General features: G+C 59.5%; 50 protein-coding genes, 9 tRNA genes and 2 pseudogenes (2 of these 61 only partly in view). 15 read left to right on the forward strand and 46 right to left on the reverse strand.

The genetic code is table 11. From position 1 onward, the window contains the following. From KVG85_RS10605 to KVG85_RS10615, 3 genes are all read right to left on the reverse strand, one after another. Window positions 1–542, reverse strand: partial view of a sugar ABC transporter ATP-binding protein gene (locus tag KVG85_RS10605; protein ID WP_217863813.1) — the 5' portion only. The gene continues 1,012 nt to the left of window position 1, outside the view; only the first 542 of its 1,554 coding nucleotides appear in the window; the start codon lies at window positions 540–542; its stop codon lies off the left edge, out of view. Window positions 543–597: 55 nt separating this feature from the next. Continuing rightward, a complete protein-coding gene (locus tag KVG85_RS10610; RefSeq protein WP_024012403.1) occupies window positions 598–1,554 on the reverse strand; it encodes a sugar ABC transporter substrate-binding protein in 957 nt (318 codons plus the stop codon). A 198-nt stretch (window positions 1,555–1,752) separates the two neighbouring features. Beyond that, window positions 1,753–2,202 carry a hypothetical protein gene (locus KVG85_RS10615; protein ID WP_217863815.1) on the reverse strand — a complete coding sequence of 150 codons (450 nt, stop codon included), beginning with the start codon at window positions 2,200–2,202 and terminating at the stop codon, window positions 1,753–1,755. A gap of 336 nt (window positions 2,203–2,538) precedes the next feature. Between KVG85_RS10615 and KVG85_RS10620 the strand changes: the two genes are divergently transcribed. The 3 genes from KVG85_RS10620 (at window position 2,539) to KVG85_RS10630 (ending at window position 4,788) form a co-directional block, all read left to right on the forward strand. Continuing rightward, entirely contained in the window at window positions 2,539–3,627 is a 1,089-nt protein-coding gene (locus KVG85_RS10620) for an asparaginase (RefSeq protein WP_217863816.1), read from the forward strand. A 197-nt stretch (window positions 3,628–3,824) separates the two neighbouring features. Beyond that, window positions 3,825–4,094, forward strand: coding sequence for a DUF1654 domain-containing protein (locus KVG85_RS10625; protein WP_217863818.1), 270 nt, complete (start codon window positions 3,825–3,827; stop codon window positions 4,092–4,094). A gap of 4 nt (window positions 4,095–4,098) precedes the next feature. Continuing rightward, on the forward strand, window positions 4,099–4,788 hold the full coding sequence (locus KVG85_RS10630) for an endonuclease (protein WP_217863820.1): 690 nt from the start codon (window positions 4,099–4,101) through the stop codon (window positions 4,786–4,788). An 85-nt stretch (window positions 4,789–4,873) separates the two neighbouring features. On the opposite strand, the gene KVG85_RS10635 is transcribed toward KVG85_RS10630, so the two are convergent. Beyond that, entirely contained in the window at window positions 4,874–5,242 is a 369-nt protein-coding gene (locus KVG85_RS10635; RefSeq protein ID WP_217863821.1) for an SPOR domain-containing protein, read from the reverse strand. A 250-nt stretch (window positions 5,243–5,492) separates the two neighbouring features. On the opposite strand from KVG85_RS10635, the gene csrA reads away from it, so the two are divergent. Next, window positions 5,493–5,687 carry a carbon storage regulator CsrA gene (csrA, locus tag KVG85_RS10640; RefSeq protein ID WP_003179932.1) on the forward strand — a complete coding sequence of 65 codons (195 nt, stop codon included), beginning with the start codon at window positions 5,493–5,495 and terminating at the stop codon, window positions 5,685–5,687. Between the two features lie 219 nt (window positions 5,688–5,906). Here csrA and KVG85_RS10645 read toward each other — a convergent pair whose 3' ends face one another. The 3 genes and pseudogenes from KVG85_RS10645 to KVG85_RS10655 all read right to left on the reverse strand — a co-directional run bounded on the left by KVG85_RS10645 (window position 5,907) and on the right by KVG85_RS10655 (window position 8,403). Further along, a complete protein-coding gene (locus KVG85_RS10645; RefSeq protein ID WP_217863822.1) occupies window positions 5,907–6,362 on the reverse strand; it encodes a DUF2214 family protein in 456 nt (151 codons plus the stop codon). A 1,122-nt stretch (window positions 6,363–7,484) separates the two neighbouring features. Continuing rightward, a pseudogene (locus tag KVG85_RS10650) lies at window positions 7,485–7,952 on the reverse strand (lysis system i-spanin subunit Rz). Window positions 7,953–7,981: 29 nt separating this feature from the next. Next, window positions 7,982–8,403, reverse strand: a pseudogene (locus KVG85_RS10655) (cell wall hydrolase). A gap of 137 nt (window positions 8,404–8,540) precedes the next feature. Between KVG85_RS10655 and KVG85_RS10660 the strand changes: the two are divergent. The 3 genes from KVG85_RS10660 to KVG85_RS10670 all read left to right on the forward strand — a co-directional run bounded on the left by KVG85_RS10660 (window position 8,541) and on the right by KVG85_RS10670 (window position 11,046). Beyond that, window positions 8,541–9,611: an acyltransferase family protein gene (locus KVG85_RS10660; RefSeq protein ID WP_217863823.1), complete on the forward strand. Its 1,071-nt coding sequence runs from the start codon at window positions 8,541–8,543 to the stop codon at window positions 9,609–9,611. A 408-nt stretch (window positions 9,612–10,019) separates the two neighbouring features. Further along, window positions 10,020–10,271 carry a hypothetical protein gene (locus KVG85_RS10665; RefSeq protein ID WP_217863824.1) on the forward strand — a complete coding sequence of 84 codons (252 nt, stop codon included), beginning with the start codon at window positions 10,020–10,022 and terminating at the stop codon, window positions 10,269–10,271. 502 nt (window positions 10,272–10,773) lie between these two features. After that, on the forward strand, window positions 10,774–11,046 hold the full coding sequence (locus KVG85_RS10670) for a tyrosine-type recombinase/integrase (protein WP_225926792.1): 273 nt from the start codon (window positions 10,774–10,776) through the stop codon (window positions 11,044–11,046). A gap of 97 nt (window positions 11,047–11,143) precedes the next feature. Here the strand turns inward: KVG85_RS10670 and KVG85_RS10675 are convergent. After that, a tRNA-Val gene (locus KVG85_RS10675) sits at window positions 11,144–11,220 on the reverse strand. A 183-nt stretch (window positions 11,221–11,403) separates the two neighbouring features. Here KVG85_RS10675 and KVG85_RS10680 point away from each other — a divergent pair. Next, window positions 11,404–12,687 carry an NAD(P)/FAD-dependent oxidoreductase gene (locus tag KVG85_RS10680; RefSeq protein WP_217863825.1) on the forward strand — a complete coding sequence of 428 codons (1,284 nt, stop codon included), beginning with the start codon at window positions 11,404–11,406 and terminating at the stop codon, window positions 12,685–12,687. 129 nt (window positions 12,688–12,816) lie between these two features. Here the strand turns inward: KVG85_RS10680 and KVG85_RS10685 are convergent, their stop codons facing one another. From KVG85_RS10685 to leuC, 23 genes are all read right to left on the reverse strand, one after another. Then, window positions 12,817–13,788, reverse strand: a complete 972-nt coding sequence (locus KVG85_RS10685) for an XdhC family protein (protein WP_217863826.1) — start codon at window positions 13,786–13,788, stop codon at window positions 12,817–12,819. Window position 13,789: 1 nt separating this feature from the next. Next, a complete protein-coding gene (locus KVG85_RS10690) occupies window positions 13,790–15,025 on the reverse strand; it encodes a c-type cytochrome (RefSeq protein ID WP_217863827.1) in 1,236 nt (411 codons plus the stop codon). Between the two features lie 2 nt (window positions 15,026–15,027). After that, window positions 15,028–15,567, reverse strand: a complete 540-nt coding sequence (locus KVG85_RS10695; RefSeq protein WP_217863828.1) for a (2Fe-2S)-binding protein — start codon at window positions 15,565–15,567, stop codon at window positions 15,028–15,030. Beyond that, the gene (locus KVG85_RS10700; protein ID WP_217863829.1) at window positions 15,560–18,391 is read right to left on the reverse strand and encodes a xanthine dehydrogenase family protein molybdopterin-binding subunit; all 2,832 of its coding nucleotides are present in this window, start codon (window positions 18,389–18,391) and stop codon (window positions 15,560–15,562) included. Before KVG85_RS10700 ends, KVG85_RS10695 begins: the two co-directional genes overlap by 8 nt. 489 nt (window positions 18,392–18,880) lie before the next feature. Then, a tRNA-Asp gene (locus KVG85_RS10705) sits at window positions 18,881–18,957 on the reverse strand. 93 nt (window positions 18,958–19,050) lie between these two features. Next, a tRNA-Asp gene (locus KVG85_RS10710) sits at window positions 19,051–19,127 on the reverse strand. 55 nt (window positions 19,128–19,182) lie between these two features. After that, a tRNA-Val gene (locus KVG85_RS10715) sits at window positions 19,183–19,258 on the reverse strand. Between the two features lie 166 nt (window positions 19,259–19,424). After that, window positions 19,425–20,201 carry an SDR family oxidoreductase gene (locus KVG85_RS10720; RefSeq protein WP_217863830.1) on the reverse strand — a complete coding sequence of 259 codons (777 nt, stop codon included), beginning with the start codon at window positions 20,199–20,201 and terminating at the stop codon, window positions 19,425–19,427. Further along, window positions 20,198–21,409 (reverse strand): O-succinylhomoserine sulfhydrylase, encoded by a 1,212-nt coding sequence (locus KVG85_RS10725; RefSeq protein WP_217863832.1) that lies wholly within the window; start codon window positions 21,407–21,409, stop codon window positions 20,198–20,200. Before KVG85_RS10725 ends, KVG85_RS10720 begins: the two co-directional genes overlap by 4 nt. Window positions 21,410–21,480: 71 nt before the next feature. Continuing rightward, window positions 21,481–22,986: an amidophosphoribosyltransferase gene (purF, locus tag KVG85_RS10730; protein ID WP_016773943.1), complete on the reverse strand. Its 1,506-nt coding sequence runs from the start codon at window positions 22,984–22,986 to the stop codon at window positions 21,481–21,483. Between the two features lie 41 nt (window positions 22,987–23,027). After that, entirely contained in the window at window positions 23,028–23,588 is a 561-nt protein-coding gene (locus KVG85_RS10735; protein ID WP_016773942.1) for a CvpA family protein, read from the reverse strand. 98 nt (window positions 23,589–23,686) lie between these two features. Beyond that, entirely contained in the window at window positions 23,687–24,346 is a 660-nt protein-coding gene (locus KVG85_RS10740; RefSeq protein ID WP_217863834.1) for an SPOR domain-containing protein, read from the reverse strand. Further along, a complete protein-coding gene (folC, locus tag KVG85_RS10745) occupies window positions 24,330–25,637 on the reverse strand; it encodes a bifunctional tetrahydrofolate synthase/dihydrofolate synthase (RefSeq protein WP_217863835.1) in 1,308 nt (435 codons plus the stop codon). Before folC ends, KVG85_RS10740 begins: the two co-directional genes overlap by 17 nt. After that, window positions 25,634–26,554, reverse strand: a complete 921-nt coding sequence (accD, locus tag KVG85_RS10750; protein WP_016773939.1) for an acetyl-CoA carboxylase, carboxyltransferase subunit beta — start codon at window positions 26,552–26,554, stop codon at window positions 25,634–25,636. Before accD ends, folC begins: the two co-directional genes overlap by 4 nt. 199 nt (window positions 26,555–26,753) lie before the next feature. After that, window positions 26,754–27,386 (reverse strand): phosphoribosylanthranilate isomerase, encoded by a 633-nt coding sequence (locus tag KVG85_RS10755; RefSeq protein WP_217863836.1) that lies wholly within the window; start codon window positions 27,384–27,386, stop codon window positions 26,754–26,756. Between the two features lie 64 nt (window positions 27,387–27,450). Further along, window positions 27,451–28,275: a tRNA pseudouridine(38-40) synthase TruA gene (gene truA / locus KVG85_RS10760; RefSeq protein WP_047600206.1), complete on the reverse strand. Its 825-nt coding sequence runs from the start codon at window positions 28,273–28,275 to the stop codon at window positions 27,451–27,453. A gap of 268 nt (window positions 28,276–28,543) precedes the next feature. Then, window positions 28,544–31,204: a motility hub landmark protein FimV gene (locus tag KVG85_RS10765; protein ID WP_217863837.1), complete on the reverse strand. Its 2,661-nt coding sequence runs from the start codon at window positions 31,202–31,204 to the stop codon at window positions 28,544–28,546. A 209-nt stretch (window positions 31,205–31,413) separates the two neighbouring features. Beyond that, entirely contained in the window at window positions 31,414–32,424 is a 1,011-nt protein-coding gene (locus KVG85_RS10770; RefSeq protein ID WP_217863839.1) for an aspartate-semialdehyde dehydrogenase, read from the reverse strand. A gap of 248 nt (window positions 32,425–32,672) precedes the next feature. Then, entirely contained in the window at window positions 32,673–33,785 is a 1,113-nt protein-coding gene (gene asd / locus KVG85_RS10775) for an aspartate-semialdehyde dehydrogenase (RefSeq protein ID WP_071171651.1), read from the reverse strand. Between the two features lie 66 nt (window positions 33,786–33,851). After that, window positions 33,852–34,934 (reverse strand): 3-isopropylmalate dehydrogenase, encoded by a 1,083-nt coding sequence (leuB, locus tag KVG85_RS10780; RefSeq protein WP_016773933.1) that lies wholly within the window; start codon window positions 34,932–34,934, stop codon window positions 33,852–33,854. Window positions 34,935–34,989: 55 nt separating this feature from the next. Then, window positions 34,990–35,757, reverse strand: a complete 768-nt coding sequence (locus KVG85_RS10785; RefSeq protein WP_217863840.1) for a class I SAM-dependent methyltransferase — start codon at window positions 35,755–35,757, stop codon at window positions 34,990–34,992. A gap of 132 nt (window positions 35,758–35,889) precedes the next feature. After that, window positions 35,890–36,534, reverse strand: coding sequence for a 3-isopropylmalate dehydratase small subunit (gene leuD, locus KVG85_RS10790; protein ID WP_024012386.1), 645 nt, complete (start codon window positions 36,532–36,534; stop codon window positions 35,890–35,892). Window positions 36,535–36,546: 12 nt separating this feature from the next. Continuing rightward, entirely contained in the window at window positions 36,547–37,965 is a 1,419-nt protein-coding gene (gene leuC / locus KVG85_RS10795) for a 3-isopropylmalate dehydratase large subunit (RefSeq protein WP_016773930.1), read from the reverse strand. Between the two features lie 139 nt (window positions 37,966–38,104). Here leuC and KVG85_RS10800 point away from each other — a divergent pair, with 139 nt between their 5' ends. After that, a complete protein-coding gene (locus KVG85_RS10800) occupies window positions 38,105–38,995 on the forward strand; it encodes a LysR family transcriptional regulator (RefSeq protein ID WP_024012384.1) in 891 nt (296 codons plus the stop codon). A gap of 63 nt (window positions 38,996–39,058) precedes the next feature. Beyond that, entirely contained in the window at window positions 39,059–42,337 is a 3,279-nt protein-coding gene (locus tag KVG85_RS10805; protein WP_217863841.1) for a PAS domain S-box protein, read from the forward strand. A 52-nt stretch (window positions 42,338–42,389) separates the two neighbouring features. Here KVG85_RS10805 and KVG85_RS10810 read toward each other — a convergent pair whose 3' ends face one another. The 11 genes from KVG85_RS10810 to uvrB form a co-directional block, all read right to left on the reverse strand. Then, the gene (locus tag KVG85_RS10810) at window positions 42,390–42,833 is read right to left on the reverse strand and encodes an Hsp20 family protein (protein ID WP_039762036.1); all 444 of its coding nucleotides are present in this window, start codon (window positions 42,831–42,833) and stop codon (window positions 42,390–42,392) included. A 118-nt stretch (window positions 42,834–42,951) separates the two neighbouring features. Beyond that, window positions 42,952–43,911 (reverse strand): tRNA dihydrouridine synthase, encoded by a 960-nt coding sequence (locus tag KVG85_RS10815; RefSeq protein ID WP_217863842.1) that lies wholly within the window; start codon window positions 43,909–43,911, stop codon window positions 42,952–42,954. A 175-nt stretch (window positions 43,912–44,086) separates the two neighbouring features. Further along, on the reverse strand, window positions 44,087–44,530 hold the full coding sequence (locus tag KVG85_RS10820; protein WP_217863843.1) for an acyl-CoA thioesterase: 444 nt from the start codon (window positions 44,528–44,530) through the stop codon (window positions 44,087–44,089). 46 nt (window positions 44,531–44,576) lie between these two features. After that, complete coding sequence (locus KVG85_RS10825; RefSeq protein ID WP_016773922.1) at window positions 44,577–45,410, reverse strand: alpha/beta fold hydrolase; 834 nt, start codon at window positions 45,408–45,410, stop codon at window positions 44,577–44,579. Between the two features lie 30 nt (window positions 45,411–45,440). Further along, window positions 45,441–45,980, reverse strand: coding sequence for a TetR/AcrR family transcriptional regulator (locus KVG85_RS10830; protein WP_016773921.1), 540 nt, complete (start codon window positions 45,978–45,980; stop codon window positions 45,441–45,443). A 182-nt stretch (window positions 45,981–46,162) separates the two neighbouring features. After that, a tRNA-Glu gene (locus KVG85_RS10835) sits at window positions 46,163–46,238 on the reverse strand. An 80-nt stretch (window positions 46,239–46,318) separates the two neighbouring features. Further along, window positions 46,319–46,394, reverse strand: a tRNA-Ala gene (locus KVG85_RS10840). 53 nt (window positions 46,395–46,447) lie between these two features. Beyond that, window positions 46,448–46,523 (reverse strand) — tRNA-Glu (locus KVG85_RS10845). 79 nt (window positions 46,524–46,602) lie between these two features. Then, a tRNA-Ala gene (locus KVG85_RS10850) sits at window positions 46,603–46,678 on the reverse strand. 189 nt (window positions 46,679–46,867) lie between these two features. Then, window positions 46,868–48,349, reverse strand: a complete 1,482-nt coding sequence (gene gltX, locus KVG85_RS10855) for a glutamate--tRNA ligase (RefSeq protein WP_016773920.1) — start codon at window positions 48,347–48,349, stop codon at window positions 46,868–46,870. A 164-nt stretch (window positions 48,350–48,513) separates the two neighbouring features. Continuing rightward, complete coding sequence (uvrB, locus tag KVG85_RS10860) at window positions 48,514–50,529, reverse strand: excinuclease ABC subunit UvrB (protein WP_024012378.1); 2,016 nt, start codon at window positions 50,527–50,529, stop codon at window positions 48,514–48,516. Window positions 50,530–50,866: 337 nt separating this feature from the next. Here uvrB and KVG85_RS10865 point away from each other — a divergent pair, with 337 nt between their 5' ends. Continuing rightward, complete coding sequence (locus KVG85_RS10865) at window positions 50,867–52,063, forward strand: amino acid aminotransferase (RefSeq protein WP_016773918.1); 1,197 nt, start codon at window positions 50,867–50,869, stop codon at window positions 52,061–52,063. A 225-nt stretch (window positions 52,064–52,288) separates the two neighbouring features. After that, entirely contained in the window at window positions 52,289–52,489 is a 201-nt protein-coding gene (locus tag KVG85_RS10870; protein WP_217863844.1) for a hypothetical protein, read from the forward strand. Here KVG85_RS10870 and KVG85_RS10875 read toward each other — a convergent pair. After that, window positions 52,486–52,716: a hypothetical protein gene (locus KVG85_RS10875; RefSeq protein WP_122700510.1), complete on the reverse strand. Its 231-nt coding sequence runs from the start codon at window positions 52,714–52,716 to the stop codon at window positions 52,486–52,488. The two genes, KVG85_RS10870 and KVG85_RS10875, sit on opposite strands and share 4 nt — an antisense overlap. Window positions 52,717–52,935: 219 nt before the next feature. On the opposite strand from KVG85_RS10875, the gene KVG85_RS10880 reads away from it, so the two are divergent. Beyond that, window positions 52,936–53,011: transfer RNA gene (locus KVG85_RS10880), tRNA-Asn, on the forward strand. A 113-nt stretch (window positions 53,012–53,124) separates the two neighbouring features. Here KVG85_RS10880 and KVG85_RS10885 read toward each other — a convergent pair. Beyond that, window positions 53,125–54,648 (reverse strand): nucleobase:cation symporter-2 family protein, encoded by a 1,524-nt coding sequence (locus tag KVG85_RS10885; RefSeq protein WP_217863845.1) that lies wholly within the window; start codon window positions 54,646–54,648, stop codon window positions 53,125–53,127. A 252-nt stretch (window positions 54,649–54,900) separates the two neighbouring features. Between KVG85_RS10885 and KVG85_RS10890 the strand changes: the two genes are divergently transcribed. After that, the gene (locus KVG85_RS10890) at window positions 54,901–55,185 is read left to right on the forward strand and encodes a BrnT family toxin (protein ID WP_041478522.1); all 285 of its coding nucleotides are present in this window, start codon (window positions 54,901–54,903) and stop codon (window positions 55,183–55,185) included. 3 nt (window positions 55,186–55,188) lie between these two features. Then, the gene (locus KVG85_RS10895) at window positions 55,189–55,524 is read left to right on the forward strand and encodes a BrnA antitoxin family protein (RefSeq protein WP_016773914.1); all 336 of its coding nucleotides are present in this window, start codon (window positions 55,189–55,191) and stop codon (window positions 55,522–55,524) included. Here KVG85_RS10895 and KVG85_RS10900 read toward each other — a convergent pair. Both KVG85_RS10900 and xth read right to left on the reverse strand, forming a co-directional pair. After that, window positions 55,521–56,354: an arylamine N-acetyltransferase family protein gene (locus KVG85_RS10900; RefSeq protein WP_217863846.1), complete on the reverse strand. Its 834-nt coding sequence runs from the start codon at window positions 56,352–56,354 to the stop codon at window positions 55,521–55,523. The two genes, KVG85_RS10895 and KVG85_RS10900, sit on opposite strands and share 4 nt — an antisense overlap. A 100-nt stretch (window positions 56,355–56,454) precedes the next feature. Beyond that, a protein-coding gene (xth, locus tag KVG85_RS10905) for an exodeoxyribonuclease III (RefSeq protein ID WP_217863847.1) crosses the window boundary here: on the reverse strand, window positions 56,455–56,732 show its end. It continues 517 nt past the right edge of the window; the window shows 278 of its 795 coding nt (coding positions 518–795); the start codon falls outside the window, past its right edge — the gene reads right to left on this strand; its stop codon occupies window positions 56,455–56,457.

Genomic DNA, 56,732 nt, shown 5'->3' on the forward strand with positions numbered 1-56,732 from the left:
ACTTCGCGCGCCGTGAGCATCGCGGTCGGCTCATCGAGGATCAGCACGTGGCAATCGCCGATCAGGTTGCGCGCGATTTCGACCATCTGTTGATGACCGATACCCAACTCGCCAACCAATGTGTCCGGGTCGATCGCATCGAGGCCGACTTGCGCCATGGCTTCGATCGCCGCCTTGCGCAACTGCTTGCGACTGATCCAGCCAGCGCTGCTCGGCAGATTATCCAGAAACAGGTTTTCCGCCACCGACAGCGTCGGCAACAGATTGAGTTCTTGCATGACCATGCGCACGCCAAGCTCTTCAGCCTGGGTGCGACTGCCCGGACGGTAGTCCTTGCCGTGGAATTGCATCTGGCCGGTGGTCGGCGTGACCAGACCACCAATGATCTTCGACAGGGTACTTTTGCCGGCACCATTTTCGCCGGTCAGCGCCAGTACTTCACCGCGCATCAGCGTCAGATCGATGCCGGTGAGCACCGGTTGCGCATAGGTCTTGCCGATACCGCTGACCGAGAGGACAGCGTTCGGGGCGGAAACTGACATAGAAATCTCCATGCGCTCGCCCGGACGGACGAGCGCCGTTGTGTCGCCAGATGACTTACTGGGTGACCAGCTCGACCGGTGTTTCGATCACGCCGTTGGCACCGCTGTCGACTTTCTCGCCCTTGATGATTTTCAGTGCGGTTTCGATGCCGAACACGGCCTGCTTGGCTGCAAACTGGTCAGCAGTGGCCAGCACACGACCGTCCTTGAGCATTGGCTTGATGGCATTGATGTTGTCGTAACCGACGACCTTTACCTGCCCTGCCTTGCCAGCGGCACGGACTGCGGAAACGGCGCCGACCGCCATGCTGTCGTTACCGGCCAGCAGTGCTTTGACATCGGGGTATTCACTGAGGATCGAAGCGGCAACCTTGTTGCCCTTGTCGATCTCCCAATCACCGGATTGCAGCGAGACCACTTTGATCTGCGCGGCTTCCATCGCGTCCTTGAAACCGGCCGTGCGCGCCTGTGCGTTGGTGGTGGTGGACACGCCTTCGATGATGCCGACCTCGTCGCCCGCCTTCAGTTGCTTGGCCAGGTATTCGCCGACCAGACGTGCACCCTTGCGGTTGTCCGGACCCACGAAAGGCACGTTGATGTTTTTGCTTTTGACTACGGCGGGATCGAGCTGGTTGTCGATGTTGATCACCGTGATACCGGCGTCTACGGCCTTCTTGATCACTGGCACCATGGCCTTGGAGTCAGAAGGCGCGATCACCAGTGCATTCACCTTGGCCAGGATCATCTGTTCGACGATGCGAGTCTGGCCGGCGGTGTCGGTTTCGTCCTTGATGCCGTTGGAGATCAGATCGAAATCGGCGGAGTGTTCTTTCTGGTAGGCTTTGGCGCCGTCTTCCATGGTCAGGAAGAATTCGTTGGCCAAGGATTTCATGACCAGCGCGACTTTGGGTTTTTCTGCGGATTCGGCGAACGCCGAGGAGACAGGTAGTGCGGCGGCTGTGGCAGCCAGCATAGCGACAGCAAGAAGACGTGCGGCGAATGGCAGCTTCATGGGTTCACTCCGATCTTATGATTATTGTGAGCAACGTTTGCGCTGACGTAAGCTACGTCACGGCTCCGGGAGCACATGCCCTTCCAAGCCGCGCAAACGTTTGCGTAGACCGAACTATGAGAATCCCGCCGACATTTGTCAACAATCAGAAATCGTCTTTTGTTGTAGGCCGAATCGCTGAATTGGCAATTTGGCGCTTCAGGCAGTCGTATTGACCAAGCCGCCGCTGGTCGCGCTTTTCGACATCTCCTTGACCAACGCACCCGCCACTTCCGCCAGTGCGGCGCTGGTTTGCGCGATCTGGCCCTGAATCGACATCACTGCCTGGGACTTCGCTTCGGGAGTCGGATAGCTTGCAGCCTGAGCCGCAGCCAGTTGCTGTTGCTGCTCCTGAAGTTGCTTTTGCAATTCCTTCATCCGCTTGAGCAACGTCTTGACTGTGATGCTGAGATTGCTGTCAGCCTCGGTTTCACTGTTTTCCTGCACAGGACCACCACCGGTTCTGACCTGATTCTTCTCAGTCTTCTCGGTACCCAGCGCCTGCGCCGATGCCTCATTGGTCGCATCGTTCAGGCTGTTGATCGTGGCTGCAGTTTTACCGCCGATGGTGACTGCAGCGGGATTGGCAAAACCGACCGTCAGTGACATGTGAACTCCTAAGATTTGGTTTCCTTGAGGACGCATCGGCTTGGGAGCACATTTCTTTAGCGGGGATTTGTCACCCGCCTGGCTTTTCAGAGATTGCCTATCGGCGAGCCGAACAAGAATCCTGCTGTCGTTCGGAATCCCGGATGGATGGGTTCTCAACGGTGCGCCACCCCTCGACAAATATTGATTTAAATCATCGAGTTAAACATTTTCCGCCAGCACATTACGCATGGTATGAATCCTGCTCCCTTCCGTGCACCTCGAGCATTCAGATCGGCTTGGGGCGCATCTAGATGAACCTGCATCAGCACCGTCTCACGACTAGAGAGAAAAATAATGAAATCTGCTTTCAATACCTTGATCCCGGGCACATTGGCCCTCCTCCTGCTCCTGCCTGCTGCCCTCCAGGCAAAAGAAGTCGAAACCCAGACCAAACTGGCCAACGTCGTTGTTCTCGCCACCGGCGGTACCATCGCCGGCGCTGGTGCCAGTGCCGCCAACAGCGCCACCTATCAGGCAGCGAAAGTCGGTATCGAACAACTGATCGCCGGTATCCCTGAGCTGAGCAAACTGGCTAACGTGCGCGGCGAACAAGTCATGCAGATCGCTTCGGAGAGCATCACCAACGACAACCTGCTGCAATTGGGTCGTCGCGTTTCCGAACTGGCTGACAGCAAGGACGTGGACGGCATTGTTATCACCCACGGTACCGACACCCTCGAAGAAACCGCTTACTTCCTGAACCTGGTCGAGAAGACCGACAAGCCGATCATCGTCGTTGGCTCGATGCGTCCGGGCACTGCCATGTCGGCAGACGGCATGCTCAACCTGTACAACGCCGTCGCCGTGGCGAGCAGCAAGGAAGCGCGCGGCAAAGGTGTACTGGTGACCATGAACGACGAGATCCAGTCCGGTCGCGACGTCAGCAAAATGATCAACATCAAGACCGAAGCATTCAAAAGCGCCTGGGGTCCGCTGGGCATGGTGGTCGAAGGCAAATCCTACTGGTTCCGCCTGCCGGCCAAGCGTCACACCATGGATTCGGAATTCGACATCAAAAACATCAAGAGCCTGCCTGACGTAGAAATTGCCTACTCCTACGGCAACGTCAGCGATACCTCCTACAAGGCACTGGCGCAAGCCGGCGCCAAAGCTATCATCCACGCCGGCACGGGCAACGGTTCGGTATCCTCTCGCGTGGTTCCATCCCTGCAAGCGCTGCGCAAGGATGGCGTGCAGATCATTCGTTCATCCCACGTAAACGCCGGCGGTTTTGTCCTGCGTAACGCCGAACAGCCTGACGACAAATACGACTGGGTTGTCGCTCACGATTTGAACCCGCAAAAAGCCCGCATCCTGGCGATGGTCGCGCTGACGAAGACCAACGACAGCAAAGAACTGCAACGGATGTTCTGGGAGTACTGATTGTCCTTCGCCTGATCACTTCTCGATCGGGCAATTGCGCACCACCTGCCAGCTTGGCAGGTGGTGCGCCGCTGACACCCTTCAAGCTTTTTTCCCACAAAAAACTTGCCGAGTCCTACACCAAAACCGGAAACCCGCTGTCAGAGGATTTTCTTGAATTTTAAGCAGTTGCGAAATGGCTTACAGTTAAATACTGTATGCACGTACAGCTTAATAAGGATAACCTCGTGGCCACCTCTCCTGCTGCTCCTGACGCTTACGAACGCATGGGTATGCGCGTTCAGAAAATCATCAATTCCCCCACCGCACAAAAAGCCAAAGCCGCACTGATTTTCCGTTTGCCGGATGAGCCAATCGACGACTGGGAGCGCTTGCTCGAGGAAATCGACGAGAACGACAACGTTACCCTCGCTTATCGCGATGACGGTGGCGTGCAGATTTTTTGGGTTGTGCCGAAGGAAGATTGATTCAATGAGTGTCCGCTGTGTTGCTTTGCTGTTGTTGTTTTTCGCCACGGGTGCCCAGGCTGGCGCCCCACGTACATTTTCCGAAGCCAAGAAAGCCGCGTGGAAACTTTATGCGCCGCAATCCACCGAGTTTTACTGCGGCTGCAAGTACACCGGAAACAAGGTTGACCTGAAGGCTTGCGGCTATGTGCCGCGCAAGAATGCCAAGCGTGCATCGAGGATCGAGTGGGAGCACATCGTGCCGGCGTGGCAGATCGGACATCAGCGGCAGTGCTGGCAGCAAGGCGGACGCAAAAATTGCACGCGTTACGATCCGGTGTATCAAAAGGCCGAAGCTGATTTGCACAATCTGGTGCCGAGCATTGGAGAGGTCAACGGTGACCGCAGCAACTTCAGCTACGGCTGGTTGCCGGTGCAGTCCGGCCAGTACGGTTCCTGCCTGACGCAGGTCGACTTCAAGGCCAAGAAGGTCATGCCCCGCCCTTCGATTCGCGGCATGATCGCCCGCACGTATTTTTATATGAGCAAACAATACGGACTGCGTCTGTCCAAGCAGGATCGGCAGTTGTACGAAGCGTGGGACAAGACCTATCCAGTGCAGGACTGGGAACGTCAGCGCAATCAGAGCGTGGCATGCGTGATGGGGCGCGGCAACGAGTTTGTCGGCTCGGTGAACCTGGAAGCCTGCGGCTGATTGCAGCACAAACAGAAAGGCCTCGAGCGTTAAGCTCGAGGCCTTTTTCATGTCCGGCGTTCAACCTGCGCTCAAGACGCTTCGTTTATGGCGTGAGCGGATGCTCAATCACCACCGACTCGATATTTTGTTTCTTGGCTTTTACCAGCGCCGCATCGACCTGCACCTTTCGCGCCTCGGCGTCAGCTTGGGAATGGAACGGACCGATCAGAATTCGTGTTTTACCGTTGCCGTCCTTGACGACCGTCGGAACGAAAGCATGCTCGATCAACCAGCCGCTCAGATCACTGACGGCCTGAGGAGTTTCGCCCCGAACTTCCAGATCCCACTGTGGCGCGGCGGCGGCCGCCGGCGCTGCCGCGACCTTCGCCTCAGGCTTCGGCGCATCTACATTCTTGCCTTCACCGCAGCCTGCCAATGCCAGTGCCGCTACCAGCCAAACCAATTTGCGCACAACGCTTTCCTCGGAATTCGTAAAGCCGCGATCTTATCATTCAAAAATACTTCGCGAGCCCCGCAAAATGGGCACAAAACAACGAGAATGATGATTGCAGCCTCTGTATAGTTACGCCCTGGGAATTAATGCCGCTTCTGCGCGTCAGAAAGAGGCACCCAAACCGTGAGACTTCGCACTAATCTATAGATACCACCGACCTCTGCACTGTCTGAATCAGGTGCCCTACAAAGCAATCAAGGAGAAGACCATGCTGATACTCACCCGCAAAGTCGGTGAAAGCATAAACATTGGTGATGACATCACGATCACCATCCTCGGAGTCAGCGGCCAACAAGTCCGCATCGGTATCAACGCTCCGAAAAACGTGGCAGTGCACCGTGAAGAAATTTACCAACGCATCCAGGCCGGCCTGACCGCTCCGGACAAGCCACAAACGCCCTGAGCCACTTTGCATTACGTAGCCAGTCCTATTGCCGTCGCGCAAGACTGGCTAAAGATTCACGCGCCGTTTAGCCATCCGCATTTCACCCCGCTGGGCACGGCGCCTGAAGCATGCTGACTCCTTTCACTTGCCCCTCCCTCCTTTCTTGCGCCGATATTACCTTTCACTCCTGGAGCTGGCTGTCGGACGTTTCCGATAGAGCACGGAGAATTTCGCCTTCTAAGCGAATATCACGCCACGCGCCATGCCTGTCGCCGCGACCATCATCAGGATCAGCAGCAGCGCTTCAACATGACTGATTCGCGCGTACAGCTTCGCACGTCCGCTATCAAGCGCTGCACCGCGCGAGGATGCGATGCGCCATTTGATCAGCGTGATCATCGGTGCAAGCTCCATCAGTAGTATCAGCAAGAACAGCGTCATCTTCAGATGAAACAGCGGCTGATGCAGGTAATAGTCAGAGCCTTTCTCGTAACCACCAAACGCACGCATCGCTCCGGTGACAAGCAGCGTCAAAGCTGACAGCCCCCAAAGGTTATCCGCGAGCAGAACACGCTTGACCTCTCCCGTACCCGCCAAGAGTTGACTGAACGCTCTGCCACGCGTCAGCACTGCCCAGAAAGCCAAGGCAAACGCGAAGAGATGAACAGCCGCAAGAACCCACTGACTCAGCATCGAGGCACTCCTTTATAAGAGCTGGAAATCGGCCACTCAGTAGTAGACGAAAAAACGGCGCCTCGCTTGGAGGTGATGGAGGGATAGACGCCCAAACGCTAAATCGCAGGCAAAAAAAATCCCAAGCAGCTGATGGAAGCTTGGGATTTAAAAATGCATAAACCGTGGTGGTGAACGCGGAACGGATGTTACTTAAATTCCCAACATGCAACAAGGCTTTTTCGACAACCGGTTGGAGAAAAACAGCTGTAAGCCTTTGGATATTCAGCTGTTTTAAACAACGAAATGGCAGAAGAGCGCACCAAAATGGCGCTTGATCATTTTGTGCAAACGGTAATGAATGGAAAGCTGATCAGAGCGAAGCGGAAATGATCGGGAACAAGCGTTGCGCAAATCGCAGACACCAAAAAAGGGCTCACCTTTCGGTGAGCCCTTCCAGACCGCCCAGCGGAGCGGATTTTGTTTGGTAGGCGCGATTGGACTCGAACCAACGACCCAAACCATGTCAAGGTGACTACGGAACACGCGTAACTATTGATGCGAAAAGGAACAGGCTCAAATCAGCAGGGTGAAAAATCAACGTTATCCGCTACAAGATTCAACAACTTAGCGGTGTATTTTCCTACAGTGCTTTGCCCTTCCACGGCGTTCTGCCGACAAAAGACCAATCTAAAATCCTACAGTTCGTCGCCTCACCCTCGCTCACCCTACACGCCTCAATTACTGTATATACAAACAGTTCTCAGTAAGGCATTCCCGAGGCCCCCCCTTTATATACAAGACACCGACGATTGGCTCGGCAACCCGACCCCGCTCGAACCTGTCGGCACCAGCTGCGGATGTACGAGAACGAATTCGAAGCGCTCACCCTCAAGCTGGAGCGAGCACTGGAAAATGTTCAGGGCTTGGTGCGTGACAACGATGCGTTCACGCTGGAGAGGAATTCTCTCGGGTTGAGTTAACAGCTGCCAGGACTGCGGCGGCCGAGGCTGACCGGCGAACGAACGACATCACGATCAAAACCAACTGGGAACTGATGGCGAAAAACAGGCACATCTCACACCTGGCTGCAGAAATCAAAAAGCTGAAAGGCGAGAATCCTTTCGCTCCCTCCTTCCCTCATCAGCGGGACATTTCCTGAACGTACGCTTGGCACGCCTGCAATGCGATCAGTCCACGGTCGCCGGTGTCGGTGATGGCGATAATTCGTTGAGCATGCGCTGGGTCAAGTCTGGCGCGTACGGCTGCATGATCCACGCCGCCGGCCCCGGTGGCTTTTGGCACGTCACAGCCACTGGCTGAATCCGCGTCGATGAGGACTGACAGCCGCAGATCAGCAGTGGCAAGGCGATCACGCAGGCGATCTTGGTCACGTTGGGCATCACTCAATTTCCTGTAATGATTTTGCTCGCTGGCCGCCAGCTTCTGCTCGAGCGCCAGCCGCTTGTCCTGCTCGGCCTTCTGCGCATCGGCGCCGGCTGTGGCAAGTTGATTCAGCGTCTCGCCATTGAGCCTGGCCTGCTCGGCGAGCTGCCGGCCGTAGCGTCAGTCCTGAAACTGCCAGGCGCTGCCAAACCCAGCGAGAACCAGCGCCCCGAGAAGCCCTCACGGAACGACCATCACGGCACATCCTTGAAGAAGACGTGGTGACCGAGCTTCAGCGTCTGCTTTGCCTTCGCCGCCCAGGCCGGCGCCTTGATCCTGGTGGCGTAATAGTGGGTGGCGCCGCCGGTGGGATCCGGTACCTTGCCGTCGATCACTTGGTCGGCCGCGACCCGGCACTGCGCCAGCTCGCGGACGGGATCTGCTTCACGCCGATCAGGAACTGATAGTTCGGGTCGGTTTTGTTCCAGCATCTGAACTGCCACGGCTTTTGGCAGCCGCCGGCGTAGCCTTCCACCCGCCATGACTTTTCCTTTCCATCGAATACGCGGTTGCGGATCGTCCAGGCCACGGCGATCTGGCCGGCAGTGCCTTCACCGCGAGCCTCCCCCCATAGCGTGCGGGCGAAGATGTCGCGTTCTTTTACGGTTGCAGTCATCACTTTTCTCCAGGCAAAAAAATACCCGCTCGATGGCGGGCTGATTAGGGCGTCGAAATGAATTGTATCAAAGGCGGTATATTCAGATAATAGCAGGATACAATCATCCTAAAGCGAAACTCTGATAGGTATAACAAATGCGACAAGAACGCATTGAGTGGATAGATGCTTTAAAATTTGTCGGAATATTTTACATTTATCTAGGACATATGGGACCGCCAGCTGGAAAAATATTCACATTCGTCTTCACCTTTCACGTTGCATTATTCTTTTTTATATCTGGCTGCTTCGCCGATTCAGGAAAAAACAAAACAATATCGTCCTTTATCGCTGCCAAATTTAGACAGCTAATGATTCCCTATTTCATTTACTCCGCAATTTCAATTTGCGTATACATTTTATCAACACCGGACAGCTCTGAATTCACAAACCTTATGGGCTATCTTACCGATGCAGCGCTAGGGGTTAGAAACCACACTATTTACGCACCGGCACTTTGGTTTTTACCATGCATTTTTATCACATCAATAATATTCAGACTCCTACAAAGTTTAAGTCCAAAAAAATACATTATACCGCTAATAATATTAGCTTATCTTACAGTTAACTTATACTCATTTAATTTTTTCCCAATGTCTCAGCCTGCTCTATGGCTCAACATAGATAGCGCCCTTTACTACATAATATTCTATTGCTTGGGTTGGTTATCGATAGATAAAATAAAAACGACCAATTGGGCGATATCCTCAACAAACCCTATAGGAATCGTTATTTTCCTCCTACTATCGACACTATGCTCCGTGGTTTTTATAAAGGGAATTGGATACCCACTAAAAACACTAGACATCCCAATGCCGCTTATATTCCGAACCCTATTCAACATCGGAATAGTGGTGCTAATCATCATATTCCACTTTTTTATAGCCAATGCAATCTCTGGAATCCCAATGGTTAACACGTTGGGCAAAGACACACTAACTCTGTGCGGAACCGAAACAATCACCAAATCTATTTTGTCAGCTAGCGCAACAACTATAGGCCTAAGCTTAAATATTTTCAATGGCTTCTCGGCTGTAGTCTTTACAACTGCAATGCTTGTCTTTTCCTATTACGCGGTGCTACCTATCAAAAACCACATTACAAAGCATCATGCCCTGAACAAATTTGGTAGCCAAGCCAAGAGACCAGACACAAGTGTAGCTTCATAAACCTGCAATACCCGCTCTGCTTTTAAAAATTTACTAGCAGACCTTCTATTTTGTGAGCTAGCAATAATCGAGCGTAATTAAATTTTAATGCAGAGCGAAGCGCGGGTTCTGGCTCGGCGGTCAATGGAGATTGCAGGAAAACTACAGCGAGAACCTCCGCGCTGCCATTGACCAGGAGATGACAGCTCCGGCCTATCCGCCTGCGCGCCCTGAATATCCCGAGTTCGACAAAGCGCTCAAAGCTCCTGCGATCCAGTAAATCCCCCTTCAAAGACATCCCGCTGGCCATTTATTTGTAGGAGATTCGCCATCGTCCAAGGCTTCGCTTTCATCTATATTGCACGATTGTGCCAAACCATTTAACCACGCCTTGCTCAGCTCAACAGCCAAGGTGGAAAGGACTCGTAAATGACAAACAATAAGATCGACGGAGTGCCCGTAGGGTTACTGGAAAGTATCGTGGGCCTTTTGCAGGAAACGGGAGCATGGGCTCTTGCCGACGAGACGGCGATGCTCTTGCCTGGAAACGGCGGCACGCAAAAATCCATCTATTGCAAGCTGTGCAAGGGGCGCGGAAAAATAACGGAGAGCTATTCGCGATCCGATTCCTGCACGTCTTGCAAGGGCACCGGCCGCGTACTCCTCGCCCCCTCTACCTGATCGCCTAAATTTGGCGGGCACAATCTGAGCGTCAGCTCCCGCGCCCGCCGCAGCATCGTTTAAGCAATCCCCCATTCCCCTCTTCAAGTCAGCCGCTATAGCGGCAAGGATACCTATGCGCCTGAAGAAAGCTGAGCGCGAGCAAGTGCGGCTGAAATACGGCGCGCACTGCGCCTAATGCGGCGTGCTTCTGGGCGACCGGTGGCACGCCGATCACCTGGAGCCGGTTATCCGGGTCGCCGATGAGCGTGTTGCGGAGAAGATAGATAACCACACCCCATCACCACCTTCTGTCGCCACGCGCGGCATGGAGCATCACAATGGCAAGAATTCTGGCCCATATCATGGTCAAGTTGCCGCGCCCGGTTCACCTGAAGATCACCATGGGCGCCGCGCTGCGTGAAGTCGTCGGCGAGTGCCTGCGATCGCCGTTGGTGTCGCCCTACCTGATCCACTACAAACCGAAGGCGCGGCGCCGTGAACAGATCGACGCGAAAGATCACTGGACCTCGGTGACGCCGGACTATCTACCAAGGAGTTCAGTAAGGCCCGCGACGCGGCGCACGCTTATGACCATGTTCCCGCCGGTGAGCGCCCCACTTTTCACCAGATCCGCGCTTTAGGTGCGTGGCTGTACGAGCAGCAGAACTTTCCACAGGAATACATCCAGGCGCTGCTAGGCCACGCGGACGAGAAGATGACGAAGCACTATCAGGAGGGACACGGCGACAAGACGATAGACTACGTTGAGGTGAGCGCCGAACTGGCGTTCTGAGGTGGGGTTTTGCAAAAGTTTTGCAAATCGCAAACAGCAAAAAGGGGTCACCGTTTCCGGTGACCCCTCTAGACCGCCCAGCAGAGCGGATTTTGTTTGGTAGGCGCGATTGGACTCGAACCAACGACCCCCACCATGTCAAGGTGGTGCTCTAACCAACTGAGCTACGTGCCTGCTGTGAGGCGGCATTCTACGGAATTCCGGAGGGGTGTCAACACCTTTTTTTCACCTAACCCTATGAATATGCAAAATATTTAATTTCGGCTCAGCGACGAAGATTTCTCGGTGGCTGGCGGAGGTTTTTCAACTCGGGTAGGATCGACGCACTCGTAAAATATATTAAACAGAGGCGGCAGGATGGCGAACACCCAATACCCAGAGTCTTATTACGCTGCGTCGGCCAATGCCGTGCCACCACGTCCTGTGCTGCAGGATGATGTGGAGACGGACGTCTGTGTGATCGGCGCCGGGTATACCGGGCTGTCGTCCGCCCTGTTCCTTCTGGAGAACGGTTTTCGCGTAACCGTGCTGGAAGCGGCGAAAGTCGGGTTTGGCGCTTCGGGCCGAAACGGTGGGCAGATCGTCAATAGCTATAGCCGTGACATTGATGTCATCGAACGCACCGTCGGCCCCAAGCAGGCGCAACTGCTCGGTGAAATGGCCTTTGAGGGCGGGCGGATCATTCGTGAGCGGGTGGCCAGATACAACATCCAGTGCGACCTGAAAGACGGCGGTGTATTCGCTGCCCTTTCCGCCAAACAAATGGATCACCTGGAATCACAGAAACGCCTGTGGGAACGCTTCGGCCACACCCAGCTGGAATTGATGGATCAACGCCGCATTCGCGAAGTGGTGGGTTGCGATCAGTACGTCGGTGGCATGCTCGATATGAGCGGCGGCCACATCCATCCGCTGAATCTGGCGCTCGGTGAAGCGGCGGCAGTCGAGTCTCTCGGCGGCACCATCTATGAGCAATCTCCCGCCGTGCGCATTGAGCGCGGCGCCAGCCCTGTCGTACATACGCCGCAAGGCAAGGTCAGGGCCAGGTTCATCATCGTCGCCGGCAACGCCTACCTCGGTAATCTGGTACCGGAACTGGCGGCCAAATCGATGCCTTGCGGTACCCAGGTGATCACCACCGAGCCACTGGGCGATGAGTTGGCGAATGCGCTATTGCCGCAGGACTACTGCGTAGAGGACTGCAACTATCTGCTCGACTACTATCGCCTGACCGCCGACAAGCGCTTGATCTTCGGCGGAGGCGTGGTTTACGGCGCTCGCGATCCGGCGAACATCGAAGCGATCATCCGCCCGAAGATGCTCAAGGCCTTCCCGCAACTCAAGGATGTGAAGATCGATTACGCCTGGACCGGCAACTTCCTATTGACCCTTTCGCGCTTACCGCAGGTCGGGCGCCTGGGCGACAACATCTATTACTCGCAGGGCTGCAGCGGTCACGGCGTCACCTACACGCACTTGGCGGGCAAGGTCCTCGCCGAAGCGTTGCGCGGTCAGGCCGAGCGCTTCGATGCCTTTGCCGACCTGCCGCACTATCCCTTCCCCGGCGGGCAATTGCTGCGCACACCGTTTGCCGCGCTGGGCGCCTGGTATTACGGGCTGCGCGATAAGTACGGACTATAAACACCATTGTGGCGAGGGGATTTTTCCCCGTTGGGGGTGCATAGCGCCCCCTCTTGAGCAGGAGGGGACTGCTGCACAGTCCAACGGGGATAAATCCCCTCGCCACAGTAGATTCAGCAAGGCTTGGGATCAGAGCTGATCCCGAGCGATCCCGCTGCGAATCCGCAGGATATCCGCCAACACCGCCAAGGCAATTTCCGCAGGGGTCTTGCTACCAAGGTTGAGGCCGATTGGCGCATGAATCCGCGCCAGCTCTGCCTCACTCAAGCCACCAATGCGGCGTAAGCGCTCGAAGCGTTTTTGCGACGTCTGCAGCGATCCCATCACACCGATGTAAAACGCCTCGGTGCGCACCGCTTCCATCATCGCCAGATCGTCGATGCGCGGATCATGGGTCAGCGCCACCACCGCCGTGTCGCGATGACAACCACCGTCGGCAATGAACACCGAAGGCAACTGCCGACGGATCTCCACGCCATTGAGCACCACACCTTCAAGCACTTCATCGCGCGGGTCGCAGAGAATCACTTCGAAGCCAAGCCCCACCGCGAACTCGGCACAGGCCTGCGCCACACTGGAGTAACCGGCGAGCAACAAACGCTGTGCTGCACCGACACGAATGCGCACCCGATCAAATTCACGCTCGATCCGCGCGCCCTGCTCGCGATCAGCAAACAGAGCGCGCGTACCGCTGGCCAGATCGACTTCGCGAAGCAGACGACGCTGCCCCAGCAGCGCCGATTCCAGTTCACGCAGATGCGCCTGCACCGCGCAGTCGGCGTCAAGCTTCTCAACCAGCACATCGAGAATCCCGCCACAAGGCAGGCTGACCCGCGAGCGCGGATCATCGCCTTCGCCGTAACGCACGACGCTTACTGCTTCGAGAAACGCACCTTCGGCAACGCGCTGAAGAAAATCCTCCTCAACGCAACCGCCCGACAGCGAACCGATCCACTCCCCGCCTTCGTTCACCGCGAGCAGCGAACCCGGCGCGCGCGGTGCCGAGCCGTAAGTGGTCAGCACCGTGCACAGCCAGATTCGCTGCCCGGCCACCGACCATTCCAGCGCCCGACGCACCACTTGCAGATCGAGATGCTGCATATCAGTGGGCCTTGTGCTCGACGCTCGGCGCGTCGGCTTGCAGCTTCTGCACTTCGCTCACCGCCAGTTCAGCGCCCTGCCCGCCCCAACCCTGACGCAGGTAGTTGAGCAGATCGGTCAATTGCTCAGGACTGAGCTTTTCAGCAAACCCCGGCATCGGCTGCATGTGTTCGAACCCGGAGAACTTCTGTTCGCCGATGCCATCCTCGATCACTCGCAACAGGTTGCGCGGATCTTCCAGACGCAACGTCGTGTTGCCACGCATGGCCACTGCAATGTGCGGTTTGCCTTCACCGCCAACCGCGTGACAACCGGCGCAGACGTTCAGATATTCCTGACGGCCGCGCTGAGCACTCGCGCTGAGCTTGTCGAGCGGCACCTCGACGAGCTCTTTGGCTGGCGGCGGTTGCTCGCCAAGGAGGAACGTCGCCATTGCCGCCAGATCAGCATCGCTCAGACCTTGAGTGCTGTTGTGAAACACCGGGAACATCTCGTTGAACATCGTCCCTTGCGCGCTCATTCCGTGCTTGAGAAACGTGCTCAGATCCTGCTGATTCCAGCCGCGCGCGGCCAGGTCGGTGGCCAGCAGGCTCGGCGCCAGATAACCGTTGAGGATGCCGCCGGTCATGCGCTTGTCCATTTGCATCGCGCCGGGCAGGCCGCGTGGCGTATGGCATTCGCCGCAATGACCAAGGACGTCGACCATATACTGGCCGCGCTTCCACGCTTCACTTTTGCCCTCGACCGGTTCCAGCTTGACATCTTTGCCGTAGAGCATGTTCCAGCCGGTCAGGCCCAGACGCACATTGAACGGAAAGCTCAGGCTGGTCACCGGTGCGCCGCGCTCGATCGGCTCGATGGTTTTCAGATACGCGTGAATCGCATCGGAATCGGCGCGCGGCATCAGGTGATACGAGGTGTACGGCATCGCCGGATACAGATTCGCACCGTCGCGCCGCTTGCCTTCGGTCAGCGCAGCGAAGAACTCGTCATCGCTATACAGACCGATGCCGTGCTCTTTGCTCGGGGTGATGTTGGTGCCGTAGATCGTGCCGAATGGCGAGACGATGGGCAGGCCGCCGGCATAGGGCGCGCCACCCGGTGCGGTGTGGCAAGCCATGCAGTCAGCGGCGCGGGCGAGGTATTCGCCGCGCTTGATCTGATCGTCGGCGTGGACCGCCAAAAGCGGCGCAGCCAGGCCGACCGCAAAAGTCAGGCGGGTCAGTAAATGCTTCATGCTCAACCCTCCTTGACCAGGCCGAGATCGGTCAGCACGTTGCGCGTGGCGTTGTAATAACGCACGTACCCGGTGCAGCGGCAGACGTGATGACCGAGGCTGTCCTCGATCACCTGTTCCAGCTTGCTGTGTACGGTTGGCTGACGCTGCAGCTTCTCCACCAGCACGGTGGCAGCGTTGACGAAGCCTGGCGCGCAGTAGCTGCACTGGAAGGCAAACTCGTCGACGAAGCGCTGCTGGATCGGGTTCAGCTCGATGACCTGGCCTTGCTCATCGCGAGTGGCGTGACCTTCGATGGTGCGGACTTTCTTGCCCTCGAAGTAATGCGCACCGGTGATGCAGGTGCGCACTTCTTCGCTGGTGCCGTCGGGGTTATCGACGATCACCACACAGGCGTGGCAGATCCCCTGACCGCAACCCAGCCGCGAGCCGGTGAGGTTTTTGTATTCGTGCAGGTAGTCGATCATCGGCAGGTCATCAGGGATGTCCACCGGGCCGACGGATTGACCATTGAGGGTCAGTTGAAGCGGACGGTTAGCCATTGAGGGCCTCCTTGATGCGCGCAGCAGTGATGGGCAGGTCGCGAACACGTTTGCCGATGGCATGCGCCACGGCGTTACCGATGGCACCGACAATCGGGATCATCACCACTTCGGCGATGCCCTTGGACGGATCGCTCGGCGACAGCGGCGGCAGGATCTCCGCAGTCTGCTTCCACACCGCTACGTGACGGGCCATCGGCAGACGGTAACGGTTGAAGTTCCAGTCACCCTCCCCCGGCCCGCCTTCGTACAACGGCATCTCTTCCATCAGCGCATGACCAATACCCATGGCGATACCGCCTTCGAGCTGGCCCTTGACCAACTCTTCAACCAGCACGCGCCCGCACTCGATCCAAGAATGGTGGTTGAGCACCTGAACCTCCGCCGAGCCTTTGTTGACCTTCAGCTCGACCAACGTGGCGACCGGGCTGTAATAGGTCACGGCAGCGTTGTTCAACTGCACTACCGGGTAGTTGACGTTCTGCCGATCGAGCAGGTGGAAGCCAGCACTGTTCATCTGTGCTTTCTTTGCTTGTGGTGCGCCATCGCCGTATTTCACCGCCAGACCGTCGAGCGGCAAGCGCTCGCGCACGCCGTCGATGCTGTATTCAGCTTCGGCCCAGCTCCAACGGTTGAAACCGTGCACCGTAGCGCCCGTCACCAGCCCGCGTTCGTGGGCGCGCTTGGCCAGCTCTTCGAAACTCAGCGGCTGCATGCCGTTGGCGGTCAGCTTGCCATCGACCCAATGCGCATCTTCGCGGCGCACCACGTAAGGGTTGGCCTGGCCGCCGTACGGCCCCTGACGCCAGATCTCCAGCGCCGCCGGCCACAAACCATGATTGAACAGCACACGCGCCGCTTCACGGGTCGCATGGCTGAAGTAATAGGCGGAGTTGGTCGCCGAAGACGCCGACGCCAGCTTGCCGACCCAGCGCGGGTTGCGCAGCAGATTGTCCTGCTCGGCCTGGCTCATGATGTAGGGGTTGCCGCTGGTGATCAGCTGCATTTCCTGCCATTCGGTTTCGCCGGTCTTCACCTCATGCGCGGGGCTGCCGAGGAAATCGGCGACGACCAAGGCTTGCGAGGTGGACATGCCGGTACCGATTTCGATACCGATGTGGCGTAGGGTGATGCGCCCGTCAGCAGTGAATGCGATGCTGGCCATCGGCGCTTCGGAGCCAGTGCCGAAGTCTTTCTGGCAGATGGCGAAACCGACGCCGTACCAGTTATCCGGGTCTGCCGCTTCACGTTGCTGCTTGATCGCGTCGCGATTTTTCCAGACCTCGTGCACCGAAGCCTTGTCAAGAATTTCGTGCAGGCGCAACGCACCGGCGGGGATTGCACCCTGGGTGTTTTTCATGCCGGAGCGCAGGGCATTCCTGCGGCGCAAATCGATGGCGTCGACACCCAGGCGACCGGCGATCTCGTCGACCATCATTTCGGTGGCCGCCATGCTTTGCAGAGTGCCGTAACCGCGCATCGAACCCGCCTCGACCGCGCGCGAGTGATACGCGGTGACCTGCAGATCGTTCTGCGGCATGTAGTAGATCGACTGCGCAGCCGTGGCGCCAACCGCCGCCACCGATGGGCTGTAGTTGACCCGACCGCCGCCGTCGACGCTCATTTCCGCGCGGAAAATCTTGAAGGTGTAGTCATTTTTGTCCACGGCCAACTGGTAGCGGATGTCGAACGGGTGACGCTTGATGCCGCTCTGGAACTGCTCGTAGCGGTCGTTGGCCAGACGCACCGGCACACCGGCGCCGTACAGCGCAGCCAGGGCTGCGTAGTAGACAAAAATGTTGTGGTCTTTGGAGCCATAGCCGACGGTATAGCCCGGGTGCATGTTCAAGTTGGCCAGGCCGAAACGCGACGGCCCGATCATCTTCGCGGTCTCGGTCGCGACTTCCAGCGGGCATTGCGTCGCCACGACGAAATGCAGGGTTTTGGTTTTCGGGTCGTACCAGCCGTTGCCGTTGTCCGGCTCGAGGGCGGCCGGTTCGATCGACGGGGTTTTATAGCGCTCGTCGAACACCAGCCAGTTATCCGGCGGCGTGTCGATTTCCTGCTTCATGCGATCGGCGTAGAACAGGCCGCGCTCGGTGAGGTTGCCATGCAGGTTCGGCGATGCATTCCACACTGGACGGCGGTTCTTCAGCATCGGGAACAGGATCGAATCCTTGAGGCTGGCGAACTCGTCTTCGTCCGCCGAGGTTGCGCCGCCAACGCGCACGTAGCGGAAGCTGCCGTAGGGATCACCTTCATAGAACGGCACTTTGGCGCCGTAACGAATCGCTTTGTCATTGAATTTGAGTTGATTCTTGGCCTGACGGAAACGCTCGAAGTCGTTCCAGATCAGGATCGCTACCGGGTGACCGATGAACATCGGCACTTTGCCTTCCGGCAGCAACGGATCAGGCGCGTGCTCTTCGGGGAAGACGATACCGTCTTTGTCCAGATCGGCAGCGGTAACGATGCGGTCCGGCTGCAGATCAGCGCCGAGCCACGACAGATCGTAGCCGGCGTAGATGCGGTCAGCCTTGATGGTTTTCAGCAGCATCGCGTGGCCCTGTTGCTCAGGCCAGCCGGGCATGTCCTTGGCGCGGATGTCGCGGGCGAAGACCTTGCTGCCACAGACCTTGGAAAGCGCATCGTTGCGTTGACGCGCCTTGCCGTTATTGCCGAGCCATTTCTCGGACGGCACGGTGACGCTGTTTTCCATCAAGGCAGCCAGCGCCTGACTGCTGAGCGGCGTAAGCGTAACGCTCACACCCGCCACCAGCCCGCCCTGGAGGAACGAGCGCCGGGATATTTCACGGTTGGACATGGATCATCCTCTGGGCGGTTATAGGTCCGCCCTTGTGGTTATCTACTGGGGATCTCGAGTCGTGCAGAAGCTCTTTCTGGCGAAGCAAAGAGCTGTGTTGACAGTGCAAAGCTGACCGAAAGGTTAACTTTAAAGGTTTCTGCGCCCGCAGCAAACAACCAGTTACAAAAACCTGACTAAATAATCAAAAAAATCAATGCGACGTGGCACCGCATCCGATCCGCCGAGACGATAGAGCGTGCCTATGGTGGATTGAGCCTCCTCGCGAAAGCGATTTTCAGGCAATACAGATTTTGAATGTGCAGACGCTTTCGCGAGCAGGCTCGCTCCCACAGGAATTTGCATTGGCTTCAGGAGCGAGGAATAGGAATAACCAAATTTCAGACACAAAAAACCCCGGTCTTTCGACCAGGGTCTTTGCTATCGATCCGATTCAGCCGATGGCTGGTTTCGGCGCTTCAAGGCGTTCAGCGATCCTTGAAACAGATATGGCGCAGCGGACGGGACTCGAACCCGCGACCCCCGGCGTGACAGGCCGGTATTCTAACCGACTGAACTACCGCTGCGTATCGCTTTGAGCTTGCGCTCAAGTAACTCTTTTTGATTGCCGGCTTCGGTGCCTGGCAATCGCGAACCAGATGAATCTGACTCGTAAAATATGGCGCAGCGGACGGGACTCGAACCCGCGACCCCCGGCGTGACAGGCCGGTATTCTAACCGACTGAACTACCGCTGCGCGTCGGTGCAGGCACTTTCAGCCTACTCTCTTGCTTGCGCAAGCTTCTCGGGAGTGGTGGGTGATGACGGGATCGAACCGCCGACATTCTGCTTGTAAGGCAGACGCTCTCCCAGCTGAGCTAATCACCCGTTTGCATCTCCGAGGCCGCGAAATTTACGCAGGTGGCGAAGCTAAGTCAATAGCAGGATTGGAGTTTTTCTGAAAAAGACGAAATTGCTTCATTCCTGAGGAAGCCATCGACCGATGGATCGCATTCGCGAGCAGGCTCGCTCCCACAGGACGCGGCTTCGCTTGTTATTCCGTGTAGATCATTTTCTTGGTCATGCCGCCGTCGACGACGAATTCCTGGCCCGTGACAAACCCGGCATTCCTCGACAGCAGCCACGCCACCATCGCCGCGACGTCTTCGACGGTCCCTACCCTGCCCGCCGGATGCTGAGCATGATCGGCATCGGCCAAAGGTTCGGCGCGACGCACAGAGGGATCACGGGCATCAATCCAGCCCGGACTGACTGCGTTCACGCGGATTTCCGGTCCAAGGCTGATTGCCAGCGCATGGGTCAGCGCCAACAGCCCGCCCTTGCTCGCCGCATACGCCTCGGAGTCCGCCTCCGACTGTCGCGCGCGGGTCGAGGCCAGATTGACGATCGAACCGTTGTGCGCACGCAGATACGGCGCACAGTGCTTGGCCAGTAACATCGGCCCGCTCAGATTCACCGCCAGCACCCGATTCCAATACGCCAGATCGAGGCTTTCGAGGGTGATGTTGTGCGGATCGGCCACCGCCGCGTTGCAGACCAGCGCATCAAGGCGACCAAACTGCCCCAACACCTCGGCCACGCCCAGCGCGACCTGATTTTCCTCGGCGACGTCCATGGAGATGAACCAGGCATTCTCGCCGAGCACCTTCGCCACTTTCGAACCACGCGCCCGATCGAGATCGGTCAGCACCACTTGCCAGCCTTCGCTGATCAGCCAGGCGGCAATTCCAAGGCCGATACCGCGCGCAGCGCCAGTGACCAGCGCCACGCGGCCATGGGTATTGGTCGCCGGTGTGGACAACTCGATCACAATGCCGCCAGACCGCGCGCCAGGTCTGCCTGCAGATCAGCCATATCTTCCAGCCCGACCGCGACGCGGATCAGGCTGTCGCGAATCCCCGCCGCTTCACGCTCCTGTGGCGCCAGACGGCCGTGGGAGGTGGTGCTTGGATGGGTGATCGTGGTTTTACTGTCGCCAAGGTTGGCGGTGATCGAAATCAACCGCGTGGCATCGATAAAGCGCCAGGCGCCTTCTTTGCCGCCCTTGACCTCGAAGCTCACCACCGCACCGAAGCCCTTCTGCTGGCGCTGAGCCAACTCGTGCTGCGGATGGCTTTTCAGACCGGCGTAATGGACCTTCTCGATGCCGTCCTGCTGCTCCAGCCATTCGGCCAGCGCCTGAGCGTTGGCGCAATGCGCTTTCATGCGCAGGTTGAGGGTCTCGAGGCCTTTGAGGAAGATCCACGCGTTGAACGGGCTGAGGGTCGGGCCGGCGGTCCGCAGGAAACCCACCACTTCTTTCATCTGTTCACCGCGACCGGCGACAACGCCGCCCATGCAGCGACCCTGACCGTCGATGAACTTGGTCGCCGAGTGCACGACAATGTCCGCGCCGAGCTTCAGCGGCTGCTGCAACGCCGGGGTGCAGAAGCAGTTGTCGACCACCAGCTGCGCGCCTTTGGCATGCGCGATTTCTGCCAGCGCGGCGATATCCACCAGTTCGGCCAACGGATTGGACGGCGACTCGACAAAGAGCAGTTTGGTGTTGGACTTGATCGCCGCGTCCCAGGCTGACAGATCGGCCAGCGGGACGTAATCGACTTCGACGCCGAAGCGTTTGAAGTACTTCTCGAAGAGGCTGATGGTCGAGCCGAACACGCTGCGCGACACCAGCACATGATCGCCAGCACTGCACAGGCTCATCACCACCGCCATGATCGCGGCCATGCCGGTGGCCGTGGCGACGGCCTGCTCGGCGCCTTCCAGCGCGGCGATGCGCTCTTCGAATGCGCGCACGGTCGGGTTGGTGTAACGCGAATAGACGTTGCCCGGCACTTCGCCGGCAAACCGCGCCGCCGCATCGGCAGCGGTGCGGAACACGTAGCTGGAAGTGAAGAACATCGGATCACCGTGTTCGCCTTCCGGCGTGCGGTGCTGACCGGCACGGACGGCCAGGGTATCGAACGCTACGCCTTCGAGGTCGCTGTCCAGCCGACCGGCATCCCATTCCTGACTCATGCTGTCTCTCCTTGCTGTTCTCGAACAATAAATATCAGATACAAAACCGGCCCCTCAGGGCCGGTGGAAACTCAGTTGTTGTACAGATCGATGATCGCACTGACTGCCTGGGTCTTGACCTTCGAGGCATCGTTGCGCGCCTGTTCGATCTTGTTCAGGTAAGCCTCGTCGACGTCACCGGTCACGTACTTGCCGTCGAACACTGCGCAATCGAAGTGTTCGATCTTGATCTTGCCGCCGCCGACCGCTTCGATCAAGTCAGGCAGGTCCTGATAGATCAGCCAGTCTGCACCGATCAGGTCGGCCACGTCCTGGGTCGAACGGTTGTGCGCGATCAGTTCGTGAGCGCTCGGCATGTCGATACCGTAGACGTTCGGGAAGCGCACCGCAGGTGCCGCCGAGCAGAAGTAGACGTTTTTCGCGCCGGCTTCGCGGGCCATCTGGATGATCTGCTTGCAAGTGGTGCCGCGCACGATCGAGTCGTCGACCAGCATGACGTTCTTGCCGCGGAATTCCAGCTCGATGGCGTTGAGCTTCTGGCGTACCGACTTCTTGCGTGCAGCCTGACCCGGCATGATGAAGGTGCGGCCGATGTAGCGGTTCTTGACGAAGCCTTCGCGGAATTTCACACCCAAGTGATTGGCCAGCTCCAGCGCGGCAGTACGGCTGGTGTCCGGAATCGGGATGACCACGTCGATGTCGTGCTCAGGACGCTCGCGAAGGATCTTCTCGGCAAGCTTCTCGCCCATGCGTAGACGTGCCTTGTACACCGACACGCCGTCGATGATCGAATCCGGACGCGCCAGGTAGACGTGTTCGAAGATGCACGGGGTCAGCGACGGGTTGGTTGCGCACTGACGGGTGTGCAGCTTGCCATCTTCGGTGATGTACACCGCTTCGCCTGGCGCGAGGTCGCGGATCAGGGTGAAACCGAGCACATCCAGGGAAACGCTTTCCGAAGCAATCATGTACTCGACGCCTTCGTCGGTGTGACGCTGGCCAAACACGATCGGGCGGATACCGTGCGGGTCGCGGAAACCGACGATGCCGTAACCGGTAACCATCGCCACAACGGCGTAGCCACCGACGCAACGGTTATGCACGTCGGTCACGGCGGCGAACACGTCTTCTTCGGTCGGCTGCAGCTTGCCACGCTGGGCCAGCTCGTGGGCGAACACGTTGAGCAGCACTTCCGAGTCGGAACTGGTGTTGACGTGACGCAGATCGGATTCGTAGATCTCTTTGGCCAACTGTTCAACGTTGGTCAGGTTACCGTTGTGCGCCAGGGTGATGCCGTACGGCGAGTTGACGTAGAACGGCTGGGCTTCGGCCGACGTCGAGCTGCCGGCAGTCGGGTAACGGACGTGGCCGATACCCATGTGGCCGACCAGACGCTGCATGTGACGCTGCTGGAACACGTCACGCACCAGGCCATTATCCTTGCGCAGGAACAACCGGCCATCATGGCTGGTCACGATACCGGCAGCGTCCTGGCCGCGGTGCTGGAGCACGGTTAGCGCGTCATACAGCGCCTGATTGACGTTCGACTTACCGACGATACCGACGATGCCACACATGCGACGCAACCCCTACTTAATGGATCTGAACTGAACAGCACTCACTGAGGCGTTTTCGCCGTCGGCAAGAGCTGCTCCTTGAACGGAATCTCAGCGGGTACGCTGATTCCGCTGGCAAGCCACTGACTGCTCCACCCGAGTATCAGGTTTTTGGACCAGTCGGCGACCAATAGAAACTTGGGCACGAGCTGTGATTCTTTCCACCACCCGTCCTGCTGTACCGGCCCCAGGCTCAACAGCCCTACCGCCACGACCACCAGCAACACGCCACGCGCTGCGCCGAAGGCCATGCCGAGGAATCGATCGGTCCCGGACAACCCGGTGACGCGAACCAACTCGCCGATAAGATAATTGATCATTGCGCCCACGATCAGTGTGGCGACAAACATGATGGCACAGCCCGCGATCACGCGAGCCGATGGGGTTTCGATGTATCCGGCGAGGTACTCGGACAGTGAGCCACCAAACATCCAGGCAACCGCTCCTGCGATGATCCAGGTCAGCAGCGATAACGCTTCCTTTACGAAGCCGCGGCTAAGACTGATCAATGCGGAGATGGCGATGATTGCAACGATCGCCCAGTCAACCCAGGTAAATGGCACAGTGCAGCCTACAGACGGATAAGGCGGCGCATTTTAGCAGAGCGCATGGCTGTCGGTAAGCTGCGATTGTCAGTGCTTTTCAATCGAGGTGATAGATTTCAGCCACGTTCAGGCTGAAAACGGACAACGAAGCCCTTGAGGTTCTGCTGACGGCTCAGCAGATCACGCAGGCGATCGGCTTCAGCACGCTCGATCAGCGGACCGACGAACACCCGATTCTTGCCATCGGCCGAACGAATGTAGGCGTTATAACCCTGGCTGCGCAGGTTCTTCTGCAGGCTCTCGGCGCTGGCGCGGCTCGACAGGCTGGCAAGTTGCACTGACCAGCTCACCGACAGACCGTTGGCATCGACGCGGCTCTGCGTAGTGTCAGGCTTGCTGGTTGCCGAGGTGATTGGCTGAGCCGGCGGCGGAATCGGCTTGGCCACCGGTGGCGGCGTTGCCGGGCGGGCTATCTGCGCAGGGATGGTCGGTGCTGGCGCAGCCGGAGCAGCAGCCGGAGCAGCAGGCACTTCTTCAGCGACCTCTTCGTCCGTTGGCACCGGCTCTTGCGGCAAAGCCTGGGGCTCAGGCACGGCGACCGGGTCCATTTGCACTTGCGGCATGGCCGAAGGCTGAGGCGCAGCCGGGGCCTCGACGGTCACCTGACGCTGCTCGTCCTGACGGGAAAACAGCATCGGCAGGAAGATCACCGCCAGCGCCACCAGCACCAAAGCGCCGACCATGCGCTGCTTGTACGCTTTATCCAGCAAAGCCATTTGCCGCTTCCTCCGTGGAGCGCCGGGCCAGCCATTCAAGGGCCTCGGCGACACAATAAAATGATCCGAACAACAGAATCTCGTCGTCGCTGGTCGCAATCGCGCACTGCCCTTCCAGAGCGGCCGCAACGCTGGCATAGGACGTAACCGAAGCGCCAAGGTTCTCCAGCGCTGCCTCAAGCTCAGCCACCGGACGCGCGCGCGGCGAATCCAGCGGCGCGACAGCCCAATGCGCGACACTAGCATTCAATTCGCCAACAACACCATCCAGATCCTTGTCCGCCAGCAACCCGAACACCGCCAGACGCTTGCCAACCGGCGGCCGCGCAGCCAGCCGTCGCGCGAGATATTCAGCGGCATGCGGGTTGTGACCGACATCCAGCAACAGGTTCAGGCGATTGCCGTTCCATTCGAACGAACGACGATCGAGGCGTCCGACCACGCGCGTCGCCAGCAATGCAGGGACTATCTGTTCGGCATTCCACGGCAAACCTGTCAGCAGATAGGCTTGCAGCGCCAGCGCGGCGTTTTCCATCGGCAGATCGAGCAGCGGCAGGTCGCGCAATTCGACGGATTGGCCTTGGACATCGGTGCCGCGCCATTGCCAGTGTTGGTCAGTGATGCCGAGATCGAAATCGCGTCCACGCAGGAAGAACGGGCAAGCCAGTTCGTGCGCCTTGTCGAGCAGTGGTTGCGGAGGATTCAGGTCGCCACACAGAGCAGGCTTGCCCTGGCGGAAAATTCCAGCCTTCTCGTAGGCTACGGATTCGCGGGTATCGCCCAGATAATCGGCGTGATCGACGCCGATGCTGGTGACCAGCGCAATATCGGCATCGACCACATTGACCGTGTCCAGACGCCCGCCCAGCCCCACTTCAAGCACTACAGCGTCAAGTGCAGACTGCTGAAACAGCCAGAACGCCGCCAGGGTGCCCATTTCGAAATAAGTCAGGGAAGTCTCGCCGCGGCCCGCCTCGACCGCAGCAAAGGCTTCGCACAGCTGGGCGTCAGTGGCTTCGACGCCATTGAGCTGCACCCGCTCGTTATAACGCAGCAGGTGCGGAGAATTGTAGACGCCAACGCTCAGGCCCTGCGCACGCAGCAAAGAAGCCACGAACGCGCAGGTCGAACCCTTGCCGTTGGTGCCGGTGACCGTGATCACCCGAGGCGCCGGCTGGCCCAGCCCCATGCGGGACGCTACCTGTTGCGAACGTTCCAGGCCCATGTCGATGGCCGACGGATGCAACTGCTCGAGGTAGGCGAGCCATTCACCAAGGGTGCGCTGGGTCATACGTTGGCAGGCACCGGCGGAACCACGATCGGCTCGATCGGCGCGGCGACGAACTTCGGCGTCGGCTTGCCGGTCATCTGTGCCAGCAGGTTACCCAGACGCGGGCGCAGCTCCTGACGGTGGATGATCATGTCGATGGCGCCGTGTTCCAGCAGGAACTCGCTGCGCTGGAAGCCTTCCGGCAGTTTTTCGCGCACGGTCTGCTCGATCACACGCGGACCGGCGAAGCCGATCAGGGCCTTCGGTTCGCCAACGATGACGTCACCGAGCATCGCCAGACTGGCGGAAACACCGCCATAAACCGGGTCGGTCAGTACGGAAATGAACGGAATGCCTTCTTCACGCAGACGCGCCAGCACGGCCGAGGTCTTGGCCATCTGCATCAGCGAGATCAGCGCTTCCTGCATGCGCGCGCCACCGGAAGCGGCGAAGCAGATCATCGGGCAGCGGTTTTCCAGTGCGTAGTTGGCAGCGCGAACGAAGCGCTCACCGACGATGGCGCCCATGGAACCGCCCATGAAGTTGAATTCGAATGCCGAAACCACTACAGGCATGCCCAATAAGGTACCGCTGACCGAGATCAGCGCGTCTTTTTCGCCGGTCTGCTTCTGCGCAGCGACCAGGCGATCCTTGTACTTTTTGCCGTCGCGGAATTTCAGACGGTCAACCGGCTCCAGGTCAGCGCCCAGTTCGTTGCGGCCTTCCGGATCGAGGAAGATGTCGATGCGCGCACGTGCGCCGATACGCATGTGGTGGTTGCACTTGGGGCAAACGTCCAGGGTCTTTTCCAGCTCCGGACGGTACAACACCGCCTCGCAGGATGGGCATTTGTGCCACAGACCTTCAGGCACCGAGCTCTTCTTGACCTCCGAGCGCATGATCGAAGGGATCAGTTTGTCTACTAACCAGTTGCTCATGCTTTCTTTCTCCAGTACCGGCGGCCCGAACGCTCTGGTTCGCAGCCCCGTGTATGCCCTTGAGCTAAATTCATGTGTGTGGCGATGGTTGCCGAACAGTCGCGGTCAGCGCGAAACATGACCTGCGTACGATTCAGCAACCCTCAGCCGCGCCTGCTTTGTGCAAGTGCATTGATGGACGGCGGCAGACTGCCAGCCGTCACATCGACGATGTATTGCCGCGCACCGCGTTGATGAATGCGCGAATCTTGTGGTGATCCTTGATGCCTTTGCTCGCTTCTACCCCGCCGCTGACATCCACCGCGTAGGGCTTGACCCGCGCTACCGCGTCGGCAACGTTCTCCGGCGTCAGGCCACCGGCCAGAATCAGCGGTTTGCTCAAGCGTTGCGGAATCAGTGACCAGTCAAACGCCTCGCCGGTTCCGCCGGGCACCCCTTCGACATAAGTATCCAGCAGTACGCCACTGGCGCCGGGGAAGGCATCGCAGGCAGCGGCTATGTCATCACCCGCCTTGACTCGCAGCGCCTTGATGTACGGACGATGCCAGCCTTCGCATTCCTGCGCGCTTTCGTCGCCATGGAACTGCAGCAGATCCAGCGGCACCGCATCGAGGATTTCTCCCAGCTCGCACCGACTGGCATTGACGAACAGCCCCACGGTAGTGACGAACGGCGGCAACGCCTTGATGATCGCCCGCGCCTGCTGCACATTCACTGCACGCGGGCTCTTGGCGTAAAACACCAGACCAATCGCATCGGCGCCGGCTTCGACGGCGGCCAGCGCATCTTCGATGCGGGTAATGCCGCAGATCTTGCTGCGAACAGCTGACATGTCAGGAAAACCTCAAGGCAAAATCCGAAAACGTCCCGGATGGTAACAAAAGCGTCCGAGGGCGTCAGCCGTCAAGTTCGGAGAAACCCGTAAGGAAATGTGGCCCGATAAAGCGCTCGGGTAACGGGAATTCGTCGTGGTACTCGACCTGCACCAGATAGAGCCCATATGGATGCGCCGTCACCCCGCCGGAGCGGCGCTCGCGACTCTCCAGCACTTCTTTCATCCACTCCACCGGGCGCTCCCCGGCACCGATGGTCATCAGCACACCGGCAATATTGCGCACCATGTGATGCAGGAAGGCATTGGCACGAATGTCGAGCACGATCATCTTGCCGTGACGCGTCACGCGCAGGTGATGCATCTTCTTGATCGGTGACTTGGCCTGGCACTGACCAGCCCGGAACGCGCTGAAGTCGTGGGTACCGATCAGGTACTGCGCGGCCTCGGCCATGCGCTCGACGTCGAGCGGGCGGTGATTCCAGGTGATTTCTTCATTGAGGTGCGCCGGGCGGATCTGATCGTTGTAGATCACATAGCGATAACGCCGGGCAATGGCCTTGAAGCGCGCATGAAAGTGCGCCGGCATGACCCTGGCCCAACTGACACTGATGTCGTGGGGCAGATTGATGTTGGCGCCCATGACCCAGGCTTTCAGCGAGCGATCAACTTGAGTGTCGAAGTGCACCACTTGGCCGCAGGCATGCACGCCGGCGTCGGTACGCCCGGCGCATTGCAGGGAAACCGGTGAATTGGCGACTTTCGACAGGGCTTTTTCAAGCTCTTCCTGCACCGTCGCCACACCGGTCAACTGACGCTGCCAGCCGCTGTAGCGCGAGCCTTTGTACTCAACGCCCAGCGCGACGCGGTAAAAGCCATCGGGCGCCATTTCGGCGACCGGGTTATCTATGTTTGCCAAGGTGGGACAGCCTGCTGATTTTGCAAAGGCGGGCATTATAAGGCGGTGGGCCGGGGATGCCAGAGTTCTCTATCGGCAGTACCGCCCTCTTCGCGAGCAGGCTCGCTCCCACATTTGCAATGCGTCCCCCCTGTGGGAGCGAGCCTGCTCGCGAAAGCAATCGATCAGACACCGCCGAATCCGGCACCAACAAAAACGGCAGCCCCACCGGGCTGCCGCTTGTTGTTTACCGCTGAACTTACGCCAGGTTGGAAAGCATTTCCTTGGCCTCGCCCCGCTGCTTCTCGTCACCCTCGGTCAACACTTCGTTGAGGATGTCGCGCGCACCGTCGGCGTCGCCCATGTCGATGTAGGCCTGGGCCAGATCGAGTTTGGTCGCCGCCTCGTCAGTGCCGGCGAGAAAATCGAAATCATCCTCGCCCAGATCATCACCCATCGCCGCGTCCGCTTCGGTGAAGCTCGGCTCGGCCATGCTTTGCGACAGGCGATCCAGCTCGGCATTGACGTCGTCCAGCTCGGCCGCGAAGGCATCCGGCTCAGCAGCTGGGTTGCTGTCCATTTCATCCGCCAGCGACAGGTCGAAATCGGCTGGCAGCTCCAGATCGTCCTGCGGCACGTCAGCAACTACCGGCGTCTCGACCGGCGGCAGATCTTTCACACCGTCATCAAGATCCAGCAGGAAGTCATCTTCAGCCAACGTGGCCGGCGATGGTTCGGCGCCGAGATCCATATCCAGATCGAAGTCCGACAGATCGTCGAGATTGTCTTTCATCTCGGTCTGCTCTTGCAGCACCGAAGCGAAGCTCAGATCGTCTTCGGCCGGAAACGCGTCGAGCTCGACAGGCGCCTCTGGCTCGACCGCTGGCGCAGGATCGACCGGGGTGATGTTGTCGAGGTCGTCCAGGCTCAAATCGAACGCGGTGTCGAGATCGTCAGCGGCAGTCTCGGGCGCTTGCGGCTCGTCCTGCAACAGTTCCTTGACGTACTGCGCGTCCAGCTCGGCAGCGACGGCGGCAGCCGCCAGCCCACCGGCAGCGACCACAGCCATTGCCGGGAAGCGGCTTTTCAGCGCTTCGACCTTGGCGAAGTTATCGCCATTGGCCACCAGTTGACGCTCCTGTGCGGCGAACGCATCGCGATCACCCTGCCGGCCGTAGACTTCCATCAACTTCAGGCGCAGATCGCTGCGTTCCGGCTCAAGGCTGACGCCCTCTTCCAACAGCGCGGCGGCTTGATTCAGGCGACCGGCATTGATGTGCGATTGCGCTTTGTCGAGCACGTCATCGGAGCGCTCGCCGGCCGGGGCCACCAGTGGTGCGGCAATCGGCGCAGCCATCACCACCGGAGTGACGACCGGCGCTGGAGTTGGCGCAGGTGCCGGAGCTGGCGTATTGAGCTTGACGCTGGCTGCCGGGGTTTCCAGGCCAGAGAAGCTGCTTTCCGGCAGATCCTGCTCAGCGGAGAACTCTTGCTCTTCAGCCAGAGCGCGGGCCATGCGCAGGTGCTTTTCGGCTTCCTGCTGGGCTTTGCGACGGCGCGCCAGCAGCAACAGCAGAAGCAGCAGAACCACCGCACCGCCGCCGATCAGGCCGAGCAGGATCGGATTGGTCAGCAGTTCATTGAAGGCTTTGTCGTCATCGGCGGCAGCAGGCGGCGTGGTTTCGACCACCGGCTCGACGACTGGCTCAACCGGGGCTTCCGCTGGCGGCGCGATGGCCGACTCTGGAGTCGGTGAAGCCGCTGCGGCGTCGGCCGGAGTGGCTGGCGGTGTTGCGGCCAGTTCGGCAGTGATCGCCGGCACCGGCGGCACAGCAGCAGTGGCGCCAGGCGCAGCGCCGGCGCCGTCGGCCTGCATCTTCGCCAGTTGATTGTTCTTCAGCTCGATCAGCTTTTGCAGCTTGTCCAACTGGCTCTGCAGATCCGCCATGCGGCTTTTCAGTTCCTCGTTGTCACGACGGGTCGTGTCGAGGTTTTCCTGGGTGATTGCCAGTTTGTTGCTCAGCGCCTTGGCGTCGCCGGCCGGGCCTTTCGCACCGGGCTTGGCGCTTTCCGCCGAGACCAGGCTCAGATTGTCCTGAGTGTTAGCCGCTGTACCGGTATTGCCACGACCGCGATTGGTTGCATCCAACTGCTGCTGACCGGTGCCAGGCTTGGCCGCATAACGCCGGCCCTGACGCCAGGCTTCGTTCTGCGCCGCCACTTCAGCGATGGCTGCCGACTGCGGCAGCGCCGTGCTTTGTACCGGGTCGGGCAGACGCAGCACCTGGCCGGTTTTCAGACGGTTGATGTTGCCGTCGATAAAGGCATTCGGATTGAGCGCCTGAATCGCCAGCATGGTCTGCTGCACCGAGCCACCGTTGCGCGCCTTCGCGGCGATTTCCCACAGGGTGTCGCGCGGCGTGGTGGTGTATTGATTGCGATGGGTGGCGCCAGTGGTTGGCGCGGTGATGGTCTGCGACGGCGCCGGTTGCGCGGCGGCGTCAGCGGTCTGCGGCGAGAACTTCGACGGATCGAGCAGCACACTGTAATCACGCAGCAGGCGGCCATTGGGCCACATCACCTGCACGAGGAACTTCACCATCGGTTCCGACAGCGGTTGGCTCGAGGTCACGCGCAACACGCTTTTGCCGCTGGCGTTGAGTACCGGGGTGAACGTCAGATCATTGAGAAAGGCCTGCCGATCAACGCCGGCCTTGGCGAAATCCTCAGGGGAAGCCAGGCTCGGCACCACCTCGGCGGCGGTGAGATCCTTGACGTCGAGCAGCTCGATTTCAGCCACCAACGGCTGGTTCAGGGTCGACTTCAGGGTCAGCTCCCCGAGCCCGAGGGCATGCGCCATACCGGAGGACAGCGCCGAGGCGGCCGCTATTGCTAACACCAGTTTGCGAACTTGAACCATAGCCTCATCCTTTGTTTGAACGTTCCTCGGCCAGCGAGAAGCTTTTGAATACCGCTGCCGTAAGGCATTGCACGCGACGACGAGGGTCGCCGCGCGCGATCATTTCGGTGCTGCCCCGGAAAGTCCCGGAGGGTGACTCGTCATCGACGCGCTTCGGGCAAGCATAGCGCTCACCTAGAATCAGTCGACAAATTGTTGCCAAGTATCTTTTACAGCAGGTCTTTTATCAACAACTCAGCCAGTTGCACGGCGTTGAGAGCCGCGCCTTTGCGTACGTTATCTGACGTCAGCCAAAGATTTAGTTCCGCCGGGTCGTCGACGCCCGTCCGCACGCGGCCTACGTAGACCACGTCCTGCCCCACCGCATCGCCGACCGCGGTCGGATAATCGCCGGCCTCGACCAGCTCGATGCCCGGTGCAGCCTCGAGCGCGGCGTTGACCTTTTCCAGGTCAACAGCGCTGCCTGACTGCAAGGTCACGCTAAAGCTATCGCCAAAAAACACCGGGGCTTGAACGCAAGTGGCAGAAATCTTCAATAAAGGTTTCGCCAGCACCTGGCGCAGCTCTCGAACCAGTCGTTTTTCCAGCAGCGTGTGGCCTTGCGCATCAGGCGTACCGACTTGCGCCAGCAGGTTGAACGCCATCTGCCTATCAAAGAAGGACGGCTCCAGCGGACGCATGTTCAGCAGCTCGGCTGTCTGCCGCGCGAGCTCGGTGACCGCCTCGCGACCTTGCGCAGAAACGGCCAGGTTGGCGGTGACGTTGACGTATTGCAGATCGATCAGATCGAGCAGCGGCGCCAGCACCACCGCAAGCGTAGTGGCCGACGGGCTTGGGCTGCTGACCTGGAATGGGCTTTTCAGACTGGCGAGAATATCGGCATTGGCCTCGGGCACCACTTGTGGCGCCTGATCGGCAGGCAACGCGCCGGACAGGTCGATCAACGAGCAACCGGCAGCATGGGCGCGAGCGGCGTAGCTCAGCGACACCGCAGCGCCAGCGGCGAAGAACACCAGTCTGACCTTGCTGAAATCGAACTCGTCGACCTCGCGCACGCGGACGTTTTTGTTGCGGAACAGCACCGAGCTGCCGGCCGATTCACTGCTGGCCAGCAGGTGCAGGTTGCCGACCGGGAAGTCGCGTTCTTCGAGAATCTGTACGAGGGTTTCGCCGACAGTACCGGTGGCGCCGATAACGGCGATATCGAAAGTCTGGGTCATGGAGCTACCTCTGGCAAAACGGGGGGAGCGGCACTTTACCGGGTGGGTGGCGCACAGGCAATTTCTGCAGGATTTGCGGCGGCTGTGCCGGCCCTTTCGCGAGCAGGCTCGCTCCCACAGAAGGAATGCATTTCAAATGTGGGAGCGAGCCTGCTCGCGAAGACCACAGCCCAGACAACCGAGAAATCCTTGGCATAAAAAAACCCGCACCTCTTTCAAGGCACGGGCTTCTTCATTGCTTCAAGCGATCAACGCTCCAGCAGGATCCGCAGCATGCGGCGCAGCGGTTCGGCCGCGCCCCACAGCAGTTGGTCGCCGACGGTGAAGGCACCGACGAATTGCGAACCCATGTTCAGCTTGCGCAGACGACCGACCGGTACATTCAGGGTGCCGGTGACCTTGGTCGGACTCAGCTCCTGCATGCTGATCTCGCGGTTGTTCGGTACCAGCTTGACCCACGGGTTGTGCTGGCTGATCAGCCCTTCGATATCGGCGATCGGTACGTCTTTGTTCAGCTTGATGGTCAGCGCCTGGCTGTGGCAGCGCATGGCGCCGATGCGCACGCAGATGCCGTCGACCGGGATCGGGCTCTTGAAGCGACCGAGGATCTTGTTGGTCTCGGCCTGGGCCTTCCACTCTTCGCGGCTCTGGCCGTTCGGCAGTTCCTTGTCGATCCACGGGATCAGGCTGCCGGCCAGCGGTACGCCGAAGTTTTCGGTCGGGTAGGCTTCGCTGCGCATGGCCTCGGCCACGCGACGGTCGATGTCGAGGATCGCGCTGGCCGGGTCGGCCAGTTGATCGGCGACAGCGGCGTGGGTCGCGCCCATCTGCTTGATCAGTTCACGCATGTTCTGCGCGCCGGCACCGGAGGCCGCCTGATAGGTCATGGCGCTCATCCACTCGACCAGACCGGCCTCGAACAGACCGCCCAGCCCCATCAGCATCAGGCTGACGGTGCAGTTGCCGCCGATGTAGTTCTTGGTGCCCGCGTCCAGTTGCTGGTCGATGACCTTGCGGTTGACCGGGTCGAGAATGATCACCGCGTCATCGTTCATGCGCAGGCTCGACGCCGCGTCGATCCAGTAACCCTGCCAGCCGGCTTCACGCAGCTTGGGGAATACTTCGCTGGTGTAGTCGCCGCCCTGGCAGGTCAGGATCACGTCGAGGGTCTTCAGCTCGTCAATGCTGTAAGCGTCCTTGAGCGGAGCAATGTCCTTGCCCACGGACGGGCCTTGGCCACCGACATTGGACGTGGTGAAAAACACCGGCTCGATAAGATCGAAATCCTGCTCTTCCAGCATCCGCTGCATGAGCACGGAACCGACCATCCCGCGCCAACCGATCAGACCTACACGTTTCATCGCAACTACACCTTCTTGAAAAGTGGGCCGCTGCTTTGTATTGAATTTCGCAGCGGGCCCGAGAGATTACAGATTCCGCAGCGCGGCGACTACTGCGTCGCCCATTTCCTGCGTACCGACTTTGGTACAACCGGCCGAGTGGATGTCGCCGGTGCGCAAGCCCTGATCGAGCACGACGCTGACGGCTTTTTCGATGGCATCGGCAGCGTCGTGCAGATTGAAGCTGTAACGCAGCATCATCGACACCGACAGGATCGTCGCCAGCGGGTTGGCAATGCCTTTACCGGCAATGTCCGGCGCCGAACCGTGGCACGGCTCGTACATGCCCTTGTTGTTGGAATCCAGCGAGGCCGACGGCAGCATGCCGATCGAACCGGTGAGCATCGACGCTTCATCGGAGAGGATGTCGCCGAACATGTTGTCGGTGACGATCACGTCGAACTGCTTGGGTGCGCGCACCAACTGCATGGCGGCGTTATCGACGTACATGTGGCTCAGCTCGACTTCCGGGTAATCCTTGGCCACCTGCTCGACCACTTCGCGCCACAACTGGCTGGATGCCAGCACGTTGGCCTTGTCCACCGAGCAGAGCTTCTTGCCACGCACCATGGCCATGTCGAAACCGACACGGGCGATGCGGCGGATTTCGCTTTCGCTGTACGGCAGGGTGTCGTAGGACTGACGCTCGCCATTGTCCAGCGTACGGGTACCACGCGGCGCGCCGAAGTAAATGCCGCCGGTCAGCTCACGGACGATGAGGATGTCCAGACCGGCAACGATTTCCGGCTTCAGGCTCGACGCGTCGGCCAGTTGCGGATAGAGGATCGCCGGGCGCAGGTTGCCGAACAGGCCCAGTTGCGCACGGATTTTCAGCAGACCGCGTTCAGGGCGGATATCACGCTCGATGGTGTCCCATTTCGGCCCACCGACAGCGCCCAGCAGCACGGCGTCGGCAGCGCGGGCGCGATCAAGGGTTTCGTCAGCCAGCGGCACGCCATGCTTGTCGATGGCCGCGCCACCGATCACGTCGTGGCTCAGCTCGAAGCCCAAGCTGTACTTGTCATTGGCCAATTCCAGCACCTTGACCGCTTCGGCCATGATTTCCGGACCAATACCGTCACCCGGGAGAATCAGAATCTGCTTGCTCATGCTTTCCTCGTGTCTTCAAGCGGTGCGCCACTGAACGGCGCGCCGGGAAAAATTCTTATCGCTCGGCCATCAGTACGATCACATCGGTACTGAACGAGCCGTCGGCATCTATCTCAAAATACTCACGCACTTCGTTGCCCATCGACTGCTGCAACTGGCGGATCGCCGCGCGCATCACGTCAGGTGTGCGCATGCGCTCGACCCAACTGCTGTACTCCAGACGCAGGCGCTGCCGGGTGGTACTGCGCACATGCAGACCGGCTTCGCTGACCTGGCGCAGCCACTCGGCGGCGGAGTAGTCGCGCACGTGGCTGGTGTCGCGCAGCACTTCAACGCTTTGCAGGTAAGTGTCGAACAACGCACTGCCCGGTGACAACACATCAACGAACGCTGCCACCCCGCCCGGCTTCAGCACCCGACGTACTTCGCGCAACGCCAGGCCAAGGTCGCTCCAGTGATGCGCCGAATAGCGGCTGAATACAAAATCGAACTCGCCATCGGCGAACGGCAAGCGCTCGGCAGCACCGTTGACGGTAATGATGTTGCTCAAGCCGCGATCGACGGCAGCGCCGGCAACCACATCAAGCATTTGCTGCGACAGGTCGTAAGCCACCACTTCCCTGACCAGCGGTGCCACATGAAAGCTGACGTGACCGGCGCCGCAACCCAAGTCCAGCACCCGCGCCTCGCCCTGCCCGGCCAGCTCAGCTTGTAGCAGTGCGAATTCACTGCCTTGGGCGTGAACCGCGCTGCTCAGGTAAGCGGCGGCCTGTTCGCCGAATTGCTTCTGGACGACCTGGGTGTGCTGGGCGGTGCTGGTCATGGTCACATCCTGGTATCTATGTTGTTTGCGCTGCCGTCTTCGCGAGCAGGCTCGCTCCCACAGGGGAATGCATTCCAAGGTGGGAGCGAGCCTGCTCGCGAAGGGGCCCGCCCTGACTACATCAATCTCGAATCAGGCGTCGCGAAACAACCACGGCTGACTAACCCGATGCTTGGCTTCGAACGTCGCAATAGCATCGCCGTCCTGCAAGGTCAGGCCGATATCGTCCAGACCATTGAGCAGGCAGTGCTTGCGGAACGCATCGATCTCGAAGCTGTACACCTTGCCATCCGGGCGGGTCACGGTCTGCGCTTGCAAGTCGATCTGCAATTGATAACCCGGCTCGGCTTCAACCTGCTTAAACAGTTCATCAACTTCTGCATCGCTGAGAATGATCGGCAGCAGGCCGTTCTTGAAACTGTTGTTGAAGAAGATGTCAGCGTAACTCGGCGCGATGATGCTGCGGAAACCGTACTCTTCCAGCGCCCACGGCGCGTGTTCACGGCTCGAACCGCAACCGAAGTTCTCGCGGGCGAGCAATACGCTGGCACCCTGATAGCGCTCGGCGTTGAGGACGAAATCCTTGTTCAACGGGCGCTTGGAGTTGTCCTGATAAGGCTGGCCGACATCCAGATAACGCCACTCGTCGAACAGGTTCGGACCGAAACCGGTGCGCTTGATCGACTTCAAGAACTGCTTGGGAATGATCTGATCGGTGTCGACGTTGGCACGATCCAGAGGCGCGACAAGACCAGTGTGCTGGGTAAAAGCTTTCATGCTGCGCTCCTTTTAGATCAATTCACGAACGTCGATGAAACGGCCGTTCACTGCTGCCGCCGCTGCCATCGCCGGGCTGACCAGGTGGGTACGGCCACCGGCGCCCTGACGGCCTTCGAAGTTACGGTTGGACGTCGACGCGCAATGCTCGCCGGACTCCAAACGGTCGGGGTTCATCGCCAGGCACATCGAGCACCCCGGCTCGCGCCATTCGAAACCGGCTTCCAGGAAAATCTTGTCGAGACCTTCGGCTTCCGCCTGCGCCTTGACCAGACCCGAGCCCGGCACGACGATCGCCTGCTTGATGGTCGAGGCGACCTTGCGGCCCTTGGCGATCACCGCAGCGGCGCGCAAGTCTTCGATGCGCGAGTTGGTGCAGGAACCGATGAACACGCGATCGAGCTGAATGTCGGTGATCGCCTGGTTGGCGGTCAAACCCATGTATTTCAAGGCGCGGACGATCGAGTCGCGCTTGACCAGATCCATTTCCTTGGCCGGGTCCGGCACGTTCTGATCAACAGCCAAAACCATCTCAGGCGAAGTGCCCCAGCTGACTTGCGGCTTGATTTGCGCGGCGTCGAGCTCGACCACGGTGTCGAATTTGGCATCGGCATCGGAAACCAGGTCTTTCCAGGCTTCGACGGCCATGTCCCACTGCTCGCCTTTCGGCGCGAATGGACGACCTTTGACGTAGTCGATGGTCTTCTGATCCGCCGCCACCAGGCCGACGCGGGCGCCGGCTTCGATGGACATGTTGCAGATGGTCATGCGGCCTTCAACGGACAGATCGCGGATCGCGCTGCCGGCAAATTCGATGGCGTGGCCGTTACCGCCGGCGGTGCCGATCTTGCCGATCACCGCAAGGACGATGTCCTTGGCGGTCACGCCGAACGGCAATTGGCCTTCGACGCGCACCAGCATGTTTTTCATTTTCTTGGCCACCAGGCACTGCGTGGCGAGCACGTGCTCGACCTCGGAGGTGCCGATACCGTGGGCCAATGCCCCGAATGCGCCGTGGGTCGAAGTGTGCGAGTCACCGCAGACCACGGTCATGCCCGGCAAGGTCGCGCCCTGCTCCGGACTGATCACGTGAACGATGCCCTGACGCACGTCGTTCATCTTGAATTCGACGATGCCGTATTCATCGCAGTTGTCGTCGAGGGTCTGCACCTGCAAACGCGAAACCTGATCGGCAATGGCTTCGATGCCGCCCTTACGCTCAGGGGTGGTCGGTACGTTGTGATCCGGGGTCGCAATGTTGGCATCGATGCGCCAAGGCTTGCGCCCGGCCAGACGCAAGCCTTCGAAAGCTTGCGGCGAAGTCACTTCGTGGATGATGTGACGATCGATATAGATCAGCGCCGAGCCATCGTCGCGCTGCTTGACCAAATGCGAATCCCAGAGCTTGTCGTAGAGCGTTTTGCCGGCCATCAGACGGTTCCTCATCAGCTTGTTTCTATGCCCTGGGCTTATCAATAACCCTTTGGCTTGTGAGGCCGATCCTATGGGGTTAGATTAAATAACTCAAATTCATATTTTTTATGCTTTGGATAACCAACTGGAATGCGACATGGACCTGGCTAACCTCAACGCTTTTATTGCCATCGCCGAGACCGGCAGCTTCTCCGGCGCTGGCGAACGCCTTCATCTGACCCAACCGGCGATCAGCAAGCGCATCGCCGGTCTTGAGCAGCAATTGAAGGTGCGCCTGTTCGACCGCTTGGGCCGCGAAGTCGGCCTGACCGAGGCCGGGCGCGCCCTGCTGCCACGGGCTTATCAGATTCTCAATGTGCTCGACGACACCCGCCGTGCCCTGACCAACCTGACCGGCGAGGTCAGCGGTCGCCTGACGCTAGCCACCAGTCACCACATCGGCCTGCACCGCTTGCCGCCTCTCTTAAGGGAGTTCACCCGCCGCTACCCACAGGTTGCGCTGGATATTCAGTTCCTTGATTCGGAAGTGGCCTACGAGGAAATTCTCCACGGCCGCGCAGAACTGGCGGTCATCACCCTCGCGCCGGAGCCGCATACTCTGGTCAAAGCCACGCCGGTATGGGACGACCCGCTGGATTTCGTCGTCGCCCCGGAGCATTCGCTGATCAACAACGGTGCCGTCAGTCTGGCGGACATCGCCGGCCATCCGGCGGTTTTCCCCGGCGGCAACACCTTTACCCACCACATCGTCCAGCGCTTGTTCGAAGCCCAGGGCCTGACGCCGAACATCGCCATGAGCACCAACTACCTGGAAACCATCAAGATGATGGTCTCCATTGGCCTGGCCTGGAGCGTGCTGCCGCGCACCATGCTCGACGAACAAGTGGCAAGCATCGCATTGCCGGGCATACAGCTCACTCGCCAGCTAGGCTATATCTTGCACACCGAACGGACGCTATCGAATGCAGCACGCGCCTTCATGGCCCTGCTGGATGCACAAATCGATCGGCCAGGGATCCCGGCCTGACTTGTGCTACTCCTATAGAGCCGCTCCTGTGCCTAACGCCACTCAGCTCAAGGCCCGCTGACAATGCCGAAATCTGTTGACCGAACTCCGCCGATGCCGCGAATCCAGGCTGTCGATCCGCGCCATTCCGAGCAGAGCTGGGAAAGCGCGCCGCAATTGCTCGCCGCGCTCAACGGCGCGCGGCTCGGTGCCTGGTATTGGGACATCGAGCGTGGGCAGATCAGCTGGTCGCGGGGCACTCAGGCATTGTTCGGTTTCGATCCACGGCAGCCATTACCCGCCGACCTGGAATACCTCGACCTGTTGCCGCCGGAAGACCGCGCGAAAACCGTACGCGCCTTCCACGCGGTGATCGCCGGCGCGCCGCTGGAGCAGGCGATGCATCACCGCATCCGCTGGCCCGACGGCAGCCTGCACTGGCTGGAGATCAGCGGCAGCCTGCTGCCAGACAAGAACGGCCGGCCCCGAATGATCGGGGTGATTCGCGAAATCACCCACCAACGCCAGCGCGAGCAGGCCCTGAGCAGCTCGGAGAAACGTTTCGCGACACTTTTCCACCTGTGCCCGAACATGGTTCTGCTGACCCGTCAGGATGACGGTCTGATCAGCGAGGCCAACCAGTATTTCGAAAGCCTGTTCGGCTGGCCGGTGCAAAGCGCAATCGGCCGCACCACCCTGGAACTGGGCTTGTGGGTGCATCCCGAGCAACGCGCCGAACTGGTGAAGAAAACCAAAGCCAAGGGCGAGCTGATCAGCATGGAAGTGCAGTTCCGCGCCAGCAATGGCCAGGTGCACGACGGCATCCTCAGCGCGCAGAAGGTCGAGCTCGAAGGCCAGCCCTATCTGCTCAGCACGTTCCTCGACACCACCGAACGCAAAGCCGCCGAACTGGCCTTGAAGGACAGCCAGGAACGCCTCGACCTGGCGCTGGATTCAGCGCAACTGGGCACCTGGGACTGGCACATCCCCAGCGGCATGCTCTACGGCTCGGCGCGCGCTGCGCAATTGCACGGGCTGGAGCCGATTCCATTCCATGAATCATTCGAGGAGTTTTTCGAAGGCGTGCCGGGCGAGGAGCGCGACAGCATGCGCGACGCCTACCGCAGCCTGCGCGAAGGCCCCGCCGGCAATTATCAACTGACCTACCGCGTGCAATTGCCCGACGGCAGCTCGCGCTATCTGGAAAGCCGCGCGCGTCTCTATCGCGACGACAACGGCGCACCGCTGCGCATGGCCGGCACGTTGCTGGACATCACCGATCAGGTCGAGCGCGAACAGCGTCTGGTGGCTTCAGAAGAGAAATTCGCCACGCTGTTTCAGGTCAGCCCCGATCCGATCTGCGTCACGCGCCAGGAAACCGGGGAATTCATCGAGATCAATTCCAGCTTCAGCCAGACCTTTGGTTGGAGCGCCGCCGATGTGATTGGCCACACCGCCGAGGAAATCGGCCTGTGGGACGCCTCGGCGAAAAGCCTGCAACGCATCGAACGGGTGATTCGCGAACAAGGCCTGAGCAACGTGGCCATTCTCGTCCAGCACAAGGACGGCCAGTCGCTGACCTGCGTGATTTCCAGCCGGCAGATCAGCGTCGGCGACCAGCCGTGCATCGTCACCACCCTGCGCGACATCACCCAGCAACAACGCTCGGAAGCAGCGCTGAAGGCCAGCGAAGAAAAATTCGCCAAGGCGTTTCACTCCAGTCCCGACGCCATCACCATCACCGAGCGCGACACCGGGCGATATCTGGAGGTCAACGATGGCTTCTGTCGCCTCACCGGCTACCGCGCCGACGAAGTGTTGGGCAAAACCGTTTATCAGGTGGGGATCTGGGCCGAAGAGAAACAACGCTCGACCTTACTCGCCGAGTTACAGATCAAGGGCCGCGTGCATCATCAGGAAATGCTCGGGCGCAACAAGCGCGGCGAATTGCTCACGGTGGAAGTCTCGGTCGAGCCGATCACCCTCAATGAAACCGCGTGCCTGCTGCTGACCGCGCGCGACGTCAGCCTGTTGAAGAACGCCGAAGCGCAGATTCGTCACCTGGCCTATCACGACCCGCTGACCAACCTGCCCAACCGCGCCCTGCTGATGGATCGCCTGAGTCAGCAGATCGCCCTGCTCAAGCGCCACAATCTGCGCGGCGCCTTGCTGTTTCTCGACCTCGATCACTTCAAGCACATCAACGATTCCCTCGGCCACCCGGTCGGCGACACCGTGCTGAAAATCATCACCGCGCGGCTCGAAGCCAGCGTGCGCATGGAAGATACGGTGGCGCGCCTCGGTGGCGATGAGTTTGTGGTATTGCTCAGCGGCCTCGAAGGTTCGCGCAGTGAAGTCAGCGAGCAAGTGCGCGCGCTGGCCGACACCATTCGCGAATTGCTTTCGGAGCCGATGTTCCTCGATGGCCAGCGCCTGCAAGTGACGCCGAGCATTGGCGTCGCGCTGATTCCCGATCACGGCTCGACCCCGACCGACCTGCTCAAACGCGCCGACATCGCCCTGTACCGGGCCAAGGATTCCGGGCGCAACACCACGCAGATGTATCACAACACCATGCAGAAAGCGGCCAGCGAACGCCTACGTATGGAGACCGACCTGCGCCTGGCGCTGTCGCGCGGCGAGTTCAACGTGCACTTTCAGCCACAGGTCGATGCCCGCGACAACCGCATCATTGGCGCCGAAGCCCTGGTGCGCTGGAACCATCCCGAACTCGGCGCGCAATCGCCCACCGAGTTCATCAAGGTACTGGAAGACAGCGGCCTGATTCTCGAAGTCGGCACGTGGATCCTCGATGAAGCCTGCAACGCCTTCAAACAACTGATCGCGTTGAAACTGGTCGACCCGCTCAACTTCAGCCTGTGCGTGAACATCAGTCCCCGGCAGTTCCGCCAGAACGATTTCGTCGAACGCATCGAACACAGCATGACCAGCCACGGCCTGCCCTGCTCGCTGCTGAAACTGGAAATCACCGAAGGCATCGTCATCCAGAATCTGGAAGACACCATCAGCAAAATGCGCCGCCTGAAAAAGCTCGGCGTGAGCTTCGCCATGGACGACTTCGGCACCGGTTATTCGTCGCTGACTTATTTGAAGCGTCTGCCTGTAGACACGTTGAAGATCGACCAGTCGTTCATCCGCGATGCGACCACCGATTCCAATGTCGCGGAGATCATTCGCGCAATTGTCGCGATGGCCCGCAGCCTGGAATTGGAAGTGATTGCCGAAGGCGTGGAGACGCCAGCACAGCTGGCGTTTTTGCAGGGGCTGGAATGCCATTTGTATCAGGGTTATCTGCACAGCCGGCCAGTGGGGTTGGAGGATCTGAAAATTCTGCTCGAATAGCGGACGCAAAAAAAGGGCGCCATCGCTGGCGCCCTTTTTTGTTGCCCTGGGGTTATTGCAGGACAGGCTGCTGCGCTCCATTGATCGGGATGCGCTTGGCTTTCGCTTCTTCCGGGATCACACGGAGCAGGTCGATGCTCAGCAGGCCGTTGCGCAGGGCAGCGTCCTTGATCTCGATGTGATCGGCCAGACGGAACGACAGCTTGAAGGCTCGCTGGGCGATGCCTTGATGCAAGAACGTGACGCTTTCGTCAGTGTCACGCTTGCCGCCACTGATGGTCAGCACACCCTTCTCGACTTGCAGGTCCAGGTCTTCTTCCTGGAAACCGGCGGCCGCAACGACGATACGGTATTGGTCATCACCGTGTTTTTCAACGTTGTAGGGTGGATAGCTGCTGCCTGGCTCGTTACGCAGGGCGGTTTCGAACAGGTCGTTGAAACGGTCGAAACCTACCGAGGAACGGAACAGTGGCGCGAGAGAAAATGCAGTACTCATGATTCAAATCTCCTGAAAACAATCAGCAAGGTTTTGTGTCTCCGCGACCCGAATTCGGCATCGCGTAACCCTTAGATAGGGACCGCTGTTTTGATTTCAAGAGATTATTTTGAGATTTTTATGCGGCCTCGACGAGCGGCAATCCGAGCAAGCGCGAGACTTGATCCGGCTCGGTTTCGCGGCGCAGAACGGTGAAAAGCTCGGCGGCTTCCGGGTAGTTGCGCGTGAGCATGGCCAGCCATTGCTTGAGGCGACCAGGCGATTGGCGCGCGGTCATCTGCGCCTTGGCCTGCAGCCAGAAGTCCTGAATCAGCGGCATCAGCTCGGCCCAAGCCATCTCGACGACCTCTTCACCAGCACGAGCAGCAGCGATCTGCCGAGCGAGATCCGGGCGGGAGACCAGGCCACGACCAAGCATGATGTCTTCGACGCCGCTGATTTCGCGGCAACGGCGCCAGTCTTCGACGCTCCAGATATCGCCGTTGGCGAACACCGGCACCTTGACCACGTCCTGCACGCGCGGGATCCACTCCCAATGAGCCGGCGGTTTGTAACCGTCCATTTTCGTCCGCGCATGTACGACGATGTGCTCTGCCCCGCCTTCGGCCAGTGCCGTGGCGCAGACCAGCGAGCCGTCAGGACTGTCGAAACCCAGGCGCATTTTCGCGGTGACCGGGATGTGCGCCGGTACGGCGCGACGGACATGCTCGACGATCTGATTGAGCAGCTCCGGCTCCTTCAGCAGCACGGCGCCGCCGCGGGATTTGTTGACGGTCTTGGCCGGGCAGCCGAAGTTGAGGTCGATCACTTCAGAACCGAGTTCGCAGGCCAGCGCGGCGTTTTCCGCCAGGCACACCGGATCGGAACCGAGCAACTGCACGCGCAGCGGCACACCGGACGCGGTGCGAGCGCCGTTGAGCAGCTCGGGGCCGAACTTGTGGAAGTACGCCGGGGTGAGCAACTGGTCGTTGACCCGAATGAATTCGGTCACGCACCAGTCGATGCCGCCAACGCGGGTCAGCACGTCGCGCAGGATGTCGTCGACCAACCCTTCCATGGGCGCCAGAGCAATTTGCATGGGGAAACACTACTTGAAGAAAAAACGTGCGGCAGTTTACTGGATATCGTGGAAGACCGCAGGAGAACACATCTCTTCGTGGGAGCGAGCCTGCTCGCGAAGGCGGTCTGTCAGCTGATAGATGCGTAACTGACCCGACGCTTTCGCGAGCAGGCTCGCTCCCACAGGGTGAGATTTATATTGCCTCTGCGATCTGGATAGCCGGGCCATAGCCTTCGATAAATTCAGCCGGCATGCGCTTGGGCTTGCCGGTCGACAGCTCGATGCAGACAAATGTGGTCTGCGCGCGCAACAGGGTGGCGTTGTCGCTGGGGCGTTTGAGCTGGAAATGCCGGGTCATTTTCAGGCGCTGGTCCCAATCGACGATCCACGTCGCCAGTTGCAGTTCATCACCTTCATAGGCGGCGGCCAGGTAGTCGATTTCGTGGCGGACAACGGCCATCGCCCGATCCAGCCGCCGGTATTCGACCAGATCCAGGCCGAGGCGCTGCGAATGGCGCCAGGCGCAGCGCTCGAGCCAGGTCACGTAAACTGCGTTGTTGGCGTGCCCGAGCCCGTCGATGTCTTCGGCGCCTACTTGCAGATCAATGATAAACGGCGTTGCCCGATCCCAGCCCATGCCCCACTCCCGGTCAAAGTATTCAACCGGGGCAGTGTAACGGAGCTCAGGCCGATTGGCGCGCCTGAAGGCTGCGACCGGCAAGCAGTGATAACACACCATCAATCACTCGAGGGTCGGCCAGCACCCGCTGATGGCCGCCGCTTTCCAGGCGCAGCAGGCGGCTGTCGAACCAGGCCTCGTGAATCAATTGCGATTCCTTGACCGAGACGAAATTGTCGTCCTCGGCGTGCACGATCAGGCCGGGCATATCCAGTTGATAGTGGGCAACGTCAAGCGTCGCGGCGCGCATGCCGACGTCCTGCTCGACCTGACGAATGAACGCCGAGCGCGCACGCGGCGGCATGCCGACCATGCGCGCGAATCCGCGCAGTACGCCGAGAATGCGCGACGGTGCGGCGATGCTGACCAGGGTTTCGGTGCGCAGGCCCAATTGCACGGCGAGCATCGCGCTGGCGCCGCCCATGGAATGGCCGATAACCGCTTGCAGCGGCGGCAATTCGGCAGCGGCTTCGAGCATGGCGCGGGCGAACAGCACTACATTGGCTTCCCGCCCAGGAGAGCGACCGTGAGCCGGACCGTCGAGCGCGACGACGGTATAGCCGGCATCGACCAGAGCATTGATCAGCGAGGCGAATTGCGTTGGCCGCCCTTCCCAACCATGCATCAGCAACACTGTCGGGCCTTGGCCCCAGCGCAGCGCCGACAGGCCGAAGCGCAACGTGATGCGTTCGGAGCTGGCCAACAGCGGCAGCTCCCAATCCCGCAGCGGTAGCGCGCGGGGCGTCATGAACGCCAGACGCATTTTGCTTGCCACCAGCTTCGGTGCAAACCAGCCCAAGGTACCGTTAACGCCACGAACCCACTTCAACGCGTTCATCGCACTCTCCTCAGGCTTGTTGCCTTCAGGTCAACGCACCGCCGACTTGGCGGCGCGCAGCAATCGATCGGATAACTCTCCCGGACCCAGCGCCCTAGCCAAGGCCAGACCACCGACCATCAACGCGACATCGGCCAAAGCCTTGTCGGTGTCTTCAGGGCTGGCGGCCAGTTGCGCGACCATCAGCTCCAGATGCTCGTTCAGCGCGATGCGGAACGACTCCGGCAAACGCCCCAATTCGCCAATCGAGGCCGGAATCGGGCATGCGGCTTCGCTGGAATCCCGGTGTTTGCGTGACAGGTAGAACGCAGCCACCAAAGCGCGACGCTCTTCGCCGGTCAGATCGGCGTCCATGTCGGCAATCAGGTCGCGACGCCGGCCCAGCAGTTGCTTGAACGCTTCGAGCATCATCGCGTCCTTGCTTTCGAAGTGGGCGTAGAAGCCGCCGACGGTCAGGCCGGCGGCGCCCATCACTTCGCCCACGCTCGGGTCAGCCGGGCCGCGCTGAATCAGTGCGGCGCTGGCAGCCTTGAGGATGCGTTCGCGGGTTTGAGCTTTTTTATCGTTCATCGTTGCCTCCGAATATTACGACTAGAATATTATTCCCATAATAATATTCCGCAAGTCATGAATATGACCGCTGGTCTGAAGCACAGTGTAAGGAAAAAGGAGAGTTGGCCAAACGCCGGACAAACAAAAGGGCCATTCAATAATTGAATGACCCTTATAAAATCCCGCAGAGCGGGTAATCGTGGCGTCCCCTAGGGGACTCGAACCCCTGTTACCGCCGTGAAAGGGCGGTGTCCTAGGCCACTAGACGAAGGGGACACAAACCCTTCTATACAACTGATCAGTGCTGAGAGCTGATCGATTCAAGGCCGGTGTGGCCAGACCTTGAACTGTAAAATTGGTGGAGCTAAGCGGGATCGAACCGCTGACCTCCTGCATGCCATGCAGGCGCTCTCCCAGCTGAGCTATAGCCCCGGATTTTTCGCCTCGCGGCGGAGTGATCTCTTGCAACATCACTTCTGTAAAACTGGCGTCCCCTAGGGGACTCGAACCCCTGTTACCGCCGTGAAAGGGCGGTGTCCTAGGCCACTAGACGAAGGGGACGCAAACCCTTCTATACAACTGATCAACGCTGAGTGTTGATCGCTTCAAGGCCGGTGTGGCCAGACCTCGAAGTGTAAATTGGTGGAGCTAGACGGGATCGAACCGTCGACCTCTTGCATGCCATGCAAGCGCTCTCCCAGCTGAGCTATAGCCCCTCATCGCTGAGGACGGGGCGAATCTTAAGGGCGTATCGAAAGCCTGTCAAACTTATTTTTGAAAAATTTCAAAATTTTTTGCCGGGATAACAATCACTTACCGCCCTCCCCCGTAAATTCGGGAGAAACGCCGAAGGCAGGATCAAAAGATCGCAGCCTTCGGCAGCTTCTACAAAGAAGCAAAAGCAATCAGGCGATGGCGCCCAAGAGCTTTTCCCACTCTTTGTTTTCTTTCTTCGACACGCCGCCCAGCAGGTCAATCGCCTGGCGCAAGCGGAATCGGGTGAGATCCGGGCCGAGGATTTCCATCGCATCGAGCACCGACACCGAACTCGCCTGCCCGGTGATCGCAGCAAACATCAGCGGCATCGCGTCGCGCAGTTTCAGCTCGAGGGATTCGACCACCGCCTGAATCGTCGCGGTGATGCTGTCCTTCTCCCACTGCCGCAGGCTTTCCAGTTTCCACAGGATCAACTGCATCAACTGGCGAACCTGATCGCCGGAGAGTTTTTTCGACTCAAACAGCTTGGCATCCGGATTCACGCCGCCAGCAAAGAAGAACCCTGCCAGCGGTGCGACCTGGCTGAACGTTTCAACCCGGCCCTGCACGTGCGGCGCGATTTTCATCATGTATTCAGAGTTGAACGCCCACTTCTGCACGCGGGCGGCAAACTCTTCCACCGGCAGATCGCGCAGCCACTGGCCGTTGAGCCATGACAGCTTCTCGATATCGAAGATCGGCCCGCCGAGGGAGACACGCTTGAGGTCGAAGTTGTCGACCATTTCCTGCAGCGAGAACTTCTCGCGCTCGTCCGGCATCGACCAACCCATGCGCCCGAGGTAGTTGAGCATCGCTTCCGGCATGAAGCCCATGCGCTCGTAGAACGTCACCGAGGTCGGGTTCTTGCGCTTGGACAGCTTGCTCTTGTCCGGGTTACGCAGCAGCGGCATGTAGCACAGCTCTGGTTGTTCCCAGCCGAAGTATTCGTACAGCAAAATCAGTTTCGGTGCCGATGGCAGCCACTCTTCGCCACGCAGCACGTGGGTGATGCCCATCAGGTGATCGTCGACGACGTTGGCGAGGAAGTACGTCGGCAGGCCGTCGGTCTTCATCAGCACTTGCATGTCCATGCGATCCCACGGGATCTCGACGTCGCCACGCAGCATGTCCGGCACCACGCAGACGCCTTCGCTCGGCACCTTCATGCGAATCACGTGCGGTTCGCCAGCGGCCAGGCGCGCGGCGACTTCTTCCTTCGACAGCAGCAGTGCGCGGCCGTCGTAGCGCGGAGTTTCACCCCGGGCCATTTGTTCGGCGCGCATCTGGTCCAGCTCTTCAGCGGTGCAGAAGCACGGGAACGCATGGCCCATGTCGACCAGTTGCTGGCAGTACTTCTGATAGATATCGCCGCGCTCGCTCTGCCGGTAGGGGCCGTGCGGGCCGCCGACGTCCGGGCCTTCGCTCCAGTCGATGCCGAGCCAGCGCAGGGCGTCGAAGATCTGCTGTTCGGACTCGCGGGTCGAACGCAACTGATCGGTGTCTTCGATGCGCAGGATGAACTCACCGCCATGCTGCTTGGCAAAGCAGTAGTTGAACAATGCGATGTAAGCGGTACCTACGTGGGGGTCCCCGGTAGGCGATGGCGCGATGCGAGTGCGGACGGTGGTCATGGCTTGTCTCGAAAAAATGAAGAGCAGAACAATCAAGCGGCGAATGGTAACAGGCGACACCCGCCCCGCTCCAGCGGGCAGGGTATTTAAGCCGGAGACCGGGACTCGCTTATACCGAGTCGCCCCCATTTGCGAGCAAGCTCGCTCCCACAGGGAACGATCCCTTAGACCGTAAGCAATCGTTCGCGCAGTTTGGCAATCTCGTCACGCATCTGCGCCGCCGCTTCAAACTCCAGATCCCGCGCCAGTTGGTACATCTTCTCTTCCAGCGCGCGGATGCGTTTGGTGATTTCGCTTGGCGAGCGCAGCTCGGCTTCGTACTTGGCGTTCTCTTCGGCGGCCTTGGCCATGCCTTTGCGCTTCTTGCTGCGCGAACCCGGCACGGTGGCGCCTTCCATGATGTCGGCGACGTCCTTGATCACACCTTTCGGGGTGATGCCGTTTTCCAGGTTGAAAGCGATCTGCTTCTCGCGACGGCGCTCGGTCTCACCAATCGCCCGCTCCATCGAACCGGTCATGCGATCGGCGTAGAGAATCGCCCGGCCATTGAGGTTACGCGCCGCACGGCCAATGGTCTGGATCAGCGAGCGCTCGGAACGCAGGAAGCCTTCCTTGTCGGCATCGAGAATCGCCACCAGCGACACTTCCGGCATGTCGAGGCCTTCACGCAGCAGGTTGATCCCGACCAGCACATCGAACACGCCGAGGCGCAAATCGCGGATGATCTCGACGCGCTCAACGGTGTCGATGTCCGAGTGCAGGTAACGCACGCGCACGCCGTGGTCGGCGAGGTAATCGGTCAGGTCTTCGGCCATGCGCTTGGTCAGCGTGGTGACCAGCACACGTTCTTCGATCGCCACACGCTTGGTGATTTCCGAGAGCAAGTCATCGACCTGGGTCAGCGCCGGCCGCACTTCAACCTGCGGGTCGACCAGGCCAGTCGGCCGCACCACTTGTTCGACCACGCGCCCGGCGTGCTCGGCTTCGTAGTTGCCGGGCGTTGCCGAGACGAAAATGGTCTGCGGGCTGACCCCTTCCCACTCGTCGAAACGCATGGGCCGGTTATCCAGCGCCGAAGGCAGGCGGAAGCCGTACTCGACCAGCGTCTCTTTACGCGAACGGTCGCCTTTATACATCGCGCCGACCTGCGGCACGCTGACGTGGGATTCGTCGATCACCAGCAAGGCGTCGGCAGGCAGATAGTCGTAAAGGGTGGGCGGCGCCGCGCCGGCCGGACGCCCGGACAGATAACGCGAGTAGTTTTCGATGCCGTTGCAATAGCCCAGTTCGAGGATCATTTCCAGGTCGAAACGGGTGCGCTGTTCCAGACGCTGGGCTTCCACCAGTTTGTTGTTGCTGCGCAGGTATTCGAGGCGCTCCTGCAATTCGACCTTGATGCCTTCGATAGCATCGAGCAGGGTTTCCCGAGGCGTCACGTAGTGGCTCTTCGGGTAGAAAGTGAAGCGCGGCATCTTGCGGATGACTTCGCCGGTCAGTGGGTCGAAGGCGGAAATGCTCTCGACCTCGTCATCGAACAGCTCAATGCGGATCGCTTCCAGATCGGACTCCGCCGGGAAGATATCGATCACATCACCGCGCACGCGGAACGTCGCCCGGGCGAAATCCATGTCGTTGCGGGTGTATTGCAGGTCGGCCAGGCGCCGCAACAGCGCGCGCTGATCAAGCTTGTCACCGCGATCAACGTGCAAGACCATTTTCAGATAGGTTTCCGGACTGCCCAGACCGTAGATGCATGAGACCGTGGTGACGATGATCGCGTCCTTGCGCTCCAGCAAGGCCTTGGTTGCGGACAGGCGCATCTGCTCGATGTGGTCGTTGATCGAGGCGTCCTTCTCGATGAAGGTGTCGGACGACGGCACATAGGCTTCGGGCTGGTAGTAGTCGTAATAGGAAACGAAGTATTCAACGGCGTTGTTCGGGAAGAACGCCTTGAACTCCCCGTACAACTGCGCGGCCAGGGTCTTGTTCGGCGCCAGTACGAGCGTCGGCCGCTGGACCTGGGAGATGACGTTGGCGATGCTGAAGGTCTTGCCCGAACCGGTCACACCGAGCAATGTCTGGTGCGCCAGCCCGGCGTCAATGCCCTCAACCAACTGGCGAATGGCTTCCGGCTGATCGCCGGCAGGCTCGAAGCGGGTGACTAGCTGGAATTCCGACATACACACCTCTGGAATCGCGGCGTTCCGCGTCAGACGGAGCACCACGAGGACGACCGCAAACGACCGATGTCGCGCAAGAAAAAACCTGGATTGTGCTGAATGTGGTGGCGATTGCCTGACCTTTCAAGGCAAACGTCCTACATCCGGTAAAGAGTCTGACAAAGTCAATCGACTAACGGTCAAGAAATAATCGGAAAAACTTACCCTAAAAGCCGATTCGCCTGTCGCCATTGCGCGGTGATGGCCTCTATACTAGCTCCCCGTTTGTGCACCGCTCTAGTGCATTCGGCTGGAGCGCGACACGTCCCTCCACTCTCCATTCAGAGCCGCCGTAATAATGAGCCTGTTCTCCGCTGTCGAAATGGCACCCCGCGATCCAATCCTGGGCCTCAACGAAGCATTCAACGCCGATACCCGGACCACCAAGGTCAACCTGGGCGTGGGCGTGTACTGCAACGAAGAGGGGCGAATTCCACTGCTGCGCGCGGTGATCGAAGCCGAGACGATTCGCGTCGCGCAACACGCTTCGCGCGGTTACCTGCCGATCGATGGTATCGCCGCCTACGACCAGGCCGTGCAGAAACTGCTGTTCGGCAACGACTCGCCGCTGATCAGCGCCGGTCGCGTCATCACCACTCAGGCCGTCGGCGGGACCGGCGCACTGAAAATCGGTGCCGACTTCCTCAAGCAACTGCTGCCGAACGCCGTCGTGGCGATCAGCGACCCGAGCTGGGAAAACCACCGCGCACTGTTCGAAACCGCTGGTTTCCCGGTGCAGAACTACCGTTACTACGACGCTGCCACCCATGACGTGAACCGTGCCGGCATGCTCGACGACCTCAACGCCCTGCCGAACGGCTCGATCGTTGTCCTGCATGCTTGCTGCCACAACCCGACCGGCGTCGACCTGACCCCGGCGGACTGGAACAAGGTACTGGAAGTGGTCAAGGCCAAAGGTCACGTGCCGTTCCTTGACATGGCTTACCAGGGTTTCGGCGACGGCATCGACGAAGACGCCGCCGCTGTGCGCCTGTTCGCCGAATCCGGCCTGACCTTTTTCGTCTCGAGCTCGTTCTCCAAATCGTTCTCGCTATACGGCGAACGCGTTGGCGCACTGTCGATCATCAGCGAATCGAAAGAAGAAAGCGCGCGCGTGCTGTCGCAGGTCAAGCGCGTTATCCGCACCAACTACTCCAACCCGCCAACCCACGGCGCCAGCATCGTTGCTGCGGTGCTGAACAGCCCGGAACTGCGCGCGCAGTGGGAAGCCGAGCTGGCCGAGATGCGTCTGCGTATTCGCGGCATGCGCGAGCAGATGGTTGCCCTGCTGGCGGAAAAAGCCCCAGGCCGCGATTTCAGCTTCGTCGGTCGTCAGCGCGGTATGTTCTCCTACTCCGGCCTGACCACTGAACAAGTGCATCGCCTGCGCAACGAGTTCGGCATCTACGCCCTGGACACCGGCCGCATCTGCGTGGCCGCGCTGAACCAGAGCAACATCAAGGCTGTGACGGACGCGATCGTTCAGGTCATCTGATTTCGGCGAGTGATGAAAAACGGGAAGCCTTTTGGGCTTCCCGTTTTTATTTGTCTCTGGAAACGCCTTGCAACCTCTAGACTGCACACAATTCAAATCTGTGGGAGCGAGCCTGCTCGCGAATGCGGTCGACCAGTTGATGTTATGTCAGCTGACAAGACGCTTTCGCGAGCAGGCTCGCTCCCACAGGACATGAGCCGAACCCGGAACCTTGCGAGAACCCACATGAAAAACGACAACCTGCGCGCCGACCGTGACGACCTGGATGATTTCATCCCGCGAGCTCCGGCCAAGCGTGAAAAGAGCCTGGTGCTGCAAGTCGCCGCCGGGGTATTCCTCGGTGGCCTGGCCCTGTGGCTGGTGCAACTGGCGGCGACGGCGGTCTATGCCAAGCTGATGCTCGGCACGATTACCTTCGGCAGTTAAGCCAGCTCGGCCGAGCGTTGAGTGGCAGCATCGTCGTAAATCACATACAGCGATTCGGCGACCTGGCTTTTGATGGCCTTGCTGCTTTCAAGACCAAGCACGAAACCTTCGGCCTTGCCGCCAGCGCGGTTCAATTCTTCGGCGGTGCTGGCGCCGGCGATTGCATCGAAGAGTTTTTCGGCGTGCGGGCCGATCCCTTTGGGCAGGCTGATCTGTGCAGTGCTCATGCGAGCACCTCGGTGTTACGAGTGATTTGAATCATGGCGCGTACCTATGCGGCGAATGGCCGGCAGCGCGTGTGACCACTTCCGGGCTGCCATGGTAGACCTCTGAGGCCTTTCTGGTAACCGCCAATCGCTGACAAAATGCCGTCCGTCCCGACGAATCGCAAAAGTTGCCGGGTGATGCTTGACTTCTCTTTTTGAATCAGTAACATACGCACCAATTCCGCAATAGCTCAGTTGGTAGAGCAAGTGACTGTTAATCACTGGGTCCCTGGTTCGAGTCCAGGTTGTGGAGCCAAATAGCAAAGCCCCTGAATCGCAAGATTCAGGGGCTTTTTTGTGGACGCTCGGAAAATGCCAAAAGGCCGATCTGCTTGGGCAGATCGGCCTTTTCTGTTTCAGACGCAGCGGTCAGACATGTTCGCTGCTCTTCACCTGAACCTTAGGCGCGCCGTGGCCATGGTCGTGGTCATCCGGCTCGATCACCGGCACTTCCTTGCCATCGCAATCATGCAGCTTGCCGTCGCTGAAGTAATCGCCTTCACGCAGCGCGGCCAGATCGCGATAACGCAGGGTGCGCTCTTCCGCGGCGGCGAATACCGACTGTTGATCCGAGTTTCCGGTCGTGAAGTGGTTGAACGCCAGGTTAAGCAGGATCGCCATGATTGCCGATGAACTGATGCCCGAATGGAAAATCGTCGCGAACCAGCTCGGGAAGTGATCGTAAAAGTTCGGCGCGGCGATCGGGATCATGCCGAAACCGATCGAAGTGGCCACGATGATCAGGTTGACGTTGTTGCGGTAGTCCACCTTCGACAAGGTGCGGATGCCGCTCGCAGCCACGGTACCGAACAGCACGATCCCGGCGCCGCCAAGGACCGAAGTCGGTACGGCGGCAATCACCCGACCCATGAACGGCAGCAGGCCAAGCACGACAAGGAACAGACCGCCGGTGGCCACCACGAAACGGCTCTTGATCCCGGTCACCGCCACCAGGCCGACGTTTTGCGCGAAAGCACTTTGCGTGAACGATCCGAAGATCGGCGCGAACATGCTCGACAGCATGTCGGCACGCAGGCCGTTACCCAAGCGTTTGGAATCCACCTTGGTGTCAATGATCTCGCCCACGGCGAGGATGTCCGCCGAGGTTTCCACCAGCGTCACCATGACCACAATGCACATCGACAGGATCGCGGCGAAATGGAAGGTCGGCATGCCGAAGTGGAACGGTGTCGGGAAGCCGAACATGGGACCGGTGGTGACACTGGAGAAATCCGCCATGCCAAGGAACACCGCCAGCACCGTGCCGATGACCATGGCCAGCAGAATCGACAGCCGAGAAATGGTCGCGCTGCCAACCTTGCTCAGCAGCAACACCAGCACCAGCGTGACCGCCGCCAGACCGATGTTCTGCATGCTGCCGAAGTCCGGCGCGTGGCTGTTGCCGCCCATCGCCCAGCGTGCGGCCACCGGCATCAGCGTCAGGCCGATGGTCGTGATCACAATGCCGGTGACCAGCGGCGGAAAGAACTTGGAGATGCGTGAGAATACCGGCGTGATCAGCAAGCCGATCAACGAGGCGGCAATCACCGCACCCAGCACCGATTGGAAACCGCCCTCCCCGCCGCTGCTGACGATCGCAACCATGGTCGCCACGCCGGAGAACGATACGCCCTGGACCAGCGGCAGCTGACAGCCAAAAAACGGTAGACCCAGGGTTTGCAGCAACGTCGCCAGCCCCCCCGCAAACAATGAAGCAGCAATCAACAGACCAATGTCCGCCGGCGACAGACCGGCCGCCTGGCCAATGATCAGTGGCACCGCAACGATACCGCCGTACATGGTCAGAACATGTTGCAGGCCGTAAGCCATATTCGCGCCGACCCCGAGGTTTTCGTCCTCGGGCCGTTGGTGTGAAACATGGGGCGTTTTCATGGTGGGGGGTTCCCTGGTTTTTGTTATGCGCACACTGTATTCAATACTCAGGACAAATGTCCATAGAGTTGTATACAACTTGTCAGTCACATAATGGTTAGGTAGCCATCCAACCTTCTAGCCTGCGCTTCTTGCTCCAACAAATCCGGCAACACATCCCCGCTGCGTCTGCGCTCGTGCCCACTAGGCTGAAGTGTTCATGGCGACCGACGGTGTGGTCGCGCTCTTTTTTATACATATAAAGTATGCATAATGAAGTCATTCAAGATTCAGTACGACAAAAGCAAAAACGCAGCCAACAAACTCAAGCACAAAGGCATCAGCCTCGCCGAAGCCGAACCGGTTTTCCATGACGAACGCGCACTGACACTTGAGGACAACGACCATGACGAACAACGCTGGATCACCCTCGGCCTCGATGCCAAAGGTCGTGTGCTTGCCGTTGCTTACAGCTACCGCGAAGCCAATGTTGTTCGAATCATTTCCGCACGTCTCGCCACACCCAGCGAACGGCGCGCATATTTTCAGGAGGCTTGAACGATGAAAGACGAATATGACTTTTCCGCAGGTAAACGCGGCGCAGTAGCGCCGAGCAAGGGCAAGACCCGCATCACTATCATGCTTGATGACGCGGTGATCGAAGCGGCGCGTACCGCCGCGGAAACCGAGGGCTTTGGCTACCAGACTGTGATCAACAACACCCTGCGCCATGCTCTGCTTGATGGCCCACGCCAGCAGGGAAGCGCTGACGATTCAGGTCTGACGGGGCAATTCAAGAAAGGCATCACCGCCACCGATCTCAAGAGTCTCGAGCGAAAGCTGTCAGCGGCCATCGGCGAAATCCGTCGCGTATTGGAGCCTGATGTAAAGCCTTAGATGGAGGCTGGCGCGATCACCCGAGCCAGCGCTTGTCGCAGACGCGGTGAATCAGGCACCTGAAGGTCGAACTCGCGCCGCAGCAACTCCATCAGCTCGTCGACGTCCGCCACCTCGCGCCGCTCACTGTCCGCGCCCATGTGATGAATGGCAAAACTGCCGTTGTTCAGGGTCTTGCGCCAGCCAGCGCCGGTGCGCGCGACCATCAGGCGCTGCGAAAAGGGTGACTCGGGATGGGTGGAGACGTACCAGTTGCCGACGGTGTAATCGATGTCTTCCTGGCGCTGCAAATCGAACAGGTACATCGGCCGCCATTCGCCTGCGACTTTGGCGCGCAGCAGGTAGCCATCTGCTTGCTTGTCGATGCGGTAGGGTTCGTGCGGGGTGGGTTGCTCATCTTCGCTGTCGAGCAACAGCGGCGCGGTGGGCACCATGCCACCGAAGCCGACATCGGTGATGTAACGCACTCCGTCGATGGTCACCAGACTCAAACGATGGGTTCGCGCCGTCCAGCTGCCTTCCGGTTGATTCATCACCACGCGCCCGCTGATCGCCCGCGCGTCGAAGCCCAACTCAAGCAGCAGCGCATAAAACAGATGATTGAGCTCATAGCAGTAGCCGCCCCGCCCCTGCTGCAACACCTTGTCTTCGATGGAGACCAAGTCGATCAACACCGGCTCTGCACTGATCGTCGCCAGATTTTCGAAAGCAAACCGAGCGGTATGGCGCAGTTGCAACTGGCGCAACGTATCCAGTGTCGGTGGCGGCGGCGCATCGAAACCCAGACGTTGCAGGTACAGATTGGTATTGGTCAGCCGTGCCACACTCATTGCTCGATCCTTATGCATGGGCCGCAGAACACTGCGTTGATGTTGCCCTGTATACGGGATCAGGCACGGCTTTCGACAATTGATTTCGCCAATCGCCCGTTCAGCGCTTTTTCCGCGAAGCGATGCGAATCCACGTCGGCGCATGGTCACTGGCGTGCGGTTCGTTGCGCACCCAGGCGTCAACACCGGCGTCATGCAGATACGGGCTCAATGCCGGGTTGAGCAGCAAATGGTCGATGCGCAGGCCGGAATTGGTTTGCCAATGGTTACGGAAGTAATCCCAGAAGGTGTATAGGCGCTCTTCGGGATACACGTGGCGCAGGGAATCGGTCCAGCCCTGATCCAGCAGCCGCTGGTAGCACTCGCGGCTTTCAGGTT

The sequence above is a fragment of the Pseudomonas triticicola genome (assembly GCF_019145375.1).
Classification (GTDB): domain Bacteria; phylum Pseudomonadota; class Gammaproteobacteria; order Pseudomonadales; family Pseudomonadaceae; genus Aquipseudomonas; species Aquipseudomonas triticicola.

What these genes read in the sequence shown, in the direction of transcription:
- KVG85_RS10625 (WP_217863818.1), top strand. Translation starts at nt 3,825, where the DNA reads ATGCACGTACAGCTTAATAAGGATAACCTCGTGGCCACCTCTCCTGCT.
- asd (WP_071171651.1), bottom strand. Translation starts at nt 33,785, where the DNA reads ATGAAACGTGTAGGTCTGATCGGTTGGCGCGGGATGGTCGGTTCCGTG.
- KVG85_RS10680 (WP_217863825.1), top strand. Translation starts at nt 11,404, where the DNA reads ATGGCGAACACCCAATACCCAGAGTCTTATTACGCTGCGTCGGCCAAT.
- accD (WP_016773939.1), bottom strand. Translation starts at nt 26,554, where the DNA reads ATGAGCAACTGGTTAGTAGACAAACTGATCCCTTCGATCATGCGCTCG.
- KVG85_RS10815 (WP_217863842.1), bottom strand. Translation starts at nt 43,911, where the DNA reads ATGCAAATTGCTCTGGCGCCCATGGAAGGGTTGGTCGACGACATCCTG.
- uvrB (WP_024012378.1), bottom strand. Translation starts at nt 50,529, where the DNA reads ATGTCGGAATTCCAGCTAGTCACCCGCTTCGAGCCTGCCGGCGATCAG.
- KVG85_RS10770 (WP_217863839.1), bottom strand. Translation starts at nt 32,424, where the DNA reads ATGACCCAGACTTTCGATATCGCCGTTATCGGCGCCACCGGTACTGTC.
- KVG85_RS10865 (WP_016773918.1), top strand. Translation starts at nt 50,867, where the DNA reads ATGAGCCTGTTCTCCGCTGTCGAAATGGCACCCCGCGATCCAATCCTG.
- KVG85_RS10725 (WP_217863832.1), bottom strand. Translation starts at nt 21,409, where the DNA reads ATGAGTCAGGAATGGGATGCCGGTCGGCTGGACAGCGACCTCGAAGGC.
- KVG85_RS10805 (WP_217863841.1), top strand. Translation starts at nt 39,059, where the DNA reads ATGCCGAAATCTGTTGACCGAACTCCGCCGATGCCGCGAATCCAGGCT.
- KVG85_RS10755 (WP_217863836.1), bottom strand. Translation starts at nt 27,386, where the DNA reads ATGTCAGCTGTTCGCAGCAAGATCTGCGGCATTACCCGCATCGAAGAT.
- KVG85_RS10785 (WP_217863840.1), bottom strand. Translation starts at nt 35,757, where the DNA reads ATGACCAGCACCGCCCAGCACACCCAGGTCGTCCAGAAGCAATTCGGC.
- KVG85_RS10700 (WP_217863829.1), bottom strand. Translation starts at nt 18,391, where the DNA reads ATGTCCAACCGTGAAATATCCCGGCGCTCGTTCCTCCAGGGCGGGCTG.
- purF (WP_016773943.1), bottom strand. Translation starts at nt 22,986, where the DNA reads ATGTGTGGCATCGTCGGTATCGTCGGTAAGTCGAACGTCAATCAGGCG.
- KVG85_RS10890 (WP_041478522.1), top strand. Translation starts at nt 54,901, where the DNA reads ATGAAGTCATTCAAGATTCAGTACGACAAAAGCAAAAACGCAGCCAAC.
- KVG85_RS10740 (WP_217863834.1), bottom strand. Translation starts at nt 24,346, where the DNA reads ATGGCTTTGCTGGATAAAGCGTACAAGCAGCGCATGGTCGGCGCTTTG.
- leuB (WP_016773933.1), bottom strand. Translation starts at nt 34,934, where the DNA reads ATGAGCAAGCAGATTCTGATTCTCCCGGGTGACGGTATTGGTCCGGAA.
- KVG85_RS10615 (WP_217863815.1), bottom strand. Translation starts at nt 2,202, where the DNA reads ATGTCACTGACGGTCGGTTTTGCCAATCCCGCTGCAGTCACCATCGGC.
- KVG85_RS10660 (WP_217863823.1), top strand. Translation starts at nt 8,541, where the DNA reads ATGCGACAAGAACGCATTGAGTGGATAGATGCTTTAAAATTTGTCGGA.
- KVG85_RS10685 (WP_217863826.1), bottom strand. Translation starts at nt 13,788, where the DNA reads ATGCAGCATCTCGATCTGCAAGTGGTGCGTCGGGCGCTGGAATGGTCG.
- KVG85_RS10895 (WP_016773914.1), top strand. Translation starts at nt 55,189, where the DNA reads ATGAAAGACGAATATGACTTTTCCGCAGGTAAACGCGGCGCAGTAGCG.
- KVG85_RS10820 (WP_217863843.1), bottom strand. Translation starts at nt 44,530, where the DNA reads ATGGGCTGGGATCGGGCAACGCCGTTTATCATTGATCTGCAAGTAGGC.
- KVG85_RS10825 (WP_016773922.1), bottom strand. Translation starts at nt 45,410, where the DNA reads ATGAACGCGTTGAAGTGGGTTCGTGGCGTTAACGGTACCTTGGGCTGG.
- KVG85_RS10645 (WP_217863822.1), bottom strand. Translation starts at nt 6,362, where the DNA reads ATGCTGAGTCAGTGGGTTCTTGCGGCTGTTCATCTCTTCGCGTTTGCC.
- KVG85_RS10610 (WP_024012403.1), bottom strand. Translation starts at nt 1,554, where the DNA reads ATGAAGCTGCCATTCGCCGCACGTCTTCTTGCTGTCGCTATGCTGGCT.
- KVG85_RS10620 (WP_217863816.1), top strand. Translation starts at nt 2,539, where the DNA reads ATGAAATCTGCTTTCAATACCTTGATCCCGGGCACATTGGCCCTCCTC.
- KVG85_RS10695 (WP_217863828.1), bottom strand. Translation starts at nt 15,567, where the DNA reads ATGGCTAACCGTCCGCTTCAACTGACCCTCAATGGTCAATCCGTCGGC.
- leuD (WP_024012386.1), bottom strand. Translation starts at nt 36,534, where the DNA reads ATGAAAGCTTTTACCCAGCACACTGGTCTTGTCGCGCCTCTGGATCGT.
- KVG85_RS10885 (WP_217863845.1), bottom strand. Translation starts at nt 54,648, where the DNA reads ATGAAAACGCCCCATGTTTCACACCAACGGCCCGAGGACGAAAACCTC.
- leuC (WP_016773930.1), bottom strand. Translation starts at nt 37,965, where the DNA reads ATGGCCGGCAAAACGCTCTACGACAAGCTCTGGGATTCGCATTTGGTC.
- csrA (WP_003179932.1), top strand. Translation starts at nt 5,493, where the DNA reads ATGCTGATACTCACCCGCAAAGTCGGTGAAAGCATAAACATTGGTGAT.
- KVG85_RS10875 (WP_122700510.1), bottom strand. Translation starts at nt 52,716, where the DNA reads ATGAGCACTGCACAGATCAGCCTGCCCAAAGGGATCGGCCCGCACGCC.
- KVG85_RS10870 (WP_217863844.1), top strand. Translation starts at nt 52,289, where the DNA reads ATGAAAAACGACAACCTGCGCGCCGACCGTGACGACCTGGATGATTTC.
- KVG85_RS10800 (WP_024012384.1), top strand. Translation starts at nt 38,105, where the DNA reads ATGGACCTGGCTAACCTCAACGCTTTTATTGCCATCGCCGAGACCGGC.
- KVG85_RS10900 (WP_217863846.1), bottom strand. Translation starts at nt 56,354, where the DNA reads ATGAGTGTGGCACGGCTGACCAATACCAATCTGTACCTGCAACGTCTG.
- gltX (WP_016773920.1), bottom strand. Translation starts at nt 48,349, where the DNA reads ATGACCACCGTCCGCACTCGCATCGCGCCATCGCCTACCGGGGACCCC.
- folC (WP_217863835.1), bottom strand. Translation starts at nt 25,637, where the DNA reads ATGACCCAGCGCACCCTTGGTGAATGGCTCGCCTACCTCGAGCAGTTG.
- KVG85_RS10630 (WP_217863820.1), top strand. Translation starts at nt 4,099, where the DNA reads ATGAGTGTCCGCTGTGTTGCTTTGCTGTTGTTGTTTTTCGCCACGGGT.
- KVG85_RS10665 (WP_217863824.1), top strand. Translation starts at nt 10,020, where the DNA reads ATGACAAACAATAAGATCGACGGAGTGCCCGTAGGGTTACTGGAAAGT.
- KVG85_RS10690 (WP_217863827.1), bottom strand. Translation starts at nt 15,025, where the DNA reads ATGAAGCATTTACTGACCCGCCTGACTTTTGCGGTCGGCCTGGCTGCG.
- truA (WP_047600206.1), bottom strand. Translation starts at nt 28,275, where the DNA reads ATGGCGCCCGATGGCTTTTACCGCGTCGCGCTGGGCGTTGAGTACAAA.
- KVG85_RS10765 (WP_217863837.1), bottom strand. Translation starts at nt 31,204, where the DNA reads ATGGTTCAAGTTCGCAAACTGGTGTTAGCAATAGCGGCCGCCTCGGCG.
- KVG85_RS10830 (WP_016773921.1), bottom strand. Translation starts at nt 45,980, where the DNA reads ATGAACGATAAAAAAGCTCAAACCCGCGAACGCATCCTCAAGGCTGCC.
- KVG85_RS10810 (WP_039762036.1), bottom strand. Translation starts at nt 42,833, where the DNA reads ATGAGTACTGCATTTTCTCTCGCGCCACTGTTCCGTTCCTCGGTAGGT.